The following is a 57,671-nucleotide window of genomic DNA, read 5'->3' as shown; positions in this document are numbered from 1 at the left end:
TACAGAACTCGGCGAAACCGTGGCCGACAAGCAGTACCTGCCAGTCGACCGCCGGGTGTTCAGCCAGATTTCACGGTACGGCAGGAACCAGCCATTGCAGGCTGCGATCATCGTAGGGCCCAAGCGACCGGCCTGATCAGCCGGTCCGCAGTGCCGCCTCTTTCAGCTCGGCGATATCATCCCGCAGACGCGCAGCCGTCTCGAAATCCAGTTCGGAAGCGGCCTTGTACATTTCATCCTCAAGCCGGGACACCTCCTTGAGGACCTCCTCCGGCGATCGATTGCCAGCCTTGGCCCGATACTGTTCCGCCTCTTCGGCTGCTTTCTGCCCCGGGCGCTCGGCCTTGCGACGGCCACGGCCGCCGCCTCCGGCACCTTCCATGATGTCGGCAATTTTCTTGTTCAGGCCCTGCGGGGTAATGCCCTGCTCCAGATTGTGAGCTTCCTGCTTGGCCCGGCGACGCTCTGTCTCATCAATAGCCCGCTGCATGGAGCCTGTAATCCGGTCACCGTAGAGAATGGCCTTGCCGTGAACATTCCGCGCCGCACGACCCATGGTCTGGATCAGTGAGCGCTCGGAGCGCAGGAAACCTTCCTTATCTGCATCCAGGATGGCCACCAGCGAAACCTCGGGCATGTCCAGACCTTCCCGCAGCAGGTTGATGCCCACCAGCACATCGAATTCCCCCCGCCGGAGGTCCCGGATGATCTCCACCCGCTCGACGGTATCGATGTCCGAGTGCAGATAGCGAACCTTGATGTCGTGTTCCATCAGGAAGTCGGTCAGATCCTCGGCCATACGCTTGGTCAGCGTGGTCACCAGAACCCGTTCCTTTACCTTCACCCGCGTGTGGATTTCCGAGAGCAGATCGTCCACCTGGGTAGACGCGGGACGCACCTCGATTTCCGGGTCCAGCAGGCCGGTGGGGCGCACCACCTGTTCCACCACCTGACCCGCATGCTCGGCCTCGTAAGTGGACGGGGTTGCGGATACGAAGATCATCTGGGGCGCAATTCGCTCCCACTCTTCAAACTTCATGGGTCGGTTATCCAGCGCCGATGGGAGGCGGAAACCGTACTCAACAAGGGTTTCCTTCCGGGACCGGTCGCCCTTGTACATGGCGCCGATCTGGGGAATGGTCACGTGAGATTCATCCACCACCAGCAAGGCATTGGGCGGCAGGTAATCAAACAGTGTCGGCGGTGCCTCACCTGGGCGGCGACCCGAGAGATAGCGCGAGTAGTTCTCGATGCCGTTGCAATAGCCCAGTTCCAGCATCATTTCGATGTCGTACCGGGTGCGCTCTTCCAGGCGTTGTGCTTCCACCAGGCGGTTGTTGTCCCGCAGCTGCTGCAGCCGCTCATCCAGCTCAACCTTGATATGCTCGACCGCATCCAACACCGTCTGCCGGGGCGTCACATAGTGCGATTTCGGGTAGATGGTGACCCGTGGCACTCGGCGCAGGACCTCACCGGTCAACGGGTCGAAATAGCTGAGATTCTCAACCTCGTCATCGAAGAGCTCGATGCGGATAGCTTCCTTCTCGGATTCCGCCGGGAATACATCGATCACATCGCCCCGAACCCGATAATTGGCCCGGTGGAACTCGATATCGTTCCTGGTGTACTGAAGTTCGGCCAGGCGCCGGAGGATGTATCGCTGATCGATCTGATCGCCCCGGTCCAGATGCAGCATCATCTTCAGGTAGGACTGGGGGTCACCGAGGCCGTAGATAGACGACACCGTCGCCACAATGATGGCATCCGGTCTTTCCAGCAATGCCTTGGTAGCAGATAGACGCATCTGCTCAATGTGCTCGTTGATAGAAGCGTCTTTCTCGATAAACGTGTCCGACGAGGGCACGTAAGCTTCTGGCTGATAGTAGTCGTAGTAGGAAACGAAATACTCCACCGCATTGTCGGGAAAGAACTCCTTGAACTCACCATAGAGCTGGGCGGCCAGGGTCTTGTTATGGGCCATGATGATGGTGGGCCGCTGGACCTGCTGGATGACATTGGCGATGGTGAAGGTTTTACCGGAGCCGGTTACCCCCAGCAACGTCTGGTGTGCCAGACCGGATTGGATACCATCCACCAGCCCTTCGATTGCCTTGGGCTGATCGCCCGCTGGCTGGAACGGCGAATCAACCTGGAACACACCCTCTCTGGCGGAAACGTTTGCCTGATTACTGGCCATAACTGGCGGAAACCTCCGGTAAAACCGACGCACGGGCGAAACAGCCCCTGCCATTCGAGAAATTTAGCGATACACTGGCTTCATGATACCATCAGTGCGATCGACGGCTGGGCGTAAATCAGCCAGCAGCTCTGGCACCCGGCGGTCGCAGCCCTATCAGACGCAGCTTTAAGGAGCGCAAGTTTGGACCTTCAACTTTCCAGCCGAGTACAGGCTATCAAGCCCTCTCCCACCCTCGCAGTCACCAACAAGGCCGCGGAACTCCGCGCAGCAGGCCAGGACATTATCGGCCTGGGTGCCGGCGAGCCGGACTTCGACACACCTGATCACATCAAACAGGCAGCCATTGAAGCCATCAATAACGGCCAGACAAAATACACTGCCGTGGATGGTACGCCAGCCCTGAAAAAAGCGATTATTGCGAAGTTCAAACGGGACAACGGCCTGGATTACGAAGCCAACCAGATACTGGTAAGCAGTGGTGGCAAACAGAGCTTTTTCAACCTCGCACTTGCCACACTGAACCCGGGTGACGAAGCCATCATCCCTGCCCCGTACTGGGTTTCCTACCCGGATATGGTGCTGGTGGCTGAAGGCAAACCCGTGATTATCGAAACCGGTGCTGAAACCCGCTTCAAGATCACTCCGGAGCAGCTGGAAAACGCGATTACCGAGCGTACCCGCCTGTTCGTGATCAATAGCCCCTCGAACCCGAGCGGCATGGCCTACACCCTCGAAGAGCTGCAGGCCATCGGCGAGGTGCTGAAGAAGCACCCGAACATCATGATCGCCACCGACGATATGTATGAGCCGATCCTCTGGACCGGCAAAGCGTTCTGCAACATCCTGAACGCCACGCCTGAGTTGTATGACCGCACCTTCGTCCTGAATGGCGTATCCAAGGCCTACTCCATGACTGGCTGGCGTATCGGCTACGCCGCGGGCCCGGCGAAAATCATCGGTGCAATGAAGAAGATCCAGTCCCAGAGCACCTCCAACCCGGCCTCCATCTCCCAGGCAGCGGCACAGGCTGCGCTGGATGGCGATCAGGGCTGCGTGGGCGAGATGGTCAAGGCCTTCAAGGAACGCCACGACTGGCTGGTAGAAGCACTGAACAAGCTGCCAGGCGTTGAATGCCTGAACGGCGACGGTACCTTCTATGTGTTCCCCAGCTTCCAGGGCGCCATCGATGCGGATTCCAGCGTCAGCACTGACGTTGAATTCGCCGAGAAACTGCTGACCGACGCCGGCGTGGCACTGGTCCCGGGTTCCGCCTTCGGTTGCCCTGGCCACATGCGCCTGAGCTTTGCGACCAGCATGGAAAACCTGGAAAAGGCTGTCGAACGCCTTCAGAAAGCGCTTGGCTAAAAAGTTCTGGCCAGGGGTTGACGGGGCGGTATTGCCAACTTAATATACGCGCCTCGTCACACGACGACGTTCCCCGATAGCTCAGTTGGTAGAGCAACGGACTGTTAATCCGTTTGTCGCTGGTTCGAGCCCAGCTCGGGGAGCCACTATTCTAAAAGCCCGCTAATTCTTTGAGTTAGCGGGTTTTTTATTGCCCCGCTTTTGATTCTATCTTTTGTTTTTGAGGTTTACTCCTGCCCTAGCCTGCTCGTTGGCGGGACTGGTGCGGCTGTCATGGCTTTCCAAAACACGCTACAAGCACGTCCGTGTGCGCTTGTTTCGGGCCGTCCATGGCCCTCTACAGTTTTGGAAAGCCATGACAGCCACACCGTTCGACGGTGTACGTATCCGCAAAACAGACAAAACTCTCACAGAAAGCAGATAGTCAGCAGATTGCAGTAGCCCACCGAACTCTGATGCAAGATATATCTGAGGAAGTTAGAAGAGGTGGTGTGGGGCCTCCCTCCCAAAAATGTCTGTGGCCAAGGATAGCCACAGCCAAGCGCACATGGATGTGCTCGTAGCGGTTTTTGGGAGGGAGGCCCCACACCACCAGACTCCAAACCATGCAAGCTAGGAGCCCAAATCAGACAAGAACCTAGAAACTAGGCGCCAATAACCTCAGAGTGAATAGCCTCCAAGGAAGCCAGCGGGTCAGACGCCTGAGTAATCGGACGGCCGATCACGAGGTAATCGGAACCGGCTTTGAGGGCATCTGTGGGCGTCATGATGCGCTGCTGGTCGCCTTTATCGGCCGTCAGGGGGCGGATACCCGGTGTGATCAGTTTGAAGTCGGCGCCCTGCTCGACTTTAAGCTTCGGTGCCTCCTGGGCGGAGCAGACGACGCCGTCGAGGCCGCAATTTTTGGTGAGGGTTGCCAGTCGGGACACCTGTGCTTCCGGGGAATCGGTGATGCCGATGCCGACGAGGTCGTCGGCGTTCATACTGGTGAGGACCGTGACGGCGATCAACAGCGGGCGATCCGCGCCAAAGCTTTCCAGACGTTCCCGACAGGCGGTCATCATTTTCTCGCCACCAGAGGCATGCACATTGACCATCCATACACCGAGATCGGCAGCGGCAGCAACTGCAGCTGAGGTGGTGTTCGGGATGTCATGGAATTTCAGGTCCAGGAATACGTCGAATCCACGCTTCTGAAGCCCTTCCACCAATTGCGGGCCGGAACGGGTGAACAGTTCCTTACCCACTTTCAGGCGGCATTTACCCGGGTCCAGTTTGTCGACCAGCTCAAGGGCAGGATTCTGGGAGGGAAAATCGAGGGCGACGATGATCTTGGGATCGTTAGCGGTTTGCACGTTCACTTGTCCTGCAGAAATTCAGTAAAGGTTTATTCGGCTTCAACACCCTGGATCGGGCGCACGGTTTCCCATTGCTTGCAGCTTGGGCAAAGCCAGTGCAGCTGACGGCCAGAGAAACCACAGCTGACACAGCGGTAGACGGGACGATTGGCGAGAATCAGGTGGCCAATACGGCTCACCAGCCTGCCCTCATCAGTGGTCATGCCCTTCTCATAGCCGGCCATTTCCACCAGCCTGAGCAAGCCACGGACACTCGGGCGGGTTTCCAGTTCCTGCCTGAGCAAGTCGATAGCAGCCGGTCGCCCCGAGGCGCGCTCGACAGACTCCACCAGAGCCAGCAACAAACTGGTGCTCGGGTAGTTTTCGTAAAGCTTGCGCAGTTTTTTCGCCAACCGGCCAATGTCGCCGTGCTCGTGCTCAAGCTTCATGAGCCGGTCGATGGCTTCCGGCCCAAACTCGGGGTTCTGTTCGAATACTTTCAGGCACTGGCTGCCTGCCTCGCGATAGCTGCCCTGACGAACCAGCAGCTTCATCATAATCAGATTGGCTCGCACGCAGGAGCGATCGTACTCAAGCGCCTCCTTGGCCAGTTTCTGGGCAGCCCAACGGTCGTCCTGTTTCAGGGACTCTTCCGACAGCTCGCATGTCAGGTAGGCCAGCACCTTGAACATTGCCGGGTCGGCGTCCCCACGTGTCAGCGTTCGGGCCACTTCGGCAGCCTTTGCCCATTCCTTTTCCTGTTGGTAGAGGTCGATGAGCTGCTGGGAGGAGTGCCGTCCGTAATCCTTGTCGCCCATCAACTGGTGCAGCAATGCCTCGGCGCGGTCAAGCAGCCCCGCGTTCAGGTAATCGCGGGCAAGCTCGAGAGTCACCTGCGGGGAGAATCTCGGGGGTAATTCGGGCCTGGCCAGTAGGTTCTGGTGGATCAGTATGGCGCGATCGGTTTCGCCCTTGTTGCGGAAATGGCTGCCAATGGAGAGGTGGAGACTGACAGTATCCTTGTTGACCGCAAGGGACTGGACGAAATTCTCAACCGCCTGGTCGGAGTAGTTCGTGAACAGGAACTGGAGACGGTCCTTCACCGATTCCTCATCGGAAATCGTTTTGCCGGATCGCCTGTCACCGCTTCCCAGCCGGCCCACAAGCCAGCCAACGGCGACTGCAACTGTCAGCAGCAGCCACTGTAATACGATATCCATTAAAGAGTCCGGTCGTTCTGGGCCCTGGATTTCTCCAATGCCTGCTCGGCGCGATCAAGTCGTTTCTGAAGGGTTCGCCGGGACACCGAGTTGCGAACGGTGGCCAGCATGGTCATCAGCACGCCAACAAGGGCACCGACAACAAATGCCATGATAATCCAGACAGCGACACCATGAGGTTGGGTTTCAAACAGCAGGAAGTTAAGGGAGACTGCCATTTGATTGTTGAGCGAGAATACCAATGCCAGCAGAACCAGGACCAAAACCAACAGAATAATGAGGATCTTCTGCAATCCTGCCATAGCAATAGCACTCCCAAAGGGCTTTTATGCCCGAATTATACGCGTTCCCTGAGCAGCTGTTAAAAGCCTTTCTTCAAGCTGTCGTTGACCTGCTCTCTCAATTCCTTGCCGGGTTTGAAGTGCGGCACATATTTGGCTGGCAACTGAACAGCCTCACCGGTTTTCGGATTGCGCCCGGTACGCGCGGCCCGGTGATGAAGGGAAAAACTGCCAAATCCCCGGATTTCTATTCTCTGACCATCGGCAAGCGACTGGGACATGTGCTCGATGATGGTTTTTACAGCCAGTTCGACATCTTTAACGGAGAGCTGAGTTTGCTTGGAAGCAATCAGCTCGACCAGTTCGGACTTCGTCATGAGGCGTTTCCCTCTTTCATTTTTATTCGGCCGTCGGTTACCGGATTCCCATGACTACCTAGTTTAGCCAAACCAGAAAAAAACACAAAAAAAACGGGCTCTTAGAGCCCGTTTTTTTCGTACCAACCGGAAGATTAGTCCTTGTTGGCGTTTTGCTGCTGCATCTGCTCCTTGATGAGATCACCGATGGTGGTCGCACCAGAGGAAGTTTCCGCAGTTTTGGTCCGCACGTTTTCCAGTGCCTGCTTGTCGTCCTCAACATCTTTGGACTTCACAGACAGGTTGATGATGCGGTTCTTGCGGTCGATGCTGATGATCTTCGCTTCAACTTCTTCGCCTTCCTTCAGCGCGTTGCGTGCATCTTCAACACGGTCACGGCTGATTTCAGAGGCTTTCAGTACCGCTTCAACTTCGTCGTTCAGAGCAATGGTAGCTGCCTTGGCATCAACTGCAGACACGGTGCCCTTAACAATAGAGCCCTTGTCGTTCAGCTGTACAAACTCGGCGAACGGATCGCTCTCGAGCTGCTTGATACCCAGGGAGATACGCTCACGCTCCGGATCAACAGACAGGATAACGGTTTCAACTTCGTCACCCTTCTTGTATTCACGAACCGCTTCTTCGCCAGTCTCGTTCCAGCTGATGTCAGACAGGTGAACCAGACCGTCGATGCCGCCATCCAGTCCGATGAAGATACCGAAGTCAGTGATTGACTTGATCTTGCCGGAGATGCGGTCGCCCTTGTTGAAGTTGCTGGAGAAATCTTCCCACGGGTTGGATACGCACTGCTTGATACCCAGGGAGATCCGACGACGCTCTTCGTCGATATCCAGAATCATCACGTCCACTTCGTCGCCAACCTGGACAACCTTGGACGGATGGATGTTCTTGTTGGTCCAGTCCATTTCGGAAACGTGAACCAGACCTTCAACACCTTCTTCCAGCTCAGCAAAGCAGCCGTAGTCGGTCAGGTTGGTAACGCGTGCCTTGACCTTGGAACCTTCCGGGTAACGACCCTTGATATCAACCCAGGGATCTTCGCCCAGCTGCTTCAGGCCGAGGGAAACACGGTTGCGCTCACGATCGAACTTCAGAACCTTGACGCTGATTTCGTCGCCAACATTAACGATTTCGCTCGGATGCTTGATGCGCTTCCAGGCCATATCGGTAATGTGCAGCAGGCCGTCAACACCACCCAGATCCACGAACGCGCCGTAGTCGGTCAGGTTCTTGACGATACCCTTGATTTCCATACCCTCGGTCAGGGTTTCCAGCAGAGCTTCACGCTCGGCACTGTTCTCAGCTTCCAGAACGGCGCGGCGGGAAACAACCACGTTGTTACGCTTCTGGTCGAGCTTGATAACCTTGAATTCGAGTTCTTTGTTCTCCAGGTGCGCGGTGTCGCGAACCGGACGAACATCTACCAGCGAGCCAGGCAGGAAGGCACGGATGCCGGCCAGATCGACGGTGAAGCCACCCTTGACCTTACCGTTGATGATACCTTTAACCACTTCCTCAGCTTCGAAGGACTTCTCGAGTACCTTCCAGGCTTCTGCACGCTTGGCCTTTTCACGGGACAGACGGGTCTCACCGAAGCCGTCTTCAACAGCGTCGAGAGCTACATCGACAACGTCGCCGATAGCAATTTCCAACTCGCCTTTTTCGTTAAGGAACTGGGAGGCGGGGATAACGCCTTCGGACTTCAGTCCGGCGTTAACGGTGACCCAGTCGTTATCGACGTCTACAACGGTTCCCTGGACGATGGAACCCGGTTGCATGTCAATTTCTTTTAGGCTTTCTTCAAAAAGATCCGCAAAGCTCTCGCTCATTATGAGTCCTATATGATCAACGCAAGTGTACTCCGTGCCACCAGCAACACGGTCTGTTAACAAGTTCCGGATTAAGCCTGTGGCTGGCAGATAACGCTACATCCGGCATTTCAACGACAAAAAGGTGTAGTCAGGCCTGACCTGCTGCGGCCATACACCTGTCTAACACCTCTTCTATACTCAATCCCGTAGAATCAATGACTTGCGCATCATCTGCGGGCTTGAGAGGGGCTGCGGAACGGTTCATATCCCGTTCATCACGAACCCGTATCTCCTCTAAAAGGGCGTCAATATTAACATCGACACCCGCGTCCTTCAACTGGCTATAGCGCCGTTGAGCCCTCTCCTCGGCGCTTGCCGTCAGGAAGATTTTTACCGGCGCGTCCGGAAACACCACGGTCCCCATATCACGGCCATCGGCCACAAGGCCCGGCGCCTGCCGGAAGTCCCGCTGGCGCTGCAAAAGGGCGTCACGGACCGACTGGATCACAGCCACCTTTGAAGCATTGTCGCCCGCCGATTCTGTACGTATATCTGCGGTCACGTCCTGCCCTGCCAGAACGACTTTTACCGGCTCACCTGCCGGCGTGGGCTCAAACGCCACATCCAGTCCGGCGGCGACTTTTACCAGCCCGCTCTCATCATCCATGGACACGCCCTGGCGAGCCGCGGCCAGCGCCGTCAGCCGATAAAGAGCACCACTGTCCAGAAGATGCCAGCCCAGCTTTCGGGCCAGCATCTGGGTAATCGTGCCTTTGCCGGAACCCCCGGGACCATCCACGGTGATCACCGGCGCACTGCTATCAACCATTATTCAGCCCCCTCGGCCGAGATATTGATTCCCGTTCCTTGCGCAAGTTCCACAAAACCGGGGAAAGACGTAGCCACATTGGCACAGTCGTTCACTGTAATGTCACCCGCAGCGCGCAGGGAAGCGACCGCAAAGGACATTGCGATGCGGTGGTCGCCGTGACTGTTCACGGTACCGCCACCGATGGTCTGACCACCATCGATAATAATGCCGTCCGGGGTTACGGTAGTGTCCACGCCCAATGCAGCAAGGCCATCTGCCATCACCTGGATCCGATCGCTTTCCTTGACCCGGAGTTCCTCAGCGCCACGCAAAACCGTGCGACCATTGGCGCAGGCCGCGGCGATGAATAGCACCGGAAATTCATCGATGGCCAGGGGCACCTGATCCTCAGGGATGTCGATACCCTGCAGCTCCGCCGAGCGGACCCGAAGGTCAGCAACCGGCTCACCACCGATTTCGCGCTCGTCCAGAATCTCGATATTGGCGCCCATCTGATTCAGGATGTTGATCACACCAACCCTGGTCGGGTTCATTCCAACGTGGCGAAGGATCAGATCGGAGCCCGGGGCGATACTGGCCGCGACCAGGAAAAATGCAGACGAAGAAATATCGGCAGGGACGTCAATATTGGTCGCCGTCAATTTGCCGCCGCCACTAACACTGGCGGTCGCGCCGTCCCGGTGGACGTGGTAGCCAAAGCCCGCCAGCATGCGCTCGGTATGATCGCGAGTAGGCGCCGGCTCGGTCACCGATGTACTGCCCTCGGCATAAAGCCCGGCCAGCAGAAGACACGATTTGACCTGGGCACTGGCCACCGGCATTTCATAGTGAATACCGGACAGCTTCTGGCCACCACGGATTTTCAGTGGCGGGCGCCCCCCTTCTGCGGTATCGATAACGGCGCCCATCGCCCTGAGAGGATCGGCAACCCGCCCCATCGGGCGACCGGAGAGACTCGCATCGCCGGTCAGCTCGGAATCAAAGGGCTGGGCCGCCAGCAAACCGGCGAACAGCCGCATGGCGGTTCCCGAGTTACCCAGATACAGAGGCCCGCGGGGGGCCTGAAGCCCGTGCATGCCAACACCATGGATGCGAACAAAGCCGTCGTCCGGGCCTTCAATGGTAACGCCCATATCCCGGAATGCCTGGAGCGTCGCCAGGCTGTCTTCACCCTCCAGAAACCCTTTCACTTCGGTTACGCCATCTGCCAGAGCACCCAGCATGATGGACCGGTGCGACATTGACTTGTCGCCGGGCACCCGGATATCACCGGTGATCGCGCCACCGGACTGAAGACGGAACGTTACCTGCTTTTCACTGTTGTTTGTCACGTAAGCCTGTCCTGAGAGCATCTTCGAAAAATGTTCACGCGCCGCCTTGGCGCGACTGAAAACCCGCAACAACGTGGCACTGTCCTGATTGGCAATGGCAGTGCGCAGTTGTTCGAGGTCGTGGGTAAAGTGGTCAATGACACGAAGAACCGCATCACGGTTCGACAGAAAAATATCGTGCCACATCACCGGATCGCTGGCCGCAATCCGGGTGAAATCCCTGAAGCCACCGGCGGCGTACCGGAAGATGTCCATGTTCTCATCTTCACCCGCCAGGGTATCTACCAGGGAGAACGCGATCAGGTGAGGCAAGTGGCTGGTGGCTGCCAGCACCTCATCGTGATACGCCACCGACATGGTCAGCACCGTGGCACCGCAGCCCTCCCAGAGCCCTTGCAGGCGAGCCAGGTGGGGCTGGCTGACATTGTCCGGCGGCGTAAGGATGACCTTGTGGTTGGCGAAAAGCTCGGGATTTGCCGCCCGGATGCCACTCTTCTCGGAACCGGCAATGGGATGACCGGGAATAACCAGAGGCGACAAGCCGCCGAACACGGCCTCAACATCGGCTACGAAGCTGGATTTGGTACTACCGACATCGGTGAGTATCGCGTCCGGCTCCAGAGACGGGCGAATCTGCTCAAGAACCGCGCGTGTTGCTCGTACCGGAACGGCAAGCACAACCAGGTCCGCGCCACGAACTGCATCAGACACCGTTGACGCCGCCTGATCGATCACACCCAACTCTTTACCGAGCTGCAGTTCCTCAGTGCGATGATCCGCACCAACAACCGTACCCGCAAGCCCATTGCGACGGATCGCGCAGGCCAGGGAGCCGCCAATCAGCCCCAGGCCAATCACCGCTACCCGTTTAAACAGAGGCTCGGACGGCGCCATATCAGTCGCTCAACCCCGAGGCCGCCAGGGCCTGCGCCAGTGCATCAATAAAGCGCTCGTTTTCTTCCTGAAGCCCGACAGAAACCCGAAGATGCCGGGGCATACCATAACCGCCGATGGGCCGAACAATCACGCCGTGGGCCAGCAGGGACTGGTACACGCCCATGGCCTGCTCCCCCACTTCCACGGCAACAAAGTTCCCGGCTGACGGGATGTAACTGAGCCCCATCCGGTCGAATGCCTCCTGCAACTGACGCAGACCGGCTGTGTTCACATCCCGGGAACGCTGGAGATAGTCTTCATCCTCAAGCACAGCCGTGGCCGCAGACAGGGCAACCGTATCCACGTTGAATGGCTGACGCACCCGGTTAAGAATGTCTGCGATGGCCGGCGAGGAGATACTGTAACCTACCCGCAGAGCCGCCAGCCCCCAGGCTTTGGAGAACGTGCGGCAAACGATGAGATTCGGGAAACGGGCCAACAGCTCGACACCGTCCGGGTATTGATCACCGGTCAGGTATTCACAGTAGGCCTCATCCAGAACCACAAGCACGTTCTCGGGGATTTTCTTCAGGAACGCCTCGATGGCGTCCGCCGTGTGAACGGTACCCGTCGGGTTGTTCGGGTTGGCGACAAACACGAGGCGAGTGCGATCAGTAACCGCTACGGCCATGGCGTCCAGATCGTGCCCCCATTCCCGGGCAGGCACAGACACACCCCTGGCACCGATGGCCTGTGTCACCAGGGGGTAGACAGCGAACGCGTACTGGGAGAAAACCACTTCGGAATCTGCATCGGCGAAACAACGGGTAATGACTTCCAGTACATCGTTGGAGCCGTTACCAAGGGTAATCTGATCCATCCCGACGTTCAGACGCTTCGAAAGCGCCTGCTTCAGGTTGAATCCGTTGCCATCGGGATACAGACAAAGCTCGGAGAGGGCCTGCCGCGCGGCCGACAGCGCTTTTTCGCTCGGCCCCAGCGGGTTTTCGTTGCTCGCCAGCTTGATGATCTCTGCCGGATTGAGGCCAAGCTCACGGGCCAGCTCTTCAATCGGCTTGCCCGGCTGATACGGTGAGAGGGCCTGTACGCCGCGAACCGCCAGGCTCTGGTAATCAATGGCCATAAATCGTCCTCGACACTCTTTGCTCAGAAACGCAGGTGCAGATACTTACAGAACGCCAATCGGGTAGGAACCCAGGCGTTTGAGCTCAACGGCCTCTTCATCCACTTCTGCCAGAACCTTCCGGACCTGTTCGTCTTCCATATGTCCCTCAAAATCGATGTAGAACACATAGGCCCAGGTGCCACTTGGCGAGGGCCGCGTTTCGATTCTGGTCAGGCTGAGCCCGTGACGATGGAACGGCTCGAGGAGCTGATACAGGGCCCCCGGTTTGTTGCGCATGGACACCAGGATAGACGACTTGTCGTGGCCACTGGCAGGCACTTCCTCCCGGCCAATGATCAGGAAGCGTGTGGTATTGTCCGGGCGATCCTCAATACTGTTCGCCAGCTTCTGCAGGCCATAGAGCTCGGCCGCCATATCACCGGCAATAGCCGCCGTGCCGGGCTCCTCGGCTGCGCGCCGGGCCGCTTCCGCATTGCTGGAGACGGTAACCCGCTCGATGCCGTAGCGGTGGGTGTCCAGCCATTGCCGGCATTGGGCAAACGATTGCTGATGGGAATAAATCCGTGTGATTTCCTGGTCGCCATGCTTCGGAGACACAAGCAGGTGATGGTGAATCCGCAGCTGAACCTCGCCGCAGATCTTCAGCGGCGAGGACATGAACATATCCAGGGTGTGGTTGATCATACCCTCGGTCGAGTTTTCGACCGGCACCACGCCGTAATGAGCAGCGCCGGATTCGACCTCCCGGAATACCGCATCAATGGCCGGCAAAGGCACGCTGACCACCGAGTGACCAAAATGCTTGAGCGCTGCCGCCTGTGTGAAGGTGCCAATCGGACCCAGGAAGGCAATGTGCATGGGCTTTTCCAGCGCCAGGCAGGCCGACATGATTTCCCGGAACAGACGGGCCATTTCCTCACCCGACAGCGGCCCCGGATTCTGTTCCTTGATGCGGCGAAGCACCTGGGCCTCCCGCTCGGGGCGATAGAAAAAGACGTCCTGCCCCGGATTGGCGGTCATTTTAACGTGCGCCACTTCCTGGGCACAGGCGGCCCTGGCACTGATCAGCTCCATGATCTTCTGATCAAGTTGATCGATCTCGTCCCGCAGCTCTCCGAGCCGAACCTGCTCATCACTCATGATCAGCCACGCTCCTTCGCAAATTCGGTCATGTAGTCGATCAGTGCATCGACACCGGCTTCTGGCATCGCGTTGTAGATGCTCGCACGCATTCCGCCAACCGACCGGTGGCCGGCCAGGTTCAGCAGGCCACGGGCATTGGCACCCTTCAGGAATTCACCGTTCAGGGCATCATCCGCCAGCGTGAATGGTACGTTCATCCAGGAGCGGAAGCGCGGATCAATCGGGTTGGCGTAAAACTCGTTGGTATCGATGAAATCGTAGAGCTTGCGGGCCTTGCGCAGGTTGATTTCACCCATGGCCTTCACACCGCCCTGCTCTTTCAGCCACTTGAACACCAGACCGGCCAGATACCAGGAATAGGTCGCCGGCGTGTTGTACATGGAGCCGTTATCTGCGATCACCTGATAATTCATCATGGTCGGGGTCTCCTGGCGGGCCTTACCCAGGAGATCCTTGCGGATAATGACCACCACCAATCCCGAGGGACCGATGTTCTTCTGGGCACCGGCATAGATCACACCGAACCTGGAGACGTCCACCGGCCTCGACAGCATTGATGAGGACATGTCGGCAACCAGCGGCGCGCCCGGGCTATCCGGAATAAAACCGAATTCCAGGCCACCGATGGTCTCGTTGGGCGTGTAGTGCAGATAAGCCGCGTCGGCACTGGTCTGCCACGAGGATTGATCCGGAATCGTGGTAAAGCCACTGTCTTCCGAACTCGCCACCACGTTCACCTTGCCATAGCGACTGGCCTCGGCAATGGCCTTCTTGGACCAGATGCCAGTGTTCACGTAGTCCGCAGAGCCTTTTTCGCCCAGCAGATTCAGAGGAATGGTGGAAAACTGGCTGGACGCCCCACCCTGCATGAAAAGAACCGCGTAGTCGTCCGACACGCCGGCCAGTTCACGCAGATCTTTTTCTGCAGTTTCGGCAATCTGGACAAACTCGTCGCTGCGATGGCTCATTTCCATCACCGACATGCCGGTACCGCGCCAGTCGAGCATTTCATCCCGCGCCTGACGAAGCACGCTCTCCGGCAAGGTGGCCGGACCTGCACAAAAGTTATACGCCCTGCTCATGTTGCTGCTTTCTCTCAAGTCTTGCTGAATCTGTCCGTGGCAAGTGCCGGCTTATTCGTCGCCGGCACTCTCGCCTTCTTGGCCTTGCTGGCCTTCTTCCGGGCTCTCGTCGGCAACAATCGGATTGCCTTCACTGTCGAGCTCTTCGTCGTCGGTTTCCGCAATCCGCTCAACGCCAACCAGCCGCTCGTCTTCTTGGCTCAGCTTGATCAGGCGCACGCCCTGGGTATTCCGGCTAAGAACCGACACTTCGTCTGTCCGGGTACGCACGAGCGTGCCCTTGTCAGAGATCAGCATCATTTCGTCACCGTCGAACAGCTGCAGGGCTGTCACCAGGTTACCGTTACGCTCGGAGCACTGCATGGCGATAACGCCCTGGCTGCCACGGCTGTAGGTCGGGAACTCGTCAATGGCGGTACGCTTGCCGTAGCCGTTTTCGGAGGCAGTCAGGATAACCCCACCGTCCTGCGGGATGATCAGCGACACCACATGGTGACCCTGCGGCATCTTGATACCGCGAACACCACGGGCTGTCCGGCTCATGGGACGAACGGCTTCTTCGTTGAAGCGCACCGCCTTGCCAGCGGTCGAGAACAGCATGACCTCGGCATCGCCTTTGGTAATGGCTGCACCGATCAGGGTATCGCCCTCATCCAGTGACAGGGCAATCAGGCCGCTGCTGCGCGGACGCGAGAAGTTCGGCAACGGCGTTTTCTTGACCACACCGGCAGAGGTGGCCATCAGCACGAACTGGTCTTCCGGATAATCCCGAACCGGCAGGAACGTGGTAATACGCTCGCCTTCGTCCAGCGGCAGGATATTCACCATGGGCCGACCGCGGGAGGCACGGCTGGCGCGTGGAATCTCGAACACCCGCAGCCAGTACACCTTGCCACGGTTGGAGAAACACAGAATCGTATCGTGGGAGTTGGCCACCAGCAGCTTCTCAACGAAGTCTTCGTCCTTCATAGAGGTTGCTGCCTTGCCCCGACCACCACGACGCTGGGCCTGGTAGTCTTCCACTGCCTGGGTCTTGGCGTAACCACTGTGGGAAATGGTCACCACCAGGTCTTCTTCATCAATCAGGTCGGCGATGGTCAGGTCGCGACGGGAGCTGGTGATTTCGGTACGACGCTCGTCACCAAACTCGGTAACGATCGCTTCCAGCTCTTCCCGGATCACCTGGAGCAGCCGCTCGGGGTCGCCCAGGATGTCCAGCAGATCGGCAATCTTGTCGAGAATTTCCTTGTATTCGTTCTGGAGCTTCTCGGTTTCCAGACCGGTCAGGCGGTGCAGACGCAAGTCCAGAATGGCCTGGGCCTGTTCCGGTGAAAGATGATACAGACCTTCACGCAGCCCATAGATCTCTGGCAGGTCGTCCGGACGGCAGGCGTCCTGACCGGCACGTTCCAGCATGGCCATGACATCGCCCGGTGACCAGCCCTTGGCAATCAGCTTTTCCTTCGCTTCGGCGGCGGACGGCGAGGCCTTGATCAGCTCGATAATCTCGTCGATGTTGGCCAGGGCAACCGTCAAACCTTCCAGAATATGGCCACGTTCACGGGCTTTACGCAGTTCGTAGATGGTCCGGCGGGTCACTACTTCACGGCGGTGACGAACGAACGCATCCAGCAGCTGCTTCAGATTCAGGGTTTTCGGCTCACCGTTGATCAGGCCAACCATGTTGATGCCGAATACAGTTTCCAGCTGGGTCTGGGCAAACAGGTTGTTGACCACAACGTCCGGGTTCTCACCCCGACGCAGTTCGATCACCACCCGGATACCTTCCTTGTTGGATTCGTCCCGCAGCTCGGAGATACCTTCAAGACGCTTTTCTTTTACCAGCTCCGCGATCTTCTCGATCAGGCGGGCCTTGTTCAGCTGATACGGCAGCTCGGTGATGATGATGGCATCGCGATTGGTCTTGTTGTCGTGCTCGATCTCGTGGCGGGCACGAATATAGATACGACCACGGCCGGTACGGTAGGCCTCAACGATGCCGGCACGGCCGTTGATGATGCCCTCGGTCGGGAAATCCGGGCCCGGAATGAATTCCATCAGCTCATCGATGGTCAGATCCGGATTATCAATCAGCGCCAAGCAGCCGCTTACGACTTCCGTCAGGTTGTGGGGCGGAATGTTGGTAGCCATGCCCACGGCAATACCGGAGGAACCATTCACCAGCAGGTTGGGCACCCGGGTGGGCAGAACCTCGGGAATCCGCTCGGTACCGTCGTAGTTATCGACGAAATCGACCGTTTCCTTGTCCAGGTCCGCCAGCAGGGAGTGGGCGATCTTCTCCATGCGGATCTCGGTGTAACGCATGGCAGCCGCGTTGTCACCGTCGATGGAACCGAAGTTACCCTGGCCATCAACCAGCGGATACCGCAGGGAGAACGGCTGGGCCATACGTACGATGGTGTCGTATACCGCAGAGTCACCGTGGGGGTGGTATTTACCGATAACATCACCCACCACACGGGCGGACTTCTTATAGGCCTTGTTCCAGTCGTTGTTCAGTTCGGACATGGCGAACAGAACGCGGCGGTGAACCGGCTTGAGGCCATCCCTCACATCCGGAAGCGCCCGCCCGACGATCACGCTCATGGCGTAATCGAGGTAGGACTGTTTTAACTCGTCTTCAATATTGACCGGCAGGATCTCTTTGGCTAACTCACCCATCGAGAAAGGTTCCTTTGCGTTATCTGGAAGTCGTATCGGGGCCGTTTCCGGGCCCCATAGTTATTCTTCAACAAGCCGCCAAGTCTACCACAGTCGCACCCTTTCCGGGGCAACTGTGAGGCAGCCTTAATCAAACACCACTGTCTTGTTTTCGTAGGTGATCACCCGGTCTTCAATGTGTGAGCGCAGGCCCCGGGCCAACACGTTCTTTTCCACATCCTTACCCAGGCGAACCATATCCTCGATAGAGTCGCTGTGGGTGATCCGGATAACGTCCTGCTCGATGATCGGGCCCTCGTCGAGATCCTGGGTCACATAGTGGCAGGTGGCACCAATGAGCTTAACACCGCGGCTGTAGGCCTGGTGATAGGGGCGCGCACCGGCGAAGGACGGCAGGAAGCTGTGATGGATATTGATCACCTTGCCGGAGTATTTCTCGCAGAGCTCGCCGGGAAGGATCTGCATGTAGCGCGCAAGGACCACCACATCGGCCTCATATTTCTGGAACAGCTCATCAATATGGGCGAAAGCTTCCTCTTTGTTTTCCTTGCTTACCGGCACGTGGTGGTAGGGAATCTCATGCCACTCCACCATCCGGCGCAGGTCGTCGTGGTTGGAGATGACCGCCACAATCTCGGCATTGATCTCCTTGCTGTGCCAGCGGTGCAGCAGATCTGCCACACAGTGGGATTCCTTGCTGCACATCAGGATGACTTTCTTGGGCTGGGCCGAGTCGGCAATGTGCCAGTTCATATTGAATTCGCGGGCAATCGGCTCAAACGCGGCGCGGAACTGGTCCAGACCGAACGGAATCGAGGTGGCCTTGATCTCGTGCCGCATGAAAAACCAGCCGGTTTGCGTGTCGGAATGGTGACTCGCCTCGGTAATCCAGCCATTGTACGTCGACAGAAAATTACTCACCTTGGCGACAATTCCCACCCGGTCGGGGCAGGAAATCACAAGACGATAGGTATGCTCCATGAAAGCCTTTCCTTAACTGAAATCCGGGAAAGCAGGTGCGTCGGGGAATCACCGCCGACATTAACGGCAGGTTAACGGTACGCACCTATGAAAATGACCGGCTATCATAGCCTATCTGAACGCCAGAAACGAGGAATGGAGATATGGACAGAGGCCTCTACCAACGCACAATCAAAAACCTCGCCACGGGGCGCTCAGGCCGCCTTTCGATTGCGGCCGCCCTGGCCTTTTTCATCACCACCGCGCCGGCCTTCGGACAGGCCATTCTCGAGGGTGAGCGGTTTCACCCGGTTACCGCAACCCAGGGCATGGTTGCCACCAGCCATACACTGGCCACCGAGGTGGCTCTGGAAGTGCTGAAAAACGGCGGCAATGCAATCGATGCAGCCGTTACCGCCGGTTTTGCACTCGCTGTCACCCAGCCCCGTTCCGGCAACATTGGCGGTGGCGGTTTCATGCTGATTTCCAGGGGCGACGGATCAGATCCGGAAGCCATTGATTATCGCGAAAAAGCGCCCGCTGCCGCCACGGAAACCATATTCCAGGACGAATCCGGCGAGGTGGTCAGGAACCGCAGTCGTTTTACCCACCTGGCCGCAGGGGTTCCGGGCACAGTTGCCGGCCTTGCACTGGCGCTGGAGCGGCACGGCACCATTACCCTCAAGCAGGCACTGGCGCCGGCCATCAAACTGGCCCAAGACGGTTTCGTAGTGCCCCAGCGTTTTACTGAAGGTCTGGAGCAGGCCCGGGAGAGACTCGAGCGATGGCCCGCCACCCGTGACACCTTTTATAGGGAAGACGGCAGCGCCTGGCAGCCCGGGAAACGCTTTCGACAGCCGGAACTGGCGGCAACACTCCAGCGCATTGCCGACAACGGCGTGAAAGGCTTTTACGAAGGCGAAACCGCCGATCTGATTGCCAGCGAAATGGAACGGAATGGCGGCCTCATCACGCACCAGGACCTGAAAGACTATCGCCCGGTTGTCCGGGCGCCGGTTCACGGCAACTATCGCGGGTACGATATTTTCTCGATGTCGCCGCCCTCCTCCGGCGGCACGCACATTGTCCAGATCCTGAATATCCTGGAAGGCTTCCCGATGGCCGAGTTTGGCCATAACTCCGCTGATGCGATTCATCACATGGCCGAAGCCATGAAACTGGCCTACGCGGACCGTTCAAAATACCTCGGCGACACGGATTATGTGGAGGTGCCGCTGGCGGGGTTAACCAGCAAAGGCTACGCAGAAGAACTGCGCAAAGGCATTGATCCAGACAGGGCACGACCGGCCAGCGACATCAATCCCGGCCAGCCAGCTGCCTGGGAAAGCCCTGAAACCACCCATTTTTCCGTGGTGGATAAATGGGGCAACGCCGTGTCCAACACCTACACAATCAATTTCAGTTATGGATCCGGCATTACGGTGGAAGGCGCTGGATTCCTGCTTAACAACGAAATGGACGACTTCAGTGCCAAGCCCGGTGTGCCCAACGCTTATGGCCTGATCGGTGGCGAAGCCAACAAGGTCGAGCCCGGCAAACGCATGCTGAGCTCCATGTCGCCCACTATCGTTAAGAAGGATGGCAAGAACGTTCTGGTTACCGGCAGCCCCGGAGGCTCCCGGATCATTACCACCACCTTGCAGGTGATCCTCAATGTGATTGATCATGGAATGAACATCCAGACCGCCGTGAGCGCTCCGCGCATGCACCACCAGTGGCTGCCGGATGAAATCCGGATCGAACAGGGCATCAGCCCCGACACCATCCGGCTTCTGCAGGAGCGGGGGCACACGGTGGTCGGTGGATCAGCCATGGGCGCCATCCAGAGCATCCTGATTGACGAAGAGGGTGTTCTCAATGGTGGCGCGGACCCGAGGAGGAGCACTTCGTCGGCCATGGGCTATTAACGGGCAATTGACCAGGGTCACTGACCTGAATGGAGGCTTTATGTATCTTTCTGTACAACTGAGCTGCTATCCCCTGAAAGAGGAGTACAAGCAGCCAATCAAAGACCTGATCGCGCGCCTGGAGCAGACCGGACTGGAAGTCTATCCGGGGCGAATGAGCACCGAGATTTTCGGCGACTATGATGAGGTTATGGGCGTGCTCTCGGACACCATGAAATGGTCGTTCGAGACCTACGGCAAATCTGTCTTCGTGGCGAAGATCATGGAGGGCGACCGGAGACCGAAATGACAGCACCGAGTGGGCCAGACAACCAGCAACAGAAACCGGATCAGAACCAACAACCGGTCATTCCGAACCAGTCTGCGTTCCTTTGGCTGAGCGCTGCCATCTTCCTGATGGTGCTCTGGCTGCAGGATGGCGGACAACCGCGGCTTCAGGACCTCGCCTACTCGGAATTCAAGACGGCTGTTGTGAACAATCAGGTGGCAGAAGTCACGTTGAAAGAAGAAGCCATTACCGGCTTGTTCACCGACAGCGGTGCAGCCGATTTCAGCTCTGACAGCCCACCCCACACCAGCACGCCCGGTTTCCATACCATCCGCCCGCCCATGGAAGACCCGTCGCTGCTCAACCTTCTTGAAGAGCACAGTGTCACCATTCGGGCCACGCCATCAGGTCTGCCCTGGTGGCAGGAAATGATTCGCGGCTTCCTGCCCTGGATCCTGCTGCTGGCGCTGATGTTCTGGTTCTGGGGTGCAGCGCAGAAACGCATGACACAGGGTGGCGGCCCGTTTGATTTCAGCCGCTCCAAGGCACGGCGGGCCCACAAGGAAACCTCTACCGCCACCCTGGACGACGTGGCCGGCATTGAATCCGCCAAGCGGGAAATTGCCGAGATCATCGATTTCCTGAAATCTCCCGAAAAATACCGGGCACTGGGTGCCGTCATGCCCAAGGGCGTGCTTCTGGTCGGCCCGCCGGGCACCGGCAAGACACTACTGGCCCGGGCCATCGCCGGCGAAGCCGAGGTGCCCTTCTACAGCATCAGCGCCTCGGAATTCATCGAGATGTTCGTGGGTGTCGGCGCCGCGCGGGTTCGGGACATGTTCAAGGAAGCCCGGAAAGACGCGCCGGCGCTGATTTTCATCGACGAACTGGATGCCATTGGCCGATCACGTGGTGCGGGCCTGGGTGGTGGCCATGATGAACGCGAGCAGACACTGAACCAGATCCTCACGGAAATGGACGGTTTCGAGGCTCACGAAAATGTTCTGGTACTGGCTGCCACTAACCGGCCGGACGTACTCGACAGTGCCCTGCTCCGCCCGGGCCGTTTTGACCGCAAGATCACCCTCGACCGCCCCCACAAGGAGGCCCGTGCGGCGATCCTGGCCGTTCACGTGCGAAAGGTGCCCCTGGCGAATGATGTCGACCTGGATCAACTGGCCGCACGCACCATCGGCTTTTCCGGGGCGGATCTCAAGAACCTCGTAAATGAAGCGGCGCTCACCGCAGCCCGCGAAAGCCTGCATGAGGTGAATGCCCATTGCTTTGATCTAGCCCGGGACAGAATTATTCTCGGTGAAGAGCGCGACACCAAGCTGAACCCGCAGGAGCGTGAGGCTGTTGCCTACCACGAGTGTGGTCACGCCATCATGGCCTACTACATGCCGAACGCGGATCCCCTTACCAAGTTGACCATCATTCCCCACGGCATGGCCATGGGAGTGACGGAACAAACCCCGCGGGAAGATCACTACACCTACACCGAAAGCTATCTTAAGGATCGCATCAAGGTGATGCTTGGCGGTCGCTGCTCGGAAAAGCTGATCTACGGAGAAGTCAGTACCGGCGCCCAGAACGACCTCAAGGAGGCCACCGCGCTGATACGCAAGATGATCGGCCAGTGGGGCATGAGCGAAAAGATCGGCCCGCTGGGCCTGAACATCGGCGAGGAACATGTTTTCCTGGGCCGGGAGATGGGCATGCCGAGGGAGTTCAGCGAAAAGATGGCTGAGATGATTGACGAGGAAATCCAGTCCCAGCTCCTGGCCCTCGAGAAGGCAACCCTCGACTTCCTGACCGAGCACCGAAACCAGTTGGACGCACTGGCCAAAGCCGTGCTGAAACAGGAAACGCTGTCAGCAGAGGACGTCGAGGAAATCCTGCGCAAGGAAGATGCACGGAAGGTTGCCTGATACTCAAGTCATGGCCTAGATCACCAGGTAATGACTGAACAGGGTAATACAGAACCCAAGGACCGCTCCCAGAGGTGGCCCCCAATGCCGGTCAAGCCTCGACTGAGGAGCGATGTCCTGGAAAATCAGGTACAGAATACCCCCGGAAGCCATCAGCATCAGTGAGCCCAGTAATACGGGGCGCTCCGACAAGAAGAAATAGCCAAACAGGCCGGCCACCGGACCTGTGATCACCAGGCTAATCATAAAGACCAGCGTCTTTCGGGAGCTGTGGCCTTTCAGGTAAAGCAACTCCCGATAGGCGTTGAACCCTTCCGGCAAGTTCTGCAAGGCAATGAGTAACGCCATGAGCAGCGCAATCTCGGTGTTCACCACGGCGAGCCCGCCCAGCGCGGCAGCTTCCGGAATAAAATCCAGCATCACACCCAGGAGCTGCGGAGATTCACGGCGTTTCAAACCGAGAACCCGCTCTATCAGGAAGAACATGAGCCCGCCCGCAAGAATAGCCGGAATCGCAAGAAGGGATCCTCCCATGCTGGATCGGCCTTCCGGAATAAAAACCACAGCGACCGCGCCAAGCAGGATGCCGCCACCGAGCGCGATCACGAAATGGCGAAACTCCTGCTCCAGCCAATTGGGTCGGATCCGTTCAAAGCTGGCGAGCAGTCCGCCCAGTGGAATGCAGGCGCCGGCAAGGACGGTCAGTCCAACAATGGAGAGAACATCTATAAACATCAGCTAATCAAGACCTATGGAGCAACCGATGGGATTCAGGGCGTGACCGTGACGGGAAGGTTCAGGGCCACCAACAATCGCTCTGCGCCGGGCTCCTGGAGCAGTGTGCATTCCCGGCTTAGCACCAGCTCTACCGCCCTTTCCTGTCGTAGAATTCCGGCCACAACAGCCGGATCCGTTGATGGCAGAGACCTTACACGAAGCTCCGATTCCTGAATACCCAGGTCCTGCGCGACGCCTTTAAGATCGTCGGCTGAGACCGTCGAGTCAGCGCCCAACAGTAGTGTCACGGGCCGGTGGGAATGACGAACCACCTCAGCGGTTGCCTGGACAGCGCGGCCGTTAGCGCCATGATGGTCATTGAGAAACACCACAACCCTGCCCAAAGGTTCGGCCCGACTTTCACACCAGAGCAAGACCCTTCCCCGGGAACGACGAACCAGCCCTTTTGCCGTCGAGCCCAAGCGCGCACCGGGCTCGGAGGACCAACCAACGCGGCCCAGCACCAGAAGATCCTGAGGGCCGGCGAGCGCCAGCACCTCATCAATCACATGGCCCCGGGCGACACTCAGGGATTGCCTGCCACCGTATGACGCGACGGCACCTGCAAGAGCACGGCGGGCCTCGCTCGCCAACCTTTGCATGCGCTGTTCAACGTCGCCAGCAGCCAGGGGGCGGCTGATACCGGACGAACCGCCCACTTCGCGGGCAAAACCATAGCCGGCGCTTCGCAGCTGATTCAGCTCCTCAACAAACACACCGAGCACATCGGCACCGGTATTCGCGGCAATCCCGACCGCAGCCTGCAAGGCGGCGTAACTCATCCTGGAACCATCGAGAAGTACCAGTACACGACCGGTTGTGGTGCGGGGATCAGCCTGGTCTGCTGGCCTATCAGTCACGATCCTTGCCTCCGCTGCTGTTCGCTTCTCCGTTCTCGTCCCGTTTCTTGCTGGCCTCCGCGAACTTCTCCAGGCGTTCGGCAACCCGGTGATTGAAGCTGTTCTCGGGGAACTCGCCATTACTATCCGGTTCTCCGGGCTCAAGACCGGTTAGCAGCTCAATTGCCTCATTGATGCTTGAAATCGGATAGATCCGGAACCGGTCTTCAGCGATCGCCTGCCTCACATCGGCTCTCAGCATGAGGTGCTCAACATTGCTTGCGGGCAGCAAAACGCCCTGCCCGCGAACGTCGCCGGCTTCCTTGCAGACATCGAAAAAGCCCTCGATCTTCTCATTCACACCTCCTACGGCCTGGACCTCGCCATGCTGGTTCATCGAACCGGTGACCGCGAAGGATTGCTTGATTGGCACCCGGGCAATGGCTGAAAGCAGTACACAGGTTTCTGCCACCGACGCGGAATCGCCCTCAACCCCACCGTAGGATTGCTCGAAGGCAAGACTCGCCGACAGGGAAAGTTCGCCGTCGCCGGCGTACCGGCTCGCCAGGAAGCGGGAGAGAATCATCACAGCCTTGCTGTGAATGGGGCCGCCGAGTTTGGCCTCCCGCTCGATATCCACCACCTGCCCCTTACCGGGACGGGCCGTGGCGGTAATCCGGGTAGGCTGCCCGAACATCGACGCCCCAAGCCTGAGCACCGAAAGACCATTTACCTGAGCTACCTCCTCGCCAGTAGTGGCTATCATCACCACACCCCGGCTGATTTGCTCGCGACTTCGTTCCCGGACCCGGCTGGCCCGGTATTCCCGTTCATCAATGGCCTGCTGGAGATGGCTGGCTTCAACCGTATCGGCCCCGGCCTGTCCCGCCCAGTGGTCTGCCTCGCTCAGAATGTCGCGGAGCACCCGGTCGTGGGCGGTCAGTTTGCGCTGGTCTGCTGCCAACCGGCTGGCATGTTCAATCAGCCGGGCCACGGCGCTTCGCTCCAGCGGTCGCATTTTCAGGCCCCGGGCCATGGTGGCGATCATGCGCGCGTAGAGTTCATAGCATTCTTCATTGCGGTCCAGGTCGTCCTCGAAATCCGCTTCTACTTTGAACAGGTCCAGAAAGTCGGGATCATAGTGGGACAGCAGGTAATAGAGCATCCGGTCCCCGAGCAGAACCACCTTGACCGACACCGGAATGGGCTCCGGCTGCAGGCTGACGGTACTCACCAATCCATAGAGCCGCTCCAGGGACTCGATGCGGATTTCGCCGGAGGACAGGATCCTCTTGAGGCTTTCCCAGGCCATCGGCTGGGTTAGCACCCGGCGGGCGTCAATGATCAGATAGCCGCCGTTGGCACGGTGCATGGAACCACCGCGAATCAGCGTGAAGTCGGTATAGAGATTGCCTTGCCGGGCCCGATGTTCGATTTGCCCCGCCAGGTGTTGATGATTGGGCAGATCCTCATAGATGACCGGCGCGCCTACGGTTTCGGCATTATCCACCAACAAGTTGACCTTATAACGGGCCAGCAGCCCTGCCGGTGGCCCGTTATCGCCGTCCTGAAAGGCTTCGGCATGCTCCACCACGTCTTCGCGGACCGCATCCAGATAGTCCACAATATCCGGGAGGTGGGACCACTTTCCCCTGAGTTCCCCGATCGGGCCGCCGAGTGTCAGCTGGACCATCTCTTCATTCAGAGCGTGGACGCGCTCCCGAACTTCTTTCCGCATCCTGGGAATCTGCTGGATGGTCTGCTGCAGCTTCTTCTGAAGCTCCTCAACCTTGGATTCAACCAGTTGTTTCTCTTCATCCGAAAAGTTCTTGTATTCCTCGGGATCGATCACCTCACCCTTGCGCATGGGGGCAAAGGTAAAACCGGCTGGCGTTGTGATCATGGCAATGTTGTTGCGGTTGGCCTCTTCCTGGATCTCGAACAGGCCCTGGTGCTGCCGCTTGGCCATTTCTTCCTGCAGCTCCTGCAAGCGGGCCTGGTATTCCTCGCTTTCAAAAGCCGCCGGAATGGCCGTGCGAAGCTCTTCTGCCAGCTCACTCATGTCTTTCTTGAATTGCTGCCCCTGCCCCGCTGGCAGCTGGATTGCGCCCGGCCGATCTGAAAAGCGGAAGTTATAGACATGGCACCAATCTGGAGGAACCGGTTGCCTGGCTGCATTCAGGGAAAGAAAGCGTTCGACAAGTTCGTGTTTACCTGCCCCGGAGGGTCCGAGGACAAAGAGATTAAAACCCTCTGCCCGAATACCGGCGCCAAATTCCAGCGCTCGCAAAACCCGGTCCTGACCGTAGGGTTGATCCAGGTCTTGCAGGTCATCGGTGGTTACGAAATCCAGCTTGTTTTCCGGACAAACGTGGTAGACCTGGTCTCCGGTTAAGGGGGTGGGTAGTGGCATTACATCCTCCTGATGGTTTCCACCCGAAGGTGGAGTACGCCGATTACGTCGAACGAGTAATCCGGGGGCAACGCCCCCTCATCAGGAAACTATAGATTATGGCTGGGGCCCTGCTCCAACAATCGGGGGGCCCTAACGCCACTCGAGGGTCTTGGGCTCCACCGCATGTTCACAGAACAGATGCCCGACATCCGGCACCGCAAAGCAGCGGTCGCCCCGCTGGGGCTGGCGGGCGTTGAACTCAGTATGGCTGATGCCAACCTCCCACAACTCTTCACACTCCCACCCATCGGGCTTGAGTTCGATCCGCACTTCCGCACCAATCAGGTTGATGGCCTCTATGCGAAATGGCAGGTGGGCCTGATCACTGGCAGCCTGAGTCAGCCGCACCTCGTGGGGCCGCAGATAGAGTTGGGCGTCGTCGTTTTCACAGCCTTCGGGCAAGCGAATCCAGGCATCGCCCTGGCGCATAACACCATCACGGATCTTGCCGGAGAGCACGTTCACCTGGCCAAGAAACTCAAACACAAACCGGCTGTCCGGACGGCCATAGAGCTCCAGGGGCGTATCAACCTGTTCAATCCGCCCATTGCTCATCACCACCACCTGGTCGGAGAGTTCCAGGGCTTCTTCCTGATCGTGGGTAACGAACACGCTGGTGAAATGCAACTCATCGTGGAGGCTGCGCAACCAGCGGCGCAGGTCTTTTCGCACCTTGGCATCAAGTGCGCCGAAGGGCTCATCCAGCAGAAGAATCTCTGGCCGCATGGCCATGGCCCGGGCCAAAGCGATGCGCTGCTTCTGCCCCCCGGAGAGCTGCGCCGGGTAGCGATCGGCCAGATGTTCCAGCTGCACCATTTCGAGCAGGTCTTTGACCCGCTTGCGGATCTCCGGCTTGCCCGGCCGTTCCTTACGTGGAAGCACGTTGAGGCCGAAGGCCACATTCTCGGCCACCGTCATGTGCCGAAACAGCGCATAGTGCTGGAAAACAAAGCCAACACTCCTGTCCCGAACGTGCAGATCGGTCACGTCCTTGCCGCTGAACCGTATCCGGCCCTCTTCCGGTGTTTCCAGGCCCGCGATAATCCGCAACAGCGTGGTCTTGCCCGAACCGGAGGGGCCCAGCAACGCCGTGAGCTGGCCGTCAGGGATGGTCAGATTGATGTCATGCAGGGCCTGAAACTTGTCGAAAAACTTGTTGATACCCTGTATCTCGATACTCATGGGGAAACCCTTAATTACGACTCTGACGCCATTCAACAATGGCTTTCACGACAAGTGTGATCAGCGCGATGCCTGCCAGTAGCGACGATGCCGCGAACGCGCCCACGGTGTTGTAATCCTGGTAAAGCAGCTCCACCTGCAGTGGCAGCGTATTAGTCTCGCCCCGGATATTGCCGGAGACCACCGATACCGCACCAAACTCCCCCACTGCCCGGGCATTGGTGAGGATCACGCCGTACAGCAGCGCCCAGCGAATGTTCGGCAGGGTAACCCGCCGGAACAGCTGCCAGCCGGATGCGCCCAGCACCACACCGGCCTCTTCCTCTTCCCGACCCTGTTGCTGCATCAGCGGGATCAGTTCTCTGGCCACAAACGGACAGGTCACAAATACGGTAACCATCACGATGCCCGGCCAGGAGAACATCAGTTGAATATCGTACTCGCCGAGCCACTGGCCCACCCAGCCATTGCTGCCGTAGAGCAGCAGGAACAGCAGGCCGGCAACCACCGGAGACACGGCGAACGGGATATCAATAAGGGTGGTGAGCAGTTTGCGACCGGGGAATCGGAAACGGGTCACCAGCCAGGCCAGGAACACGCCGAAAACCATGTTCAGCGGCACGGTGAGCAGAGCAACCACCAGCGTCAGACCGATGGCGTGAAGCGTGTACTCATTGAGAATATTGCTGACGTAACCGGCCCAACCCTCGGCAAACGCCTGCACAAAGATCAGCACCAGGGGCATGAACAGCAGAAGCACCGTCAGGCCGACGGCAATTCCGATCAGAGTGCGACGAACCAACGGGCTGTCGCCAACGCGGCGATGTTTACGCGCAGCCATGCCCTAACCTCCATGCAAGCGCTTGAGATAGCGCCCCTGCCAGACATTGATCGCCAGAAGCAGCAACAGCGACACCGTCATCACCACCGCGGCGATGGCACTGGCCGCCGGAAAATCGTACTCCTCCAGGCGAACAAAGATCATCAGACTGATTACTTCGCTGATGTAGGGGGAGTTGCCGGCAATAAAGATAACGGCGCCGTATTCGCCAAGGCTGCGGGCAAAGGAAAGTGCGCCACCGGTCACGACTGCCGGCCAAAGCGTGGGGAACAGGATTTTCCGGAATACCGTCATGTCCGAGGCGCCCAGACTCATGGCCGCTTCTTCGTCTTCCGGTGCCAATTCTTCAAGCACCGGCTGAACCGTGCGCACCACGAAAGGCACGCTGGTAAACGCCATGGCGACAACAATACCGAGCGGCGTAAAGGCAACCTCAATGCCCAGCTTGGCCAGGTACTGACCATACCAGCCGTTCTCGGCAAACAGGGTCGCCAGCGTGATGCCGGCCACTGCGGTTGGCAAGGCGAACGGAAGATCCATAATGGCATCCAGCAGCCGCTTGCCGGGAAACTCGTAACGCACCAGCACCCAGGCCATCAACAGGCCGAACACGCAGTTGAACAGTGATGCCGCCAGCGCCGCCAGTGCGGTGACCTTGTATGAGGCCACCACACGCGGATCGGTGATCACGAACCAGAACTGCTCCCACCCCATGCCTGCGGCCCGGATAAACAGACCGCTGATGGGCAGAAGCAGCACCAGGCTGATAAAGAAAAGCGAAATGCCGAGGCTCAATCCGAACCCCGGCAATACGCGTTTGGTGGCAGGAGCGCTCAGCCGTTTTGCCGGGCGCTCCGAAAGGTCAGTGGTGGCCATGGATCAGTTGCGCATCCCTTAGCGGCGACGCTGCAACTGGTCCAGCTTACCGCCGCTGGCAAAGTGGGTTTCCATGGCGTTTTCCCAGCTGCCAGCGATGTCCTGAATCGGCATCAGCTTCAGTTCCGGGAACTTGTCAGCCACTTCCGCCTTCACGGTTTCGTTGTGCACCCGGTAGTTGAAGCCGGCCAGCATGCGCTGGGCTTCTTCAGAGTACAGGTGCTTCAGATACGCCTGAGCCAGCTCCTCGGTCCCCTTCTTCTGGATGTTCTTGTCAATCCAGGTCACCGGAAACTCGGCCAGGAAGCTGACTTTCGGAACCACAACCTGGAAGTTCTTGTCCGGGTTCAGCACCGGAATATTGTTTACTTCGGATTCAAACGTGAGCAGCACATCGCCCAGACCACGCTCAACAAAGGTGGTGGTGGCGCCACGACCGCCGGAGTCGAATACCTTTACCTGGCCCAGCAGATCGCTCAGGAAAGCATCAATCTTCTCCTGGTCGTCACCGAACTTGTCCTGGGCAAAACCCAGAGCCGCCAGGTAGGTGTAGCGACCGTTACCGGAGGTTTTCGGATTCGGCATGATCAGTTCGACATCCTCACGGATCAGATCATCCCAGTTCTGGATATTCTTGGGGTTACCCTCACGCACCAGGAACGCCATGGTGGAATAGTAGGGAGAGCTGTTATTGGGCAAGCGTGACGCCCAATCCTCGGGAATCAGATTGCCGCGCTCGGCAAGGATGTTAACGTCAGTCACCTGATTATAGGTCACCACATCAGCACCCAGCCCCTGCAGAATGGCACGCGCCTGCTTCGAGGAGCCGGCGTGGGATTGCTGGATGTTCACGGTTTCGCCGGTCTTCTCTTGCCAGTAGTCCTGGAACATAACGTTGTATTCCGCGAACAACTCCCGGGCAATATCGTAGGAGGAGTTCAGAATCTCCCGCTCCTGGGCGGAAGCCGGCCCAGTCATTGAAAACGCCAGCGCCAGTGCACTGAACCACAGGCCCTTACGGGCTTTGGAACCGGAAAAGATCGAATTCGGCATAGTAGGCAGAGCTCCCAGTTAACTCGGAATCTTGATATACGCCAGAAGAATAAGGATGGCGCTTTGTTAGAACACAAAGATAAGGTAGGAGCCTAAGAACAACAATGCCCTGACTAGATAATTTACGACTGTCTTAAAAGCTTTTGGTTATAACGCCGCCCCTGAGAACCGGACTCTCGAGTTGGCTTTTCTGCCGTGATGGGGATTACAGCCAAACGAGATAGAGCACTTGCATACCGGGCGTCCATTAAGGACACAATGGCCATGCAACCAGAATGGCAAAACGTGTCACGGGAATAACCCGCATTGAGCCTCTATACTTTCTGGCACGGGCCAGGGACAGCCTGGACAACATCCGGCAACGAGGGATCGCTGAATTCACCTAAACATGAATATTGAATATCAGAACCCTTAACACCCTTAAAATCCGATTGGTCCTGTCTTTTGGCATCCTGATTCTGGCTGCCACCACTGCCACCATCGTTGGTACCTGGGCGACAAGCGACCTTGCGGTCAACGCTCTCCGCAAATCTACCAGGCAAAATCCGCAGGAGGTGGCCGTCCAGCTCCGGGACAAAATCGAGCTGGACCTTCATGAGCGCTATAGCGATCTGACGGTGGCAGCGGCGCTGTCTGGCCAGCACCGGCGATCTGCTCAAAGGCATGAACGTGGCGCACCGTCCGTGGTTCCAGGGAGCGCGGGATAAACCCTACCTGGGCGATGCTCACAAGGCCGTGCTGCTTGAGGAAAAACTCAACAACAACTCCAACACTCCATTACGCTTTGTCGATGTGGCCGTGCCGCTCCAGAACGCTGAAGGAAACTTCGCTGGTGTTCTTGGTGCTCACCTCTACCTTGACTGGGTGGCCAGCCTGGGTGAATCCCTGCTCGCTCCGCTTCAGGAAAGACTGCAGGCTGAACTGATTCTTGCGGACAAAAACGGCGTGGTCATCGTTGGTCCGGAAGACAGCGTGGGGCGCACTTTGAATGAATCGCTGGTGCAGCCGGCCCAATCTCTTCGCAACACGTTAATTGTCTCCGGGGTGTTGCTGGCCCTGCTGCTGATCGTATTTGCCGTCTACACCGCCCGCCGCACGACTCGTCCACTGCTGCAAATGGCACGGGAAGCGGACCGGCTGGACCCGGGCAATCCGTCCTCGCCAATACAGCTGCGCGATGACTACGAAGAAGTCCGGGTTCTTTCCTCTGTATTACGGGATCTGGTTCAGCGGCTGACGAATAAGACTCACCAAATGAACGAGCTGAATGCCAGCCTGGAACATCGGGTTGCAGAGCGCAACCGGGCACTGGAGGAAGCCAACCAGCGCCTGGAGGGAACCGTCCGGACGGATGCCCTGACCGGATTGAATAACCGGCGTTTCTTCTTTGAACTGGGCCAGACTGCCCTGAAAAAAGCCATTCGTGCCGACAAACCGATGGCGGCGCAAGAGGCTTTACGCGACACTGACATTCTGGCCCGCCTCGGCGGCGAGGAGTTTGCGGTATTACTGGAGAACACCGATGAGGACGCAGCTTCCGAGGTGGCCGAGCGGCTGCGCCAAAAAATCAACGACATGCCGCTATCACTTGAAAGGGGCCAGATCACCCTGAGCATCAGTGCCGGCGTAGCCTGCCTTTGCCCGGAGGGTGGCGACGACCTGGACACGCTTCTGGTGCTCGCAGACAAGGCCCTCTACGTCGCCAAATCCGGCGGCCGAAACCGCGTGGCCCGCTATTCGCAAGTCAACGTCGAGAACACGCCACCCGGTGACTAACCTGACGGGTCAAGCGGCCGATGTGTGCTGGCATCCGGTACTGGACTGGTGTCCAGCGCATCTTCCACTACTATCAAGGTAAGTCAGCGCTGGAGAAGACGTTGCCGTGGGACTGTCGATCAAGACAACAGAATTTGCTCCAGAAGAGTTTGAGCGTTTTGCGGCCAAGGTCCGGACGGACCTCAAGGCGCTCACTCGGCTTCTGAACCGGCCCGGCTTTGGCGAGGGAGAGAGCTCCATTGGCGCCGAGGTGGAGTTCTACATCGTAAATTCTGACCTGCGGGTTCAACCCATCAACACAGAAATTGCCGCCAGCGTTCAGGATCCCCAGCTCACGGTTGAACTCAACCGCTTCAATCTTGAATACAACCTCAGCCCCCAGGCTTTCAAGGGCTCTCCATTCGCCAGAACGGAACAAGAGCTGCTCGCGGCGATCCGGCGAATCAACCAGCACGCCGCGGCACTGGATGGGGAGCTGGTCCCCATCGGCATTCTGCCCACACTTCGCCAGTCCGATATGGGCGCGAAGGTAATGACAGACGAGCCCCGCTACCATGCGCTCTCCAACGCGCTACTCAAGCAGCGGGGCGAGCCTTTCAGCATCCATATCGGGGGCAACGATGTTATCAATCTGGAGGCCGACGACGTCTACATGGAAGGCGCCAATACCTCTTTCCAGCTGCACTGGCGTGTGCCTGCCCATCGTTTTGCTGATTATTTCAATGCCGTACAACTGGTCACGCCGATTGTCCTCGCTCTGGCCAGCAATTCACCCAGCCTGTTTGGCCACCACCTGTGGGACGAAACCCGGATTGCCCTGTTCAAGCAGTCCATTGACAGCCGGTCCCCCAACCATAAAACCTGGCGCCATCCGCCACGGGTATACTACGGAAACGGCTGGATACGCAGTGCCTGGGAACTGTTTGCCGCCTCGGCATCGTTGTATCCCCCCATCATTCCACTGATGTCGGAGGAAGATCCGATGGCCGTGATTGATTCCGGCGAGGTGCCGAAACTGGCAGAACTGCGACTGCATCAGGGATCCACCTGGCCCTGGAACCGGGCCATCTATGACGATACCGAAGGCGGCCACCTGCGTATCGAGATTCGCTCAATGCCTGCAGGTCCTACAGCCGCTGATATGTGTGCGAATGGCCTGTTCGTGATCGGAGCTGCGCTGGCAGTGCTTGATGACATTCAGCATCTGACGTCGATACTCCCCTTCCACTACACCGAGCACAATTTTTACCGCGCGGCCAAATATGGCGTGGGCGCGGAAATCATCTGGCCTCAAAAGGACCAGGTGCAGTTGCAGGATACGCCCCTGTTAACCGTGGCCCGGGAGTTGCTGCCCCGCGCCCGGGAGGCATTGCAACAAACAGCGGTGGACGAATCAGAGATTCAACGCCTGCTGGGCATTATCGAAGGCCGCATTGAAACCGCCATGTCGGGCGCCCGGTGGCAACGCCACATCACAGAATCTCTATTCAGGTCCCAGAGCCCCGATGAGGCATTCCGGAGCATGCTGGCCCTTTACATGGCCAACCAGAAGAAGAACACGCCCCTTCATGAATGGACATTGTCACCGTGAGTTATTCGAACGTACTTGATTATCTGAATGACCCCTCACCCCGGACGCTGGGCCGCTCCCCTCTTGAGTGGCTGGACCAACTGCAAAAGCCCACGGTTATTCGTGTCGCCGGTCGCGATCGCTCCCGTACCCGAGCCATGGCAACACTTCTTCACGGCAACGAACCATCCGGCCTATTTGCACTTCATCGGTGGCTGCTTGAGCAGCACACCCCCGAAGTCAACATGCTGTTTCTCCTCGGAGGCGTTTACCCCGCGAAAATCCCGCCCACCCTCACGATACGCCAGCGTCCCGAAGGGCGTGACCTCAACCGGTGCTTCAAAGAACCTTTCGAGGGAGAGGAAGGGGCGATTGCCGAGGCCATGCTGGCAGAGCTTCGTAACGCGAACCCCGAATGCCTGCTGGACGTGCACAACACGTCAGGCACAGGCCCCGCCTTCGCTGTAACCGTCACCAATGACGCAGCCCATCAGGCACTGACGTCGCTCTTCACGGATCGCCTCATTATGACGGATCTGCGTCTGGGGGCGCTGATGGAATATTCTGAGCAGGAGGTACCCACGGTAACCATCGAGTGCGGTGGGTCCCAGGACGACCATGCTCATGAACTGGCTTATGAGGGACTCGTTCGGTATTGCTCGAGGCCAGATGTGCTGTCACTGGAAAAAGCGGAGTGGGACGTAACGGTACTGCGAAATCCGATCCGGGTAGAGCTGGCGCCCGAAGCGACCATAGAATACCGGCTTGAGCCGACTGGTCGGGCTGATCTTACGCTGCCGCCAAACATCGAACACCGCAATTTCGGCATTGTTTCGCCGGATGAGCCGCTTGGATGGGTTGGAAAAAATGGTCTTGCCATACTTACAGCGATCAGCCACAACCGAAAGGAAAACATGGAGCAGGTTCTTCGGGTCAAGGATGGGCAGATCTACGCCGCCCAGGCCATCCGGGCCTTTATGATTACCACCAACCCGGCTATTGCGAAGAGTGATTGCCTGTTCTATGCAGTCAAGGCAACGGGCGAGCCTATTTTCTAGGAGCCGAAGAGCAACAGGCCACAGATTGCCGCCCTTGAATGTGTAGGCCTCTAGCGACTCTGGGCATGGCTTCCGGCTGACCGCCTTGTGATACATGCCCCGGCAGCCTTTCCCCCCTTATTCCCGCTCAAACTCCAGAAGGCCGCCAAGAAGCTCGGCATTTGTGGGGTACTTCTCAAGCAGCTCAACCAGCCTTTTTGTGCCCTCTAGCAGCCTGTCGGACTTGCACCTGACAGACAGCGTTTAAAGTGATCTTGTTCGCTTGGCTCCCGACTTTCACCGCAAGTGGCCATCGGGGTGCACAGATTGGCCTCAATGGCACCTAAAGTACACCATGAAAGGCCTTAAAATGGCGGCAAAAGGCCCTCACACCGCCATTTTCAACACGCTCATACGCTTTACGTTCCATGCCAGCGTGGCTAACGTCCATTCGCCTGCAACCTTCTTCAGCCCCCTCATCGAGAACTGCCTCAGGCCCATCACCTGCTTGATAATTCCGAACACGGGCTCCACTGTTTGTTTTCGCAAGGCGTACAGCGCTCGCCCAGATTGGGTAGTGAGCCGGTGTTTCATCTGCACCACCGGGTCGTTCGTGACAGGCGCTGGTTCATCGGCTGCGAATCGATCAAATACGGACAGATGGTGTTGATCGCGGGCCACCGCCAGTGACGGCTGGATGTTATTTTCCCGGCACGCCTGAACATTGGTTTTACTGAAGTAGCCCGTGTCGGCCAGCAGATCAGTGACGGTGCCCAGGGCCTGCGGCAACGCACCTATCTGGGTCAGGGCTGGAGTAATCTGCTGTTTGTCGTTTGTCGCCTGGGTCATGTGGGTACTGACAACCAGCATCGTCTCGGTATCCACTCCGGCCTGAGCGTTATAACACTGCTCAAAGCCCCCGCCGGAGACGGGCATGATGCGCGATTCGTCATCGCTCAGGTTCACTTGATCGGTATCCCGAGGGCCGGGCTGCGGTGGTTTAGGTGCCCGGCCCCGGGGCTTTTTTCCGGCGTCCCTCTGGGCCTGCCGTTTGGCCTGTTTTTGCTGGTAGTCGGCCTGCTCCTGATCAAAGCGTTCTTGTGCTCGCGCCTCTATGGCCCGCTTGGCGTCTGCCAGCGCTTCCAATCGGGCTTCACGCCGGGCGATTTCGGCGGGGATATCCATACCCTCAAGTACTGGTGCCTGATCTGCGGCCTCCGCCTGAGCGGCGAGTGCGTTCACTTCCGCCTTGAGCTGCGCCTCAATCTTATTTGCGTGGGCATAGGACAGCGCTTTGTGCTTACTGGCGTTCGCTTTTACCTTGGTACCATCCAGGGCGATCCGCCCCAGCTTCACCAGATTCATTTCCCGCGCCAGCAGCAGGACCTGCACGAACAGAGCCTCAACCTGAGGAAGAAAGCGACGGCGGAAGGTGGCGATCGTGTCGTGATCCGGATGCGTGTTGGCCGCCAGGTAACGGAACGCAATCGAGTCGTGGGTAGCGCGCTCAATCTTGCGGCTGGAGAAAACGCCGGTCGCGTATCCATAAATCAACAAGCTGAGCAATACGGCAGGATGATGGGCCCGTGAGCCGCGCCCGGCATACTGCCGCGTTAGCTCAGACAGATCGAGCTGATCAACGACCTCGACGACAAAACGGGCCAGATGGTCTTCAGGCAACCAGTCTTGAACAGACGGTGGAAGCAGGAAGTCGGTGTCCCGGTCAGCTATTACGAAATGTCCCATCAGTGAATTCCGGTTGTGGCCCGTGTTGCCCCGATTATCTCATGTCGATACTGCTTGGTTAAGTCCGACAGGCTGCTAGCGGCTTGAGACCGCCAAGCGCCCGGCGCAGTGCTCTTATTTTGTCTAAATCTTTTGGATCCAACAGCAGCTCTTCACGGCGTGTACTGCTTTTCGAAATATCTAGCGCGGGAAAGATTCGCTGATTCGCAACGTCTCTTGATAAAACCAGCTCCATATTCCCCGTGCCCTTGAACTCCTCAAAGATCACCTGGTCCATACGGCTGCCGGTATCCACCAGAACGGTTGCCAGAATGGTCAGCGAGCCGCCATTCTCAATGTTTCGTGCAGCGCCAAACAACCTCCGCGGGATCTCCATCGCTCGGGCATCCACCCCGCCAGACATAGTACGACCGCTGCTCTTTCGCTCCGCATTATGCACACGCGAAAGCCTCGTGAGAGAGTCAATCACAATCATGACATTGTGACCTTCGCCCGCTTGTTGGCGGGCGATATCAAGCAGTTCATCGGCAACGCGAACGTGATGAGCATAGCTTTCATCCGAAGAAGAAGCGTGTACCTCAGCCGGGACGCTACGCTTGAAATCAGTCACCTCTTCGGGTCGCTCATCGATCAATAACGCGTAAAGTTTAATCTCGGGATACGCCTTTCCCACCGCCTGGCAAATATCCTTTAAAATCGTCGACTTCCCAGACCCCGGCGGTGCAACTATCAAACCCCGCTGCCCCATTCCAATCGGCGTGATCAAATCCATCGCGCGCACCGTTAGCTTTTCTGAACCTGACTCCAGGCGAATCCCCGGCGTTGGATTGATAGCCACACCGTTTAGAAAACGTTTTTGTGGATCAGCCTCACCTTCAACCTCAACCATAGCTTCGGCTTCCTTAGCCACTGGTTTAGCGTCTATATTCGGTTTCCGGGTTAAACCTAATGTCTTTCTCGTCATAGCTGTTTGATCGCTCTTGTTTGATCGATATTTTTCGAAATGGGCTGATAACGCAAAAAAAAGAAGCCCTAACAGATTGCTGAAGACCATTTTCGACAAAGCCAGCCCAAGACAAAAACCAGTGCGCACAAAATAAGTCTGTCCCGGTTTTTAATTTGTTAGCTCCCGGCCGCGAATGCCTCGTGGAATGTGACTGAACCCACCGGAAACCTGGTGCCGAACTTTAACGCCTGAAAGTATTCAGGTGGCACGTCGGGAAGGGTCAGATCGGGAACCGTGTTGAACCCGAATCTTTCATAATAGGCCGGGTCGCCAACCAGGACACACCCCTGTGCCCCTGCTCTTCTCAACGCATCAAGAGCACTGCGTATTAGACGCGTACCAACACCTTGACGTTGGTACTCCGGCAACACCGAAACCGGACCAAACCCGAACCAGCCCCCGGCTCCGTCAGAAACTTGGACAGGTGACGCGGCGACGTGCCCTACGACCTCACCATTGCACTCCGCAACAAGTGAAATAGTCAGCACACCTGCAGCGCGAAGAGCTTCAACAATGTGAGCTTCGGTCCCCGAAGCGTGTTTAGCAGTAGCGAATGCCGCCTGGGTGACATGACGAATCGACGAAACGTCCTGTTCCTGCTCAGTCCTGATCGTAATGCTCATTCGCGAGTTACCATCTGAAGAGATAACGCCTTTGGTAATGGGCGGCAACGGAGCGCAACGCAGTTGGCATCCCGTTGACCACCTCGTTAACCCCTGAGCTCGAGGTCTTCCCGAATAACCTCCGGATGGCGAAAAGCAATCTCGATGAGCGCCTTTGCCGGCCCGGAAGGTTTACGTCGCCCCTGCTCCCATTCCTGCAACGTACGTGGAGAAATATGGAGTACCTCGGCAAACTCTCGCTGTGTAAGGCCAGTCTTGCCACGCGCCTCTGCGACCTCATTTGGCTCTACAAGACTGACGCGTGCAACGTTGCCCACTTTCATTTCTTTAACAGATTGAAGCAGTTTGTTGCCAAGTTCCTCAGCACTCAGAGTCTCATTACTCATTTCCCAATACCTCACGAATCGACTTCAGGATATGCGCGGGTATGTTCTCCTTGACGGACTTTTGCGAGGTGGAAGTTGGAAGGGTTACGCCGCTGACACGAGCTTTTCGGGTGCTCAGCCTTTTTAGGCATAGCTATAACTCATCAAAGTGAGGAACTGAATGGATCGAGTTTCTCGTGAACATTTCGATAGGCGAAAAGGAGAGATCCACAACATTTCTCCTAACCCGGACTCCGACATTGTAAGCGCCTTTTTCACACGAAAAGTAGTCTCCACCGAAAGGCTCATCTAGCTTTTTCAGCCCATCAATAGGGTAACCCCCGACATAGATCAGGCCACCGTCGCAGACCAGCGTCAAACTCAGCTCTTTCTCAGTAGTTAGCCTCGGATTTTTTCCGTGGACGAGAACCTCGAAGTAGCCATCATAACCGGTGGACAAGAAAATTCCGTTGCCCCTATTTATTTCTGTAAGTAGCGCATCGTCCTCTACCCACCAAGTTTCCTCGTCGCGGAATCGGTGTTCTAGTGCTTTCGGATCAAAAATAGAAATTAGGGCTACATCTGTGGCAACTTTAAAGGCAATGAGATGCTCTTTATGTATCACTGAGCTCAAACTCAGAGGCGGAATTGCGCTGCCCACCGAGCCTGGATTTTTGACAGAAGTACTTGGGGCGGAGTTTACCCCCGATGGAGCCACTACCGAATAGATTGAGGCGGATCCAGCAATAACAGTGAAAACTAAACCAAACAGCCATACCAAAGGCTGCTTCTTATGCTCTGGACAAAACCATCTCCAGTGCCCCTTTCTTAAGCACCGATTGAGGTTCTTTGTCCGTCCAATACATTGTCTCATTGAAATCATCGTGGTGCCTACCGCCAGCGGTAATGGGCGACAACGAAGCGCAGGAAGTCCAGCGTCCCGTTGACCGCCTTGTTAGCGTCTTTGAATCGGGATAGCATACTTGTATCGTCACTTGCGGAGGCCTCATGACTACCGAAACATTAGACCACCTACGCTCCCAGATTTCGACTCTCTCCGAGTCGGAGCGTGCAGCGCTGGCTCGGGAGCTAATCATGAGCCTGGACGGCCCTCGTGACGACTCAGTCGAACAGGCTTGGAGCGATGAAATTGTTCGCCGTGTGTCCAAGGTCAAAAGCGGAAAAGCCACGTTGCTCAGCCGTGAAGAATTTCGATCAAAGATGCGAGCAAAGTTAGGCCAGTAACAGTGCGAACAGTAAGGATACTTGAAGAGGCCTCGCAGGAAGCAATAGAGGCGGCAGCATGGTATGAATATGAGCAGCCTGGACTCGGAGCCGAGTTTTTTTGCTGCTGTTGATGCTGCCATCGACGTTATTGAAGAAGACCTCATTCCCTTATCGCTTCTCCCGGAAGAAGCCGGCGATACCGGTGCGAGGCGCTTGATTCTGGAGCGTTTCCCATACGATATAGTCGCCATTGAGCTTCCAGAAGGAGCTGTAGTCATTGCCGTTGCTCACCACTCCCGAAAACCTGGCTATTGGCGGAAACGCATTAAGCCCTAACGCCCGCCATCACCGGTGACAAAACCCCAGCAAAGCGGAGGTTTTGGCATTCGGTGCATGCTCTGGTTATGTGCTACTTAAGGCTGCAACAAGCTTCTTCACGTTGAGCTCTTTGCGATGTTGTTCGGCATGCCAGAGTTCATATTGCGACTGCTAATTCAGCCAGCTTTTTACCGAAGTATCGAAAGCAATAGAGAGCCTGATGGTGGGACGGATCAGGAATGGAAACTGTCGATGAGACAGCGACGGAAACCCGGCTCCGCCGCTGTTGAGCTTATTGCATGTCGTTGAACGCAGCGTCGGTTCTCGCTGCAAGGATAAAGTCGTTTTTGTGCAGGCCGCCGATTTCGTGGCTCCACCAGCTCACGGCGACTTTGCCGTACTCCAGTACAATCACTGGATGGTGGTCTTCCTCTTCGGCGAGTTCGCCAATCTTGGTTGTGAATTCCAGGGCCTTCACGAAGTTTTTAAGCTTGTAGACCTTGTGAAGCTGTTCTTCCCCATCAATGTCCAGGATTTCCCAGTCTGGAACATCTTTGTGCAGCTGCTGCTTTTCTTCCTCGGTCGCCTTGGGTGCGTTCGGGCTGCAGGCTTCACAGCTGTGTGCTTTCAGGTCACTCATTTCAACCTCCATGGTTGATGGCTGTACTACAAGCGTGGGTCGTGCCCTTCGCTTTATCAACCCCTCCCTTGAAATCCGGCCGCTTTCAGAATACTGTATATTTAAACAGTATTCCGAGAGTTTTCATCATGAGCGAGCTTCTGAACACGCTGATGCAGGATGCCCGTGTCTGGCAGGGGCACCGCCACACCCAGACCACACAGCCTGCAGAACCAACCGGCTATCAGATTCTGGATAACCAGCTTGGTGGCCTGGGCTGGCCCCGAGGCGCCCTGAGCGAATGCCTGCTGGATGCACCGGGTATTGGTGAGTTGCATTTGCTGCTGCCGCTTATGCAACGGGTATGCGAAGAGGGCAAAAGCGTGTTCTGGCTGAACCCGCCGCACACGCCCTATGCCCCTGCCCTGGCCAGGGAAGGCGTGAATCTGGACCAGGTGGTGCTGATCCATACTGAGGATGAGGACGACTTTCTGTGGACCCTTGAGAACTGCCTGCGTTCACCGGTAACAGGCCTGGTGATGGCCTGGCCGGGCAAACTGGCCTCCCGGGAGGTTCGGCGCCTGCAACTGGCGGCTGAAGCCGGGAGCAATGTGTGCGTGTTGTTTCGGGAACGCCATTACGCCGTGCAGAATTCTCCGGCGGCCCTGCGCCTGGAGCTGGAACCCGGCGAGCAGCAGGCTCTCAAGGTGAATGTACTCAAACGCCGGGGTAGTTGGCCCGGGCAGCGCTGTTCACTGGCCATGGCCCAGCGGGCCGATCTCTCATTTCGTGAAACCACCCGGGTTGTCCGGGGCCCCTGGTCGGGTTCAACCGGGTAATAACGCTCCATGCTCTGGCTGTATCTGCATTTCCCGCACCTGGTGCTGGACCATATTCGCCGCACCCGTGAAGATGAGGGCGCCCTGGTGGTGGTTGAAGGCTCTGGCCAGAAGGTGATCCAAGCCTGCCCCGAAGCCAGGGGCCAGGGTATTCGTAGCGGCATGCGCCTGAAAACCGCCATCAGCCTGGCACCGGATCTGGGTATGGTGCGGGCCGATGAAACCCAGGAAGCCAGGATTCTGGAAGATCAGGCCCGCTGGCTGTACCGCTATGCCGCCCATATTGTGCTGGTGCCACCCGATGGCCTGCTGGCCGAGATTGGCAGCCTGCAGAAGCTCTATGGCGGGCTGCCGGCCGTTTGGCAAACCGTGGAACAGGGGCTGAATGAGCGCCAGCTGAACGCCTGGATCGGTATTGGCTATACCCCTCTGGCGGCCCGGCTGATTGCCCGCGCCGGCAAGGGGGAATGCACGGCAGACAAGGGCCACATTCTTCGAAGCCTGAGCCAGATGCCCCTGCTGGCAGCGGAATTCAACGAAAAAGCCTGTACCCGGCTGCAGCGCCTGGGGCTGAACACGCTGGGGGAGGTGTTTGATTTACCGCCCGGGGAACTGGCGCGGCGCCTGTCTCCGGAACTGCTGGCTTACATCCAGAAAATCCAGGGCACCCGGCCGGATCCCCGCACACCCTGGCAACCGCCCCACTCGTTCCGGCAACAGGCGGATTTTGTGCAGGAAATAGAACACACCCAGGGGCTGCTGTTTCCGCTCCAGCGCATGCTTGTCGAACTGGAAGAGGATCTGTGCTGGCGCCAGCAGGATACCGACAGCCTGCGGCTGGTTCTGAAGCACCGGCATGCGGAACCAACCCGGCTGCAGATTCGCACATCCGGGCCGGAGCACCGGGCCGATCATTTCTTGAACCTGGTTCGTCTGCGGTTGGAGCAACATTCCCTGAGCGCCCCGGTTATCTCCATGGTTTTGCTGGTGAAGCGTTTCCTGTCACGGGAAGCACCCTCCGGGCAGGATCTGCTGGGTGAAACCCAGGATCTGAATGAAGCCTGGCATACCCTGATCAGCCGGCTGCAGGCGCGCCTGGGCGATCAGGCTCTCAGGCAGCTCTCGCCCCAGGCGGATCATCGTCCCGAACGGGCCTGGTCGGCCTCGGAAGTTCTGCGTAAAACCGGAACGCCGCCAGTACCGGCAGCAGAACTGCCCAGGCGGCCGCTCTGGTTATTGAAAGGCCCGCAACCGCTGACCGAGGCGCCCGTTACCTGGTTTTCCGGGCCTGAGCGCATCAGCGGTGGCTGGTGGGATGGCCAGCGCGTGCACCGGGATTATTACATTGCCCAGTTGAGCAGCGGCCAGTTGGCCTGGGTCTTCCGGGATGCCCGGGAAGGCTGGTTTGTGCATGGGTGGTTTGGCTGATGTCCGGGCAGCAGTATGCAGAGCTGTTTTGCTTCAGCAATTTCACCTTCCTCACCGGGGCCTCTCATCCCCACGAACTGGCTGAGCGAGCGCATGAGCTGGGCTACACCGCCCTGGCCATCACCGATGCCTGCTCCGTTGCCGGCATTCCCCGGGCCTGGGCGGCGCTGGCAGAAAGTCCTGTAAAACTCATTACCGGCAGCTGGTTTGAGTTGTCGGATGCCCCCACCGGCGCCGCTTCTCCTCGCTTTATCCTTCTGGCCCGCACGCGCAAAGGCTATGGCCAGCTTTGCCAGTTGATCACTACCGGCCGCCGGCGGGCTGAGAAAGGCCATTACCAGCTGTATTACCGGGACATTGAAACCCACACCCTGGATGACTGCCTGTGTCTGTGGCTGCCCCCATCGCCTACCGAAGCGGATTCCGATCAGGCGCTGGCCTGCGGCGAGTGGCTGGCCCGACTGTTTGACCCCCGGATCTGGATTGCCGCGGCCCGCACCCTGGAATCCGGCGAGGAGCAGCGGCTGGCACGGATACACTGGCTGGCCGATCAGCTGCGCATTCCCGTGGCTGCCGTGGGCGAGGTGCACATGCACAGCCGGGAGCGCCAGCCGCTGCAGGATGTACTGACAGCCCTGCGCAATCACACCAATCTGGAGAATGCCGGCCACTGCCTGTTCCAGAATGGCGAGCGATACCTGCGCCCCCTGCCCGTTCTGCAACGGCTGTTTCCGGAAGCCTGGCTGCATGAAACCCTGACCATTGCCAACCAGTGCACCTTCGAGCCCGGCAGCCTGCGCTATGAATACCCGCCAGACCTGGTGCCGGAGGACGAGACTCCGGCCGGCTACCTGAAACGGCTGACCCGCGAAGGCGAGCGCCGGCGTTACCCGGATGGCACACCACTGCAGGTTCAGAGCCTGATCCGCAAGGAGCTGGGCCTGATCTCGGAGATGAACTACGAGCATTACTTCCTCACCATCCACGATATTGTCGACTTTGCCCGCAGCCGGGGGATTCTCTGCCAGGGGCGGGGGTCGGCAGCAAACTCTGCGGTTTGTTATTGCCTGGGCATCACCGAGGTGAACCCGGCCCGGGTGGAACTGCTGTTCGAGCGGTTTATTTCCAAAGACCGAAACGAACCGCCCGATATCGATGTGGATTTCGAGCACGAACGTCGTGAAGAGGTTATCCAGTATATCTACCGGCGTTATACCCGTGAGCGCGCCGCCCTGGCTGCCACGGTGATCCGTTACCGGCCCAAAAGCGCCATTCGGGATGTCGGCAAGGCCCTGGGGTTTGATCCGGCCCTGGTGGAACAGCTGCTGGAAGGCATCGACTGGCGGGACAAGGCCACCAACTGGCGCCAGCAGATTCTCGACAAGAAAATCACCCGCAACCCACAGGTGGCGGACCAGTTCTTCACCCTAGTGAATACCCTGCTGAGCTTCCCCCGACATCTGTCCCAGCACGTGGGCGGTTTCGTGATCAGCGCCGGGCCACTGGCCGAACTGGTGCCAGTGGAGAACGCTGCCATGGCCGACCGCACCGTAATCCAGTGGGACAAGGACGACCTTGAGAGCCTGGGGCTGATGAAGGTGGATGTGCTGGCCCTTGGCATGCTCTCCGCCATTCGAAAAGCGCTGGAACTGATCAGCGATGAAAAAGGCCAGCCTTTCCGGATACAGGACATTCCCCAGGAAGACCGTGACACCTACGCCATGCTTCAGACAGGCGACAGCATCGGCGTATTCCAGGTGGAATCCCGGGCCCAGATCAACATGCTGCCCCGCCTGAAACCGGAAACCTATTACGATCTGGTGATTGAGGTGGCCATCGTTCGGCCGGGCCCCATCCAGGGTGACATGGTGCACCCGTACCTGCGCCGAAAGCACGGCCTGGAGCCGGTGGATTACCCGAACGATGCCGTGCGCAAGGTGCTGGAGCGCACCCTCGGTGTGCCCATCTTCCAGGAACAGGTGATCAAACTGGCCATGGTGGCGGCCGGCTTCTCCGCCGGCGAAGCCGACCAGTTGCGCCGGGCCATGGCGGCCTGGAAATCCCACGGCGACCTGACCCCGTTCCGGGAAAAGCTAGTCACCGGTATGCTCGAACGTGGTCACGATGCCGACTTCGCCGAACGGCTGTACCAGCAAATCTGCGGCTTTGGCGGCTATGGCTTCCCCGAATCCCACGCCGCCAGCTTTGCCCTGCTTGTCTACGTCTCCGCCTGGATCAAACGGCACTATCCGGCGGCCTTTTACTGTGCCCTGCTTAACAGCCAGCCCATGGGGTTCTATTCTCCCTCACAACTGGTGCAGGACGCCCGCCGGCACAATGTCACCGTGCTGCCGCCGGATGTAAATGCCAGCCAGTGGGACCACAACCTGCAAGACGAAGACCGCCATCTGCGACTGGGCCTGAGGATTATCCAGGGTCTGTCCGTTAGCGGCGCCGAGCGTATCCACCAGAACCGGCCAGCCGAGGGCTACCGCTCTGCCAGCGAGCTTCGCCGCCTGGCCACCCTGAACCAGCGGGATATGGAACTCCTCGCCGGCGCCAACGCCATGCCGGGCTTCACCGCCAACCGCCACCAGGCGTACTGGCAACTGCTCGACCATGAACAACCTGCGGAGCTGTTCGCTCAGGAGACGGCGGTCGATTATCAACCGGACTACTGTGAGCAATTGCCGGAACCCTCCGAAGGCCAGAACGTGCTGGCCGACTACGCCAGCCAGGGCCTCACCCTGCAGCGTCATCCGCTAGCGTTATTGCGGGAACAGGGCCACCTGAAGTTCTGTCTCAGCGCCGAACAGCTCAAATCCACCAAAGCCGGCATCCCTGTCCAGGTCGCCGGCCTGGTCACCGGCCGCCAACGCCCCGGCTCCGCTTCCGGCGTTACCTTCGTCACCCTGGAAGACGAAACCGGTAATGTGAACGTGGTGGTGTGGCTGGAAACGGCACGGCGACAGCGCAAGCCGTTACTGACTGCCCGATTGCTGCATGTGATGGGAGTGCTGGAGCGACAGGGGGACATTGTGCATGTGATGGCAGGTCGGCTTTCGGACCTCAGCCACCTGATTCAGTCGTTACCCGTGAATTCCAGGAATTTTCATTAGACACAAAAAAACCCCGCACAGAGGCGGGGTTTTTTGTACTGCGGTGAACAAATCAGCCAAGAAGCTTGATCATTACACCCGCAGCAACCGCAGAGCCGATAACGCCAGCCACGTTCGGGCCCATGGCGTGCATCAGCAGGAAGTTCTGCGGGTTGGCTTCCAGGCCCACCTTGTTGGAGACCCGCGCTGCCATCGGCACCGCAGATACACCGGCAGAACCGATCAGCGGGTTGATCTGCTCTTTGCTCAGCTTGTTCATCAGCTTCGCCATCAGAACACCCGAGGCAGTACCCACACCGAAGGCCACGATACCCAGGCCCAAGATACCCAGGGTCTGGGCGTCCAGGAACTTGTCTGCCATCAGTTTGGAACCAACGGACAGGCCAAGGAAAATGGTCACGATGTTAATCAGCGCGTTCTGGGCCGTGTCGCTCAAACGCTCGACCACGCCACATTCACGCATCAGGTTACCGAAGGTGAACATACCCAGCAGCGGCGCTGCATCCGGCAGGAACAGAACGACCGCAATCAGAACCACCAGCGGGAAAATGATCTTTTCCTGCTTGCTGACAGGGCGCAGCTGCGTCATCTTGATCTTGCGCTCTTCAGCGGAGGTCAGTGCTTTCATGATCGGCGGCTGGATCATCGGCACCAGTGCCATGTAAGCGTAGGCAGAGACCGCAATGGCACCCAGCAAGTGCGGGGCCAGAACACTGGAGACATAGATGGAAGTCGGGCCATCTGCACCACCAATGATACCGATAGCGGCGGCTTCCAGAATGTTGAACTCCAGAACACCGGTCCAGTCCAGCAGCGCAGCACCAATGACAGTACCGAAGATACCGAACTGGGCAGCGGCACCCAGCAGCAGGGTCTTGGGGTTAGCCAGCAACGGACCGAAGTCGGTCATCGCGCCCACACCCATGAAGATCAACAGCGGACCAACCGTACTGCCAATGATCACGGAGTAGAAGTTATAGAGCATGCCATTGCCGTAACCGAAATCCTGGGCCAGGGAGTTGGCCATCGCCATTTCGGAGTAGCTGGCCTCTTTTACGGCCACCTTGAAGGCGTCTTTCAACTCTGGCGTCACCGCCTGCCCGACCTGGTAGGCCACATCCAGAGGTGCGGCCAGAGCAGCCAGAATCTGAGTTGACTCTTCCTTCAGGGCAAAATGGATGGCATTTTCCGCCGCAGTCAGGGCAAGGCCTGCCTCCGGAATATTCGCCAGGATGCCGCCGAACCCGATGGGTACCAGAAGCAACGGCTCAAATTTCTTGTTAATCGCAAGATAGAGAAGCAAGAGGCCGATGGCGATCATGATCACCTGGCCGATCTCGATGTTGAACAGGCCACTACCTGTCCAGAGTGTCATTAATTTATCCATGGAATGCTGGCCCTTATGCGATTGTCAGCATTTCGTCATCAGGGGAGACGGCATCACCGACCTTGATGAAGACTTCGCCGATTGTGCCGGCTTTTGGCGCGCGAACCTCGGTTTCCATTTTCATGGCCTCGAGGATAATCATCACATCGCCCTCTTCCACGGTGTCACCCGGAGAAACCAGAACCTTGAAGATGTTGCCGCCCAGCGGTGCAACCACAGGCTCGCCTTCACCCGCTGCAGGTGCCGGAGCCGAGGAAGCAGCCGGTGCGGAAGCGGCACCGCCCTCGCCCTGGATCTGGCTGATCTCGCCACCTTCGGAAACGGCAACCACAAACTTCTTGCCATTCACTTCAACGGTGTAGGTCTCAGGGCCTTCAGATTTCGCGGCCGGAGCAGCGCTTTCAGCGGTCGGAACCGGCTCGAACGCATCCGGGTTGTCACGGTTTTCCAGGAACTTCAGGCCGATCTGCGGGAACAGCGCGTAGGTGAGAACGTCGTCTTCAACGTTGTCAGACAGTTTGATACCCTTCTCGTCGGCCAGCTTCTTGAGTTCGTCAGTCAGCTTGTCCATTTCCGGCTCAAGCAGATCCGCCGGACGACAGGTCACAGGCTCTTTGCCATCCAGAACACGCTCCTGCAGTTCCTTGTTCATCGGCGCCGGTGCAGCACCGTACTCGCCTTTCAGGATCGCAGAGGTTTCTTTGGAGATGGACTTGTAGCGCTCGCCGGTCAGAACGTTCAGTACCGCCTGGGTACCGACGATCTGGGACGTCGGGGTTACCAGCGGGATGAAGCCCAGGTCTTCGCGAACCTTGGGAATCTCGTCCAGAACCTGATCAAACTTGTCGCTGGCGTTCTGCTCACGCAGCTGGTTTTCCATGTTGGTGAGCATGCCACCTGGTACCTGGGCAATCAGGATGCGGGAATCGGTCCCACGCAGGCTGCCTTCGAATTTCGCGTACTTCTTGCGCACCTGGCGGAAGTAGCTGGCGATTTCTTCCAGCAGGTTGAGGTCCAGGCCGGTGTCACGGTCAGTGCCCTCCAGAATCGCAACGACGGCTTCTGTGGGCGAGTGACCGTAGGTCATGCTCATGGAGGAAATGGCCGTATCCACGTTATCGATACCGGCCTCCGCAGCCTTGATGGCGGTAGCGGTCGACATGCCGGTGGTGGCGTGACACTGCATGTGGATCGGAATATCCAGCTCTTTCTTCAGACGGCTGACCAGATCATAGGCCACGTACGGCTTGAGGATACCGGCCATGTCCTTGATCGCAATGGAGTCCGCACCCATGTCGGCAACTTCTTTCGCCAGCTCTACCCACATCTCGATGGTGTGCACCGGGCTGGTGGTGTAGGCAATGGTGCCCTGGGCATGCTTGCCGGTCTTGCGAACGGCCTTAATGGCACGATCCAGGTTACGGGGATCGTTCATCGCATCGAAAATACGGAATACGTCAACGCCATTTTCAGCGGCACGTTCACAGAAACGGTCCACCACATCATCCGCATAATGACGATAGCCCAGCAGGTTCTGACCGCGCAGCAGCATCTGCTGCTGGGTGTTGGGCATGGCTTTTTTCAGCTCGCGGATGCGCTCCCAGGGATCTTCGCCCAGGTAGCGAATGCAGGAATCAAAGGTAGCGCCGCCCCAGGATTCCAGGGACCAGAAACCGACCTTGTCGAGTTTCTCGGCAATTGGCAGCATGTCATCCAGCCGCATACGGGTGGCAAGCAGGGACTGGTGGGCGTCACGCAGGATAACGTCCGTAATCCCCAGCGGTTTCTTTGTGTCAGTCATCGTGTCAGCCTTCTGTTTAAAGGTTCTAGTCTTTTACCGGTTCACTTCTTGTGGCGGGACCGGAATTGTGCAATCGCCTTCTTGATGGCCTCGGCGGTGTCAGGGTCAACCGACGCGGGCGCCTTCGGCTTGGCACGTGGAGTTTTGGCCGGGGTTGCCGGCTCTGGCGGCGCAAACCGTCCTATGAGCTTGGACATGAGGAGTGTCGCGAACACCAGAATAATGAGGAACACGAATACAAACCCCATTCCGGCAATCATCAGATCGACGGCTTGTGACATCAGGTCATTCATATCGAACAGCTACCTGTATTGATTTATATTTCTCCCGATCTGTGCCCGGACTGACCAGTTAGACTAAGGTCTAACACGCTTCCGCGACAATTCGGGGGGCAAAATCCTGCGTAATTTACCGTTTTCAGGGTGCCCGGGCAACCTGAATGCAAAAATCTATACGGGGTTTCCGAGCGTCGCGGCCCGAAAAGACACGCATTTATACAGACGAAGCAATTCTCATTCAGGCATATCGAACGCGTATTTTCCGCCCCTTGACCTTGCCACTTTCGAGCCTGGCCAATGCCTTAGCTGCAAGCGACTTCTCTACCGCGACAAAACACTGATGATCAAACAGATCAATCTTGCCGACAGCTTTGCCAGGCAGGCCTGCTTCGCCCGTCAGGGCACCCAGGACATCGCCGGGACGAACCTTGTCTTTGCGACCACCGGCAATGCACAGGGTCTTCATGGCGGGCACGACCGGTTTCAGCGGCGTCGCCAGGAGTTTCTCTGTGTCTCCCCATGTCACGCTGCGGCCTCTTTCGGACTCGATGCGGGTAATCTTGTGCCCCTGGGCCGGCGTGCAGAAGGTAACAGCATGACCCCGCTCCCCTGCCCGGCCGGTGCGCCCGATCCGATGGGTATGCACTTCGGGATCCCGCGCGGGCTCGGCGTTGATAACCAGGGGCAGAGACTTTATGTCGAGGCCACGGGCAGCCACGTCGGTGGCAACCAGGATGGAGCAGCTCTGATTGCCAAACCGCACGAGCACGCTGTCTCGATCCCGTTGCTCCAGATCGCCATGCAAAGGCAGCGCAGAGAAACCCCGCTCACCAAGTTCCGCCGCCATGTCGTCACACTGCTGTTTGGTGGTGCAGAAAACGATGCAGGACTCGGGCTGACGCTCGGAAAGCAGCGCTACGATGGCATCCGATTTGGAATGTGGCGACACTTCGTAGAACAGCTCTTCAATGTCCGGGTTGTCACCGGCTTCCTCGGCCCGAACGTCTACCGGGCTTTTCTGGTACTGCTTGCTCAATTCACGGATGGGCGCCGGCCAGGTCGCCGAAAACATCATGGTCTGGCGTGATGGCGGAGTCTGGGACAGGATGTCTTCCATCGCTTCCTGAAAACCCATATCCAGCATTCGGTCCGCCTCATCAAGCACCACGGTTTTAAGCCGCGCCAGCGAGAGGGTCTGCTTGCGCAGGTGGTCCTGAATCCTGCCCGGGGTACCCACAACAATATGAGCGCCATGGCTCAGGGACCCGATCTGGGGGCCGATGGCAACACCACCACACAGAGTCAGCACCTTGATATTGTCCCGGGCCCGCGCCAGCTCACGGATAGCTTTGGCGACCTGGTCTGCCAGCTCACGGGTCGGGCACAGCACGAGCGCCTGAACCGCGAACAGTCGGGGATTGAGCCGCTCAACCAGGCTGATGCCAAACGCCGCCGTTTTTCCGCTACCGGTTTTGGCCATGGCAATGATGTCTTTTCCCGCCAGCCCCGGCGCAATGGCCTTCGCCTGAATCTCCGTGGGTTGGGCAAACCCCAGCTGGTTAAGGTTCGAGCACATGGCGGTAGACAGGCCAAAGTCGTTAAAAGAAGACATAGAAGAAAATCCCGGATTCAGCGGAAGCTGGTTATGAAGGCAATAATGAGGGCGTATACTAGGCCGAAATGATACCAGAATATGCAACGAAAGAACGGAGTTACTGATGGCATCCCTGCAGGATCAATTGCTGAAGGCCGGCCTTGCCGACGAGAAAAAAGCCAAGGCCATTCGCAGCGAAAAACGGAAGAAAAGAAAGCAGCAACCCAAGGGGGCTGTGGAAGTTAACGAGGCCGAGACCCGTGCACGTCAGGCCCGTGAGGAAAAAGCAGAGCGGGATCGCCAACTCAACCTGGAGCGTCAGCGCGCTGCCGAAAAGAAAGCCATCCAGGCCCAGATCCGGCAACTGGTAGAAACCAACCGGCTGGACCGGAGCCGCGGCGAAACCTCCTATCAGTTTGTTCATGACAAGAAGATCAAGAAGCTCTTCGTAGACGACACTATGGTCGATCAGCTATCCCGCGGCCGCCTGGCAATTGTTTTCGTGAACGATAACTACGAGATTGTGGCGGAAGGTGTTGCCCGAAAAATCATGGAGCGGGATGAGAGCGCCGTGGTGGTACTTCATGATCGCAAACAGGACGATGCAGGTGAGGATGATCCTTACGCAGGCTACGAAATCCCTGATGATCTGATGTGGTAACGCACTAATCAACCGCAGATCCACCCTTTTGGTCCTACATGCACCCGGGAAATACATAGGTACTACTCATAACCCCAAAACTTCTGACTTGACCTATACTTTAGTTATATCCATAGAACGAAGGGGATTAACTATGAGACTGAAAAAATCATTGAGCTTGATTGCTGGCGCCACGTTACTGGCGTCTTTGGCCAGTATGCCGGTTGCCGCCCAATCGGACGACCAGGTTTTCGGACGGGAACTGATGACCCAGCAAGAGCTGCAACAGCACCGGGAAACCATGCGCAACCTGAACACCGACGCCGAGCGTGCGAAGTACCGCCAGCTCCACCATGAACGGATGATGGAACGAGCCAGAGAGCGTGGCGTTGAGCTCAGGAACGGCATGGGACAGGGTTCCGGAAAAGGCATGGGTAAAGGCCAAGGCATGGGCCAGGGTATGGGGCAGAAAAACGGCCAGGGTATGGGCCAGCAAAATGGACAGGGCGCCGGGGGTGGCGGTAACGGCAAGAACCAGCAGTATAAGATGAAAGGCTCAAACAGCCAGTAGTCGGACATTGCTGTTCAGGGCCACAAAAAAATCGGGGCTGATTGTCAGCCCCGATTTTTATTTGCGCCTTTTACCTCGAGATTATTCAGGCATTGCGTAGACGCTTACGCGCCCACAAGCCGCCCATCGCCATCAGCACCAGGCCCGGCAGAACCGGATCGAACGGAGCACCTGGTTTGCCTGCGGTGCAACCAAAGATGGTACCGCCGCCACTACTGGACGCTGCAGTGGGCTCTTCAGGCTCGGGTTCAACCGGAGTATCTGGAATCATCGGATCATCAACTGCACCATTCAGACCGGTAACCCTGAACGTGAAGCTACAAGTCGTACTCACACCATCACCGGTACAGGTTGGCCAATTGGCAGCCGCGCCCACTGAAATTGTGGGGTTGATATTGACGTTGGCGAGATCTTCAATCGGGCCTTGAACATAACCGGCAACGCCTTCATATGCCGCTTCATCAGCCAGAATCGTCGCGTTTACAGCCTCAACAGTTTCGAACGAACCGTCTGCCAACTCATACAACCCATCCTCACCCTCATCAGACCTCCATGTAGCGTAGAGGGAGCCGTCTGAAGTATTGAGCACTTTCGGAGGTTGATTAGCCCACTCGGCGAAGGCATCAATGGCTACAGCCTCGCCATCGATCAGGACTTTGAAACCCTCGCCCGTATTGTTGTAATCGGCAACATACAGGCCAGCAGCAGAAGACTGATTCAATGAAATTGCATCAGGTACAGTATCTTGGGCATCCCCCTCACCCAAGGTATCCACAATTGGCCCTACATCGTCGGCTACGCTCGGGTCGAAGTTAATGCTGTTGGGATCCCATCGATCAGCGAGAGTATCTACCGTATTGTCGCCATTGGCATCTACCTCAACTGTCGTACTAAAGACTTTTTCATAAGTCTGCCAATCCGGCGCGGAAGCCGTTCCGGCGTTATAAGCCAGAAGGATCGAGTCGTTGGCCGGATTACCATCGTGATCAATAAACCATCCCGTGGGCGTTTCGCTCAGCGTCCGCCAATCACCAAACAAAGAACTGTACTGCGTGGCAATGGTGCCATTGGTTTCAAGCACATCTCCATCATCAGCCGTAGCAAGCGATTCAGTAAATGGAGCAACCTCGGTGCTGAAGAAAGGCAATCCCTCAACTTTACTACCGCCGAAAAGGCCGCCGGGGTACTTACCAACAGGCCCGATACTCAGTTTAGCGCCATCTGCAAAGCCGAAACCCAGACCATCACCAACAGATGAACGCATAAACTCGCTTCCAACCCCAAAACCGAGCTCGAAACGGATCGCATTCAAATCACCGCCAACCGAATTGGAGGCGTCGGTAAGATTGGAAAACTTGCCAATCACCCGATAGAGACTTACCGAATCATCGGCTGACACATCGACAACAATGTCGATGGGACCATTGGTTTCGGTTGTTTTAAGCTTGAAACGCTTTCCGGAATCAGGCGGGGCTGTACAGTTGTCGCCGGGGGCACGATCGGGCTGAGCCATCAGGCAACCGGCAAAATCGTATGTCTGCTGGGCGGTGAACGGCTCGTTATAGACCTTGATCCCCAACCCTACATTGCCAAAATCGTTAACCGGATCGAGCCACCCAAAGCTGGCAGTTCCCTCTGTATCGGTATACACCAAGGTTTTACCTTCAACCGGTGGAACCGCAAGGTTTTCTTCGTTCACTCCCTCCATCGTTGCCGCAACAGCCACACACGGCAGGCCAATCATGGAACAAAACACGGCGCTAGCAAGTCGATGTCTCGCAAAATCATTTTTTTAGTAGTCATAATGCTTTCCCTAATGCAGTTCAGAAAATCCAAAACATAGAGCAGTTCAAGATTACCGTTCATTCACAATCGTAAAGCACAAAAACCGATAAGCAAATGCTTTTTAGTTACAACTAGTAGAACAATCTAGCACGAACAGTTCTCATGCTTTTGCCAGAAGCGCAAAGCTGCAACATCGCGATCGGCCGTATACCCAGCCATGAGGCGCCCACGAACAGGAATCTCAAGACAATTACCTGTGAAAGAAAACTCCATTACACCGCTCGCAGTTGCAGCCAGTCGTTCCTGTCTAGCCACCGAATCGATAGGTGTGACTTTTTGTCGCACCCTCAAAGCCGAGCAGACCTGAATACCAATCAGGCAGTGTTCACCTTCGAGTCCTTGTAGGCTCACTGCTTAATGATTTTATATTTCGGAGAATTGCTGCATTTCCGTATCAAATAAACTCGTCCAGAAACTATCTGTTACGGTATGCCTCTGGATTCTTTTGATAAAAGCGGCCTTAATAGCTGCAAATAAAAGATTCCAAATTTCCTCGGTGTATCAATTTCGTTTGCTGCCTCGCGCTAAAAATGAGGCAAAACCACGCTTTGATGCTGCCCTCAAGCAAGTAAGGAAAACCATGACAGTCTCGAGCTTCCTCACCAACATGACCATCCGGACCAGATTGGCTGGCGGCTTTGCGGTTCTCCTGCTGCTGACCATCGTAGTGGGATTGGTAGGTGATCGGGCCCTGGAGAGCTATGGCCAACGTTCGAACATTGTTGCCATGCTCGGGCAGGTAAACACCAACCTGACCGAAGCCCGGGTTGAGGAGAAGAACTTTCTGCTGACCGGTGAGGCGCAGGCTGTTGCCCGGACTCAGGCCCAGGGCGACCGGGTTCTGGAGCTGACCAATGAGATCAAGCCGCTGCTCGCAGTCGCCAAGGATATTGAAACCTTGGGCCAGATCCAGGCAGACGTAAAACAATACCAGCGGCTCATGGGCGAGGTTGAAACCAACATTGGTGAACGGGAGGCAGCGCTCGAGCGCCTTGAAACCAGTGCCCGCATCTTCGGATCTTCTTTGAAGGCCCACAGCTCTCTGTTCTTCGCTTCAGCCATTTTCGAGGATATGCGTCGCTCTGAACGCAAGTTCCTGATCGAACATGATGACGCCAGCGTCAAGGCTTATCTCGATGATGCGAAAAGAGTCCAGGGCCCGCTGAAATCAGCGGCGATCACGACCGAGGAAAAAGACCAGATCAATGCTGCGCTGAAGACCTATGTCAATGAATTTCAAACGGTCGTGGATCTCACCAACTCCGGAAAACAGCTGTCGGATGATATGGTCAGCACAGCTCGCAGTGCCATCGAATCGGCAAATAACCTTCGGGCACTTCAGACTGAGAAAATGGAGGCTGATCGTGAGCAGGCTTCCTGGTTGATCTTCGGCGCGACCGGTATCGCCCTTATTCTTGGCATCCTGATGGCCCTACTCATTACCCGCGCCATCGTCTCCCCTGTTAACCAGGCAGTGAGCATCGCCTCCGAGGTGGCTTCTGGCAACCTGACCGTGGATATCAAGGCCAGCGGTACCAACGAGATCGGACGACTGATGGCTGCCCTGGCTACCATGGTGACCAGCCTCCGGGAATTGGTAAGAAGTATTGAGTCGGGGGCCTCCAATATTGCAGCCTCGGCAGAAGAACTCTCAACTGTTACCAGCCAGACCAGCGATGGCATCAATCGTCAGAAGCAGGAAACCGATCAGGTTGCTACCGCCATGAACGAAATGACCGCAACCGTTGGTGAGATCGCCCGCAGCGCCGAACAGGCCTTTTCCGTGGCCGCCGATGCGGCCAGCCAGGCCAGCGACGGTGAGCGGGAAGTCCGCGCGACCGTAGATCAGGTCAACAATCTGGCACGGGAAGTCAGCCAGAGCATGGAGACCATCCAGGGACTCCAGAAAGAAACCGCGAACATCGGCACCGTTCTGGATGTGATCAAATCCGTCGCCGAGCAGACCAACCTGCTGGCGCTGAACGCCGCTATCGAGGCAGCGCGGGCTGGTGAGCAGGGTCGCGGCTTTGCCGTGGTGGCCGACGAGGTGCGCTCTCTCGCACAGCGGACACAATCATCGGCCCAGGAAATCGAGACTCTGGTAACGTCACTTCAGAACAGCGCCGGTGACTCGGTGTCCGCGATGGAGTCCAGCACCACCATGGCCTCGAACACCCTTGAACGTGCCACGGCAACCGGAACGACCATTGAGCGCATTGCCCGTGCTGTAGAGGAGATCAAACAGTACAACAGTCAGATTGCCACAGCTTCCGAACAACAGACTTCGGTGGCCGAGGAAATCAACCAGAACATTACCAGCATTCGGGATGTTACGGATCAGTCCGCCGCCTCATCGAACCAGACCGCCAGCTCGAGCAGCGAACTGGCAAGGCTGGGCAGCGACCTGCAGAACCTTGTTTCACGTTTCAGGCTGTAATTGAACAGCCTGCTGCCTAATCATCCCGATTCCAGTACACCCGAACGAGGTTCGATTCCTTGGTGTACTGGATGTCCAGATTACCGTCGTACGCTCGCTCAATAGCCTCCCCGGTGCCCCGGGGTAGATGCAGATCGGTGAATTTCACCACCAGCTCTCCCTCTGGACCGTCTTCCACACTCATAAGACGTTTCATCGGGTGCTCGAGCTTTTCTTCCTCGACCTTGTTGTGGATGAGTTTCAGGATTGCATCTCGATGCTTACCCAGAAAGCCCCCGGAGAGAGTCAGTATTCCAGCTGGCATATTATCCCGGATTCGCTCACAAGCCGGACACATAAGCTCGTTAAGCTCGCCTGCGGGTGGCGTTGCCCACTGCCAGCGCCCTTTATGGAAAGCTGCACCGCACTCGGAGCATATCGCTGGCTCCTTGGGCTTGGATCTGGCTACGTATGGATCGTGAATCTCTTCTTTGAGAAGCCGGTCATCCCGTCCGTGGCCAGCTGCAACACTGTCTTTGCCGCTCATGCCCTCACTCCTTTCCCTGATGACGGAATCTGGTCGTTCATTGCAGCCCGTGACGGTCAAAAATTTCCCTGACCTCACGTTCGGTCTCTGCAGGCACGATGACCTTGACCAGCTTGGCGTCTTCG

The 57,671-nt window shown here is 57.5% G+C and carries 50 protein-coding genes and 1 tRNA gene (2 of these 51 cut by a window edge); 18 read left to right on the top strand and 33 right to left on the bottom strand.

The window, feature by feature from the left end:
- A protein-coding gene (rimI, locus tag ACP86_RS17885; protein WP_053114955.1) for a ribosomal protein S18-alanine N-acetyltransferase crosses the window boundary here: on the top strand, nt 1-136 show its end. It extends 983 nt beyond the left edge of the window; the window shows 136 of its 1,119 coding nt (coding positions 984-1,119); the start codon falls outside the window, past its left edge; its stop codon occupies nt 134-136.
- Here rimI and uvrB read toward each other — a convergent pair whose 3' ends face one another.
- Complete coding sequence (uvrB, locus tag ACP86_RS17880; RefSeq protein WP_053114954.1) at nt 137-2,197, bottom strand: excinuclease ABC subunit UvrB; 2,061 nt, start codon at nt 2,195-2,197, stop codon at nt 137-139.
- Nucleotides 2,198-2,380: 183 nt separating this feature from the next.
- Here uvrB and ACP86_RS17875 point away from each other — a divergent pair, with 183 nt between their 5' ends.
- Together ACP86_RS17875 and ACP86_RS17870 are read left to right on the top strand one after the other, a co-directional pair.
- A complete protein-coding gene (locus tag ACP86_RS17875; RefSeq protein ID WP_008172055.1) occupies nt 2,381-3,565 on the top strand; it encodes a pyridoxal phosphate-dependent aminotransferase in 1,185 nt (394 codons plus the stop codon).
- A 70-nt stretch (nt 3,566-3,635) separates the two neighbouring features.
- A tRNA-Asn gene (locus ACP86_RS17870) sits at nt 3,636-3,711 on the top strand.
- Nucleotides 3,712-4,209: 498 nt separating this feature from the next.
- On the opposite strand, the gene pyrF is transcribed toward ACP86_RS17870, so the two are convergent.
- The 12 genes from pyrF to purU form a co-directional block, all read right to left on the bottom strand.
- Nucleotides 4,210-4,920: an orotidine-5'-phosphate decarboxylase gene (pyrF, locus tag ACP86_RS17865; RefSeq protein WP_053114953.1), complete on the bottom strand. Its 711-nt coding sequence runs from the start codon at nt 4,918-4,920 to the stop codon at nt 4,210-4,212.
- A 32-nt stretch (nt 4,921-4,952) separates the two neighbouring features.
- Nucleotides 4,953-6,122 carry a lipopolysaccharide assembly protein LapB gene (lapB, locus tag ACP86_RS17860; RefSeq protein ID WP_008172059.1) on the bottom strand — a complete coding sequence of 390 codons (1,170 nt, stop codon included), beginning with the start codon at nt 6,120-6,122 and terminating at the stop codon, nt 4,953-4,955.
- A complete protein-coding gene (locus tag ACP86_RS17855; protein WP_008172060.1) occupies nt 6,122-6,424 on the bottom strand; it encodes a LapA family protein in 303 nt (100 codons plus the stop codon). The genes lapB and ACP86_RS17855 overlap by 1 nt, the downstream gene beginning before the upstream one ends.
- A 59-nt stretch (nt 6,425-6,483) precedes the next feature.
- Nucleotides 6,484-6,780, bottom strand: a complete 297-nt coding sequence (locus tag ACP86_RS17850) for an integration host factor subunit beta (protein ID WP_008172061.1) — start codon at nt 6,778-6,780, stop codon at nt 6,484-6,486.
- A 134-nt stretch (nt 6,781-6,914) separates the two neighbouring features.
- On the bottom strand, nt 6,915-8,609 hold the full coding sequence (gene rpsA / locus ACP86_RS17845) for a 30S ribosomal protein S1 (RefSeq protein WP_014576794.1): 1,695 nt from the start codon (nt 8,607-8,609) through the stop codon (nt 6,915-6,917).
- A gap of 130 nt (nt 8,610-8,739) precedes the next feature.
- Nucleotides 8,740-9,420 (bottom strand): (d)CMP kinase, encoded by a 681-nt coding sequence (gene cmk, locus ACP86_RS17840; protein WP_008172064.1) that lies wholly within the window; start codon nt 9,418-9,420, stop codon nt 8,740-8,742.
- On the bottom strand, nt 9,420-11,648 hold the full coding sequence (locus ACP86_RS17835) for a bifunctional prephenate dehydrogenase/3-phosphoshikimate 1-carboxyvinyltransferase (RefSeq protein ID WP_008172065.1): 2,229 nt from the start codon (nt 11,646-11,648) through the stop codon (nt 9,420-9,422). The genes cmk and ACP86_RS17835 overlap by 1 nt, the downstream gene beginning before the upstream one ends.
- 1 nt (nt 11,649) lies before the next feature.
- Nucleotides 11,650-12,774, bottom strand: a complete 1,125-nt coding sequence (hisC, locus tag ACP86_RS17830) for a histidinol-phosphate transaminase (RefSeq protein WP_008172066.1) — start codon at nt 12,772-12,774, stop codon at nt 11,650-11,652.
- Between the two features lie 45 nt (nt 12,775-12,819).
- Nucleotides 12,820-13,917, bottom strand: coding sequence for a prephenate dehydratase (gene pheA / locus ACP86_RS17825; protein ID WP_008172067.1), 1,098 nt, complete (start codon nt 13,915-13,917; stop codon nt 12,820-12,822).
- A gap of 2 nt (nt 13,918-13,919) precedes the next feature.
- Complete coding sequence (gene serC / locus ACP86_RS17820; protein WP_008172068.1) at nt 13,920-15,002, bottom strand: 3-phosphoserine/phosphohydroxythreonine transaminase; 1,083 nt, start codon at nt 15,000-15,002, stop codon at nt 13,920-13,922.
- A 51-nt stretch (nt 15,003-15,053) separates the two neighbouring features.
- Nucleotides 15,054-17,684, bottom strand: a complete 2,631-nt coding sequence (gene gyrA, locus ACP86_RS17815; RefSeq protein WP_008172069.1) for a DNA gyrase subunit A — start codon at nt 17,682-17,684, stop codon at nt 15,054-15,056.
- Nucleotides 17,685-17,810: 126 nt separating this feature from the next.
- Nucleotides 17,811-18,665 carry a formyltetrahydrofolate deformylase gene (purU, locus tag ACP86_RS17810; protein WP_008172070.1) on the bottom strand — a complete coding sequence of 285 codons (855 nt, stop codon included), beginning with the start codon at nt 18,663-18,665 and terminating at the stop codon, nt 17,811-17,813.
- A gap of 143 nt (nt 18,666-18,808) precedes the next feature.
- Here purU and ggt point away from each other — a divergent pair, with 143 nt between their 5' ends.
- Genes ggt through ftsH form a run of 3 tightly spaced genes read left to right on the top strand, consistent with a single transcriptional unit; the run spans nt 18,809 to nt 22,771 of the window.
- Nucleotides 18,809-20,572 carry a gamma-glutamyltransferase gene (ggt, locus tag ACP86_RS17805; RefSeq protein WP_053114952.1) on the top strand — a complete coding sequence of 588 codons (1,764 nt, stop codon included), beginning with the start codon at nt 18,809-18,811 and terminating at the stop codon, nt 20,570-20,572.
- Between the two features lie 40 nt (nt 20,573-20,612).
- Nucleotides 20,613-20,861, top strand: a complete 249-nt coding sequence (locus tag ACP86_RS17800) for a thiamine-binding protein (protein WP_014576785.1) — start codon at nt 20,613-20,615, stop codon at nt 20,859-20,861.
- A complete protein-coding gene (ftsH, locus tag ACP86_RS17795) occupies nt 20,858-22,771 on the top strand; it encodes an ATP-dependent zinc metalloprotease FtsH (protein ID WP_053114951.1) in 1,914 nt (637 codons plus the stop codon). The genes ACP86_RS17800 and ftsH overlap by 4 nt, the downstream gene beginning before the upstream one ends.
- A gap of 15 nt (nt 22,772-22,786) precedes the next feature.
- Here the strand turns inward: ftsH and ACP86_RS17790 are convergent, their stop codons facing one another.
- The 7 genes from ACP86_RS17790 to cysP form a co-directional block, all read right to left on the bottom strand.
- Nucleotides 22,787-23,506: a ZIP family metal transporter gene (locus ACP86_RS17790; protein WP_053114950.1), complete on the bottom strand. Its 720-nt coding sequence runs from the start codon at nt 23,504-23,506 to the stop codon at nt 22,787-22,789.
- A gap of 35 nt (nt 23,507-23,541) precedes the next feature.
- Nucleotides 23,542-24,408: a universal stress protein gene (locus ACP86_RS17785; RefSeq protein ID WP_053114949.1), complete on the bottom strand. Its 867-nt coding sequence runs from the start codon at nt 24,406-24,408 to the stop codon at nt 23,542-23,544.
- The gene (locus ACP86_RS17780) at nt 24,401-26,800 is read right to left on the bottom strand and encodes a Lon protease family protein (protein ID WP_053114948.1); all 2,400 of its coding nucleotides are present in this window, start codon (nt 26,798-26,800) and stop codon (nt 24,401-24,403) included. The genes ACP86_RS17785 and ACP86_RS17780 overlap by 8 nt, the downstream gene beginning before the upstream one ends.
- A gap of 132 nt (nt 26,801-26,932) precedes the next feature.
- Nucleotides 26,933-28,024: a sulfate/molybdate ABC transporter ATP-binding protein gene (locus tag ACP86_RS17775; RefSeq protein WP_053114947.1), complete on the bottom strand. Its 1,092-nt coding sequence runs from the start codon at nt 28,022-28,024 to the stop codon at nt 26,933-26,935.
- Between the two features lie 10 nt (nt 28,025-28,034).
- Nucleotides 28,035-28,865: a sulfate ABC transporter permease subunit CysW gene (cysW, locus tag ACP86_RS17770; RefSeq protein ID WP_053114946.1), complete on the bottom strand. Its 831-nt coding sequence runs from the start codon at nt 28,863-28,865 to the stop codon at nt 28,035-28,037.
- Nucleotides 28,866-28,868: 3 nt separating this feature from the next.
- Nucleotides 28,869-29,741 carry a sulfate/thiosulfate ABC transporter permease CysT gene (gene cysT, locus ACP86_RS17765; RefSeq protein WP_053114945.1) on the bottom strand — a complete coding sequence of 291 codons (873 nt, stop codon included), beginning with the start codon at nt 29,739-29,741 and terminating at the stop codon, nt 28,869-28,871.
- A gap of 18 nt (nt 29,742-29,759) precedes the next feature.
- Nucleotides 29,760-30,794 (bottom strand): thiosulfate ABC transporter substrate-binding protein CysP, encoded by a 1,035-nt coding sequence (gene cysP, locus ACP86_RS17760; RefSeq protein WP_053114944.1) that lies wholly within the window; start codon nt 30,792-30,794, stop codon nt 29,760-29,762.
- 395 nt (nt 30,795-31,189) lie between these two features.
- Between cysP and ACP86_RS23315 the strand changes: the two genes are divergently transcribed.
- From ACP86_RS23315 to ACP86_RS17740, 4 genes are all read left to right on the top strand, one after another.
- On the top strand, nt 31,190-31,501 hold the full coding sequence (locus ACP86_RS23315; protein ID WP_176443054.1) for a hypothetical protein: 312 nt from the start codon (nt 31,190-31,192) through the stop codon (nt 31,499-31,501).
- On the top strand, nt 31,464-32,570 hold the full coding sequence (locus ACP86_RS17750) for a diguanylate cyclase domain-containing protein (protein ID WP_158499466.1): 1,107 nt from the start codon (nt 31,464-31,466) through the stop codon (nt 32,568-32,570). Before ACP86_RS23315 ends, ACP86_RS17750 begins: the two co-directional genes overlap by 38 nt.
- 106 nt (nt 32,571-32,676) lie before the next feature.
- Nucleotides 32,677-34,161, top strand: coding sequence for a hypothetical protein (locus tag ACP86_RS17745; protein ID WP_053114941.1), 1,485 nt, complete (start codon nt 32,677-32,679; stop codon nt 34,159-34,161).
- On the top strand, nt 34,158-35,198 hold the full coding sequence (locus ACP86_RS17740) for a hypothetical protein (protein WP_227507748.1): 1,041 nt from the start codon (nt 34,158-34,160) through the stop codon (nt 35,196-35,198). The genes ACP86_RS17745 and ACP86_RS17740 overlap by 4 nt, the downstream gene beginning before the upstream one ends.
- 366 nt (nt 35,199-35,564) lie before the next feature.
- Here ACP86_RS17740 and ACP86_RS17735 read toward each other — a convergent pair whose 3' ends face one another.
- The 5 genes from ACP86_RS17735 to ACP86_RS17715 all read right to left on the bottom strand — a co-directional run bounded on the left by ACP86_RS17735 (nt 35,565) and on the right by ACP86_RS17715 (nt 39,542).
- Entirely contained in the window at nt 35,565-36,923 is a 1,359-nt protein-coding gene (locus ACP86_RS17735) for an IS1182 family transposase (protein ID WP_053113251.1), read from the bottom strand.
- Between the two features lie 58 nt (nt 36,924-36,981).
- Nucleotides 36,982-38,016, bottom strand: coding sequence for a transcription termination factor Rho (gene rho / locus ACP86_RS17730; RefSeq protein ID WP_227507747.1), 1,035 nt, complete (start codon nt 38,014-38,016; stop codon nt 36,982-36,984).
- 29 nt (nt 38,017-38,045) lie between these two features.
- Nucleotides 38,046-38,552, bottom strand: coding sequence for a GNAT family N-acetyltransferase (locus tag ACP86_RS17725; RefSeq protein WP_053114938.1), 507 nt, complete (start codon nt 38,550-38,552; stop codon nt 38,046-38,048).
- An 86-nt stretch (nt 38,553-38,638) separates the two neighbouring features.
- Nucleotides 38,639-38,938 (bottom strand): helix-turn-helix domain-containing protein, encoded by a 300-nt coding sequence (locus tag ACP86_RS17720; RefSeq protein ID WP_053115565.1) that lies wholly within the window; start codon nt 38,936-38,938, stop codon nt 38,639-38,641.
- Nucleotides 38,939-39,071: 133 nt separating this feature from the next.
- Complete coding sequence (locus ACP86_RS17715; RefSeq protein ID WP_053114937.1) at nt 39,072-39,542, bottom strand: DUF6386 family protein; 471 nt, start codon at nt 39,540-39,542, stop codon at nt 39,072-39,074.
- A 383-nt stretch (nt 39,543-39,925) separates the two neighbouring features.
- Between ACP86_RS17715 and ACP86_RS17710 the strand changes: the two genes are divergently transcribed.
- Together ACP86_RS17710 and ACP86_RS17705 are read left to right on the top strand one after the other, a co-directional pair.
- Nucleotides 39,926-40,162, top strand: coding sequence for an addiction module protein (locus ACP86_RS17710; RefSeq protein WP_053114936.1), 237 nt, complete (start codon nt 39,926-39,928; stop codon nt 40,160-40,162).
- 63 nt (nt 40,163-40,225) lie between these two features.
- Nucleotides 40,226-40,480: a hypothetical protein gene (locus ACP86_RS17705; RefSeq protein ID WP_227507746.1), complete on the top strand. Its 255-nt coding sequence runs from the start codon at nt 40,226-40,228 to the stop codon at nt 40,478-40,480.
- Between the two features lie 274 nt (nt 40,481-40,754).
- Here ACP86_RS17705 and ACP86_RS17700 read toward each other — a convergent pair whose 3' ends face one another.
- Nucleotides 40,755-41,102, bottom strand: a complete 348-nt coding sequence (locus tag ACP86_RS17700; protein WP_053114935.1) for a 4a-hydroxytetrahydrobiopterin dehydratase — start codon at nt 41,100-41,102, stop codon at nt 40,755-40,757.
- A gap of 128 nt (nt 41,103-41,230) precedes the next feature.
- On the opposite strand from ACP86_RS17700, the gene imuA reads away from it, so the two are divergent.
- The 3 genes from imuA to ACP86_RS17685 are packed head-to-tail and all read left to right on the top strand — an operon-like array spanning nt 41,231 to nt 46,467.
- Nucleotides 41,231-41,920, top strand: coding sequence for a translesion DNA synthesis-associated protein ImuA (gene imuA / locus ACP86_RS17695; protein WP_053114934.1), 690 nt, complete (start codon nt 41,231-41,233; stop codon nt 41,918-41,920).
- Nucleotides 41,921-41,929: 9 nt separating this feature from the next.
- On the top strand, nt 41,930-43,348 hold the full coding sequence (locus ACP86_RS17690) for a Y-family DNA polymerase (RefSeq protein WP_053114933.1): 1,419 nt from the start codon (nt 41,930-41,932) through the stop codon (nt 43,346-43,348).
- Nucleotides 43,348-46,467, top strand: coding sequence for an error-prone DNA polymerase (locus ACP86_RS17685; RefSeq protein WP_053114932.1), 3,120 nt, complete (start codon nt 43,348-43,350; stop codon nt 46,465-46,467). The genes ACP86_RS17690 and ACP86_RS17685 overlap by 1 nt, the downstream gene beginning before the upstream one ends.
- Before the next feature lie 52 nt (nt 46,468-46,519).
- Here the strand turns inward: ACP86_RS17685 and ACP86_RS17680 are convergent, their stop codons facing one another.
- The 4 genes from ACP86_RS17680 to dbpA form a co-directional block, all read right to left on the bottom strand.
- On the bottom strand, nt 46,520-47,854 hold the full coding sequence (locus ACP86_RS17680) for a sodium ion-translocating decarboxylase subunit beta (RefSeq protein ID WP_053114931.1): 1,335 nt from the start codon (nt 47,852-47,854) through the stop codon (nt 46,520-46,522).
- Between the two features lie 13 nt (nt 47,855-47,867).
- Nucleotides 47,868-49,655, bottom strand: a complete 1,788-nt coding sequence (gene oadA / locus ACP86_RS17675) for a sodium-extruding oxaloacetate decarboxylase subunit alpha (RefSeq protein ID WP_053114930.1) — start codon at nt 49,653-49,655, stop codon at nt 47,868-47,870.
- 41 nt (nt 49,656-49,696) lie between these two features.
- Nucleotides 49,697-49,948 carry an OadG family protein gene (locus tag ACP86_RS17670; protein WP_008172126.1) on the bottom strand — a complete coding sequence of 84 codons (252 nt, stop codon included), beginning with the start codon at nt 49,946-49,948 and terminating at the stop codon, nt 49,697-49,699.
- 223 nt (nt 49,949-50,171) lie between these two features.
- Nucleotides 50,172-51,545, bottom strand: coding sequence for an ATP-dependent RNA helicase DbpA (dbpA, locus tag ACP86_RS17665; RefSeq protein ID WP_008172127.1), 1,374 nt, complete (start codon nt 51,543-51,545; stop codon nt 50,172-50,174).
- Between the two features lie 106 nt (nt 51,546-51,651).
- Here dbpA and ACP86_RS17660 point away from each other — a divergent pair, with 106 nt between their 5' ends.
- Nucleotides 51,652-52,188 (top strand): DUF2058 domain-containing protein, encoded by a 537-nt coding sequence (locus ACP86_RS17660; protein WP_008172128.1) that lies wholly within the window; start codon nt 51,652-51,654, stop codon nt 52,186-52,188.
- A gap of 133 nt (nt 52,189-52,321) precedes the next feature.
- Entirely contained in the window at nt 52,322-52,738 is a 417-nt protein-coding gene (locus tag ACP86_RS17655) for a hypothetical protein (RefSeq protein WP_053114929.1), read from the top strand.
- An 85-nt stretch (nt 52,739-52,823) separates the two neighbouring features.
- Here the strand turns inward: ACP86_RS17655 and ACP86_RS17650 are convergent, their stop codons facing one another.
- A complete protein-coding gene (locus tag ACP86_RS17650; RefSeq protein WP_158499465.1) occupies nt 52,824-54,437 on the bottom strand; it encodes a choice-of-anchor F family protein in 1,614 nt (537 codons plus the stop codon).
- A 726-nt stretch (nt 54,438-55,163) separates the two neighbouring features.
- On the opposite strand from ACP86_RS17650, the gene ACP86_RS17645 reads away from it, so the two are divergent.
- Complete coding sequence (locus ACP86_RS17645) at nt 55,164-57,020, top strand: methyl-accepting chemotaxis protein (RefSeq protein WP_053114927.1); 1,857 nt, start codon at nt 55,164-55,166, stop codon at nt 57,018-57,020.
- A 16-nt stretch (nt 57,021-57,036) separates the two neighbouring features.
- Here ACP86_RS17645 and ACP86_RS17640 read toward each other — a convergent pair whose 3' ends face one another.
- Together ACP86_RS17640 and ACP86_RS17635 are read right to left on the bottom strand one after the other, a co-directional pair.
- A complete protein-coding gene (locus ACP86_RS17640) occupies nt 57,037-57,546 on the bottom strand; it encodes a BCAM0308 family protein (RefSeq protein ID WP_053114926.1) in 510 nt (169 codons plus the stop codon).
- 37 nt (nt 57,547-57,583) lie between these two features.
- Nucleotides 57,584-57,671: the final stretch of an SPOR domain-containing protein gene (locus ACP86_RS17635; RefSeq protein WP_053114925.1), read on the bottom strand. It continues 104 nt past the right edge of the window; the window shows 88 of its 192 coding nt (coding positions 105-192); the start codon falls outside the window, past its right edge; the stop codon is at nt 57,584-57,586.

Source organism: Marinobacter sp. CP1 (genome assembly GCF_001266795.1).
Classification (GTDB): Bacteria; Pseudomonadota; Gammaproteobacteria; order Pseudomonadales; family Oleiphilaceae; genus Marinobacter; species Marinobacter flavimaris.
The sequence above is the reverse complement of the archived record's forward strand: the minus strand, read 5'-3'. Positions and strand labels throughout refer to the sequence as shown.

Bases quoted from the DNA above. Each gene is read 5' to 3' on its own strand.
- ACP86_RS17835 (WP_008172065.1), bottom strand. From the start codon at position 11,648: ATGGCGCCGTCCGAGCCTCTGTTTAAACGGGTAGCGGTGATTGGCCTG.
- ACP86_RS17780 (WP_053114948.1), bottom strand. From the start codon at position 26,800: ATGCCACTACCCACCCCCTTAACCGGAGACCAGGTCTACCACGTTTGT.
- ACP86_RS17655 (WP_053114929.1), top strand. From the start codon at position 52,322: ATGAGACTGAAAAAATCATTGAGCTTGATTGCTGGCGCCACGTTACTG.
- oadA (WP_053114930.1), bottom strand. From the start codon at position 49,655: ATGACTGACACAAAGAAACCGCTGGGGATTACGGACGTTATCCTGCGT.
- cysW (WP_053114946.1), bottom strand. From the start codon at position 28,865: ATGGCTGCGCGTAAACATCGCCGCGTTGGCGACAGCCCGTTGGTTCGT.
- cysP (WP_053114944.1), bottom strand. From the start codon at position 30,794: ATGCCGAATTCGATCTTTTCCGGTTCCAAAGCCCGTAAGGGCCTGTGG.
- imuA (WP_053114934.1), top strand. From the start codon at position 41,231: ATGAGCGAGCTTCTGAACACGCTGATGCAGGATGCCCGTGTCTGGCAG.
- ACP86_RS17725 (WP_053114938.1), bottom strand. From the start codon at position 38,552: ATGAGCATTACGATCAGGACTGAGCAGGAACAGGACGTTTCGTCGATT.
- lapB (WP_008172059.1), bottom strand. From the start codon at position 6,122: ATGGATATCGTATTACAGTGGCTGCTGCTGACAGTTGCAGTCGCCGTT.
- ACP86_RS17670 (WP_008172126.1), bottom strand. From the start codon at position 49,948: ATGAATGACCTGATGTCACAAGCCGTCGATCTGATGATTGCCGGAATG.
- ACP86_RS17850 (WP_008172061.1), bottom strand. From the start codon at position 6,780: ATGACGAAGTCCGAACTGGTCGAGCTGATTGCTTCCAAGCAAACTCAG.
- ACP86_RS17855 (WP_008172060.1), bottom strand. From the start codon at position 6,424: ATGGCAGGATTGCAGAAGATCCTCATTATTCTGTTGGTTTTGGTCCTG.
- hisC (WP_008172066.1), bottom strand. From the start codon at position 12,774: ATGGCCATTGATTACCAGAGCCTGGCGGTTCGCGGCGTACAGGCCCTC.
- ACP86_RS17645 (WP_053114927.1), top strand. From the start codon at position 55,164: ATGACAGTCTCGAGCTTCCTCACCAACATGACCATCCGGACCAGATTG.
- serC (WP_008172068.1), bottom strand. From the start codon at position 15,002: ATGAGCAGGGCGTATAACTTTTGTGCAGGTCCGGCCACCTTGCCGGAG.
- ggt (WP_053114952.1), top strand. From the start codon at position 18,809: ATGGACAGAGGCCTCTACCAACGCACAATCAAAAACCTCGCCACGGGG.
- ftsH (WP_053114951.1), top strand. From the start codon at position 20,858: ATGACAGCACCGAGTGGGCCAGACAACCAGCAACAGAAACCGGATCAG.
- ACP86_RS17700 (WP_053114935.1), bottom strand. From the start codon at position 41,102: ATGAGTGACCTGAAAGCACACAGCTGTGAAGCCTGCAGCCCGAACGCA.
- ACP86_RS17790 (WP_053114950.1), bottom strand. From the start codon at position 23,506: ATGTTTATAGATGTTCTCTCCATTGTTGGACTGACCGTCCTTGCCGGC.
- pheA (WP_008172067.1), bottom strand. From the start codon at position 13,917: ATGAGTGATGAGCAGGTTCGGCTCGGAGAGCTGCGGGACGAGATCGAT.
- ACP86_RS17735 (WP_053113251.1), bottom strand. From the start codon at position 36,923: ATGGGACATTTCGTAATAGCTGACCGGGACACCGACTTCCTGCTTCCA.
- cmk (WP_008172064.1), bottom strand. From the start codon at position 9,420: ATGGTTGATAGCAGTGCGCCGGTGATCACCGTGGATGGTCCCGGGGGT.
- dbpA (WP_008172127.1), bottom strand. From the start codon at position 51,545: ATGTCTTCTTTTAACGACTTTGGCCTGTCTACCGCCATGTGCTCGAAC.
- ACP86_RS17660 (WP_008172128.1), top strand. From the start codon at position 51,652: ATGGCATCCCTGCAGGATCAATTGCTGAAGGCCGGCCTTGCCGACGAG.
- purU (WP_008172070.1), bottom strand. From the start codon at position 18,665: ATGGAGCATACCTATCGTCTTGTGATTTCCTGCCCCGACCGGGTGGGA.
- ACP86_RS17800 (WP_014576785.1), top strand. From the start codon at position 20,613: ATGTATCTTTCTGTACAACTGAGCTGCTATCCCCTGAAAGAGGAGTAC.
- ACP86_RS17690 (WP_053114933.1), top strand. From the start codon at position 41,930: ATGCTCTGGCTGTATCTGCATTTCCCGCACCTGGTGCTGGACCATATT.
- rpsA (WP_014576794.1), bottom strand. From the start codon at position 8,609: ATGAGCGAGAGCTTTGCGGATCTTTTTGAAGAAAGCCTAAAAGAAATT.
- uvrB (WP_053114954.1), bottom strand. From the start codon at position 2,197: ATGGCCAGTAATCAGGCAAACGTTTCCGCCAGAGAGGGTGTGTTCCAG.
- ACP86_RS17640 (WP_053114926.1), bottom strand. From the start codon at position 57,546: ATGAGCGGCAAAGACAGTGTTGCAGCTGGCCACGGACGGGATGACCGG.
- cysT (WP_053114945.1), bottom strand. From the start codon at position 29,741: ATGGCCACCACTGACCTTTCGGAGCGCCCGGCAAAACGGCTGAGCGCT.
- ACP86_RS17775 (WP_053114947.1), bottom strand. From the start codon at position 28,024: ATGAGTATCGAGATACAGGGTATCAACAAGTTTTTCGACAAGTTTCAG.
- ACP86_RS17720 (WP_053115565.1), bottom strand. From the start codon at position 38,938: ATGAGTAATGAGACTCTGAGTGCTGAGGAACTTGGCAACAAACTGCTT.
- ACP86_RS17710 (WP_053114936.1), top strand. From the start codon at position 39,926: ATGACTACCGAAACATTAGACCACCTACGCTCCCAGATTTCGACTCTC.
- ACP86_RS17705 (WP_227507746.1), top strand. From the start codon at position 40,226: ATGAATATGAGCAGCCTGGACTCGGAGCCGAGTTTTTTTGCTGCTGTT.
- gyrA (WP_008172069.1), bottom strand. From the start codon at position 17,684: ATGGGTGAGTTAGCCAAAGAGATCCTGCCGGTCAATATTGAAGACGAG.
- ACP86_RS17680 (WP_053114931.1), bottom strand. From the start codon at position 47,854: ATGGATAAATTAATGACACTCTGGACAGGTAGTGGCCTGTTCAACATC.
- ACP86_RS17685 (WP_053114932.1), top strand. From the start codon at position 43,348: ATGTCCGGGCAGCAGTATGCAGAGCTGTTTTGCTTCAGCAATTTCACC.